At 67.8% G+C, this 47,649-nt stretch carries 47 protein-coding genes and 4 tRNA genes (1 of these 51 running past the window's edge); 25 read left to right on the top strand and 26 right to left on the bottom strand.

Annotation, left to right across the window (positions count from 1 at the left end):
- The 3 genes from ACFQY2_RS12165 to ACFQY2_RS12175 form a co-directional block, all read left to right on the top strand.
- Positions 1–313, top strand: partial view of an ammonium transporter gene (locus ACFQY2_RS12165; RefSeq protein WP_378746084.1) — the 3' end only. Its footprint begins 923 nt before the window's first position; the window shows 313 of its 1,236 coding nt (coding positions 924–1,236); its start codon lies off the left edge, out of view; the stop codon is at positions 311–313.
- Positions 314–336: 23 nt separating this feature from the next.
- Positions 337–942, top strand: coding sequence for a type II toxin-antitoxin system PemK/MazF family toxin (locus tag ACFQY2_RS12170; RefSeq protein ID WP_378746085.1), 606 nt, complete (start codon positions 337–339; stop codon positions 940–942).
- 82 nt (positions 943–1,024) lie between these two features.
- Positions 1,025–1,780, top strand: coding sequence for an MBL fold metallo-hydrolase (locus ACFQY2_RS12175; protein ID WP_378746086.1), 756 nt, complete (start codon positions 1,025–1,027; stop codon positions 1,778–1,780).
- Between the two features lie 70 nt (positions 1,781–1,850).
- Here ACFQY2_RS12175 and ACFQY2_RS12180 read toward each other — a convergent pair whose 3' ends face one another.
- The 3 genes from ACFQY2_RS12180 to ACFQY2_RS12190 all read right to left on the bottom strand — a co-directional run bounded on the left by ACFQY2_RS12180 (position 1,851) and on the right by ACFQY2_RS12190 (position 4,279).
- Positions 1,851–3,050 (bottom strand): alcohol dehydrogenase catalytic domain-containing protein, encoded by a 1,200-nt coding sequence (locus tag ACFQY2_RS12180; RefSeq protein ID WP_378746087.1) that lies wholly within the window; start codon positions 3,048–3,050, stop codon positions 1,851–1,853.
- Positions 3,051–3,208: 158 nt separating this feature from the next.
- On the bottom strand, positions 3,209–4,102 hold the full coding sequence (locus tag ACFQY2_RS12185; protein WP_378746089.1) for a TIGR01777 family oxidoreductase: 894 nt from the start codon (positions 4,100–4,102) through the stop codon (positions 3,209–3,211).
- Between the two features lie 104 nt (positions 4,103–4,206).
- Positions 4,207–4,279 (bottom strand) — tRNA-Val (locus ACFQY2_RS12190).
- Between the two features lie 198 nt (positions 4,280–4,477).
- On the opposite strand from ACFQY2_RS12190, the gene ACFQY2_RS12195 reads away from it, so the two are divergent.
- The 3 genes from ACFQY2_RS12195 to ACFQY2_RS12205 all read left to right on the top strand — a co-directional run bounded on the left by ACFQY2_RS12195 (position 4,478) and on the right by ACFQY2_RS12205 (position 4,771).
- Positions 4,478–4,550 (top strand) — tRNA-Gly (locus ACFQY2_RS12195).
- 53 nt (positions 4,551–4,603) lie between these two features.
- A tRNA-Cys gene (locus ACFQY2_RS12200) sits at positions 4,604–4,674 on the top strand.
- A gap of 25 nt (positions 4,675–4,699) precedes the next feature.
- Positions 4,700–4,771: transfer RNA gene (locus ACFQY2_RS12205), tRNA-Val, on the top strand.
- Between the two features lie 72 nt (positions 4,772–4,843).
- Here the strand turns inward: ACFQY2_RS12205 and ACFQY2_RS12210 are convergent.
- The 13 genes from ACFQY2_RS12210 to ACFQY2_RS12270 all read right to left on the bottom strand — a co-directional run bounded on the left by ACFQY2_RS12210 (position 4,844) and on the right by ACFQY2_RS12270 (position 15,784).
- Positions 4,844–5,752: a hypothetical protein gene (locus tag ACFQY2_RS12210; protein ID WP_378746090.1), complete on the bottom strand. Its 909-nt coding sequence runs from the start codon at positions 5,750–5,752 to the stop codon at positions 4,844–4,846.
- A gap of 25 nt (positions 5,753–5,777) precedes the next feature.
- Positions 5,778–6,224, bottom strand: a complete 447-nt coding sequence (locus ACFQY2_RS12215; protein ID WP_378746091.1) for a hypothetical protein — start codon at positions 6,222–6,224, stop codon at positions 5,778–5,780.
- 107 nt (positions 6,225–6,331) lie between these two features.
- The gene (locus ACFQY2_RS12220) at positions 6,332–6,946 is read right to left on the bottom strand and encodes a hypothetical protein (protein WP_378746093.1); all 615 of its coding nucleotides are present in this window, start codon (positions 6,944–6,946) and stop codon (positions 6,332–6,334) included.
- A 441-nt stretch (positions 6,947–7,387) separates the two neighbouring features.
- A complete protein-coding gene (locus ACFQY2_RS12225) occupies positions 7,388–8,248 on the bottom strand; it encodes a phage major capsid protein (protein WP_378746094.1) in 861 nt (286 codons plus the stop codon).
- A 178-nt stretch (positions 8,249–8,426) separates the two neighbouring features.
- Positions 8,427–8,897: a hypothetical protein gene (locus ACFQY2_RS12230; RefSeq protein WP_378746095.1), complete on the bottom strand. Its 471-nt coding sequence runs from the start codon at positions 8,895–8,897 to the stop codon at positions 8,427–8,429.
- 104 nt (positions 8,898–9,001) lie between these two features.
- Entirely contained in the window at positions 9,002–9,355 is a 354-nt protein-coding gene (locus ACFQY2_RS12235) for a hypothetical protein (RefSeq protein WP_378746096.1), read from the bottom strand.
- Entirely contained in the window at positions 9,352–9,690 is a 339-nt protein-coding gene (locus ACFQY2_RS12240) for a WhiB family transcriptional regulator (protein ID WP_378746097.1), read from the bottom strand. The genes ACFQY2_RS12235 and ACFQY2_RS12240 overlap by 4 nt, the downstream gene beginning before the upstream one ends.
- Before the next feature lie 354 nt (positions 9,691–10,044).
- A complete protein-coding gene (locus tag ACFQY2_RS12245) occupies positions 10,045–10,842 on the bottom strand; it encodes a hypothetical protein (RefSeq protein WP_378746098.1) in 798 nt (265 codons plus the stop codon).
- Positions 10,843–11,019: 177 nt separating this feature from the next.
- Positions 11,020–11,232, bottom strand: a complete 213-nt coding sequence (locus ACFQY2_RS12250) for a helix-turn-helix domain-containing protein (protein WP_378746099.1) — start codon at positions 11,230–11,232, stop codon at positions 11,020–11,022.
- A gap of 641 nt (positions 11,233–11,873) precedes the next feature.
- The gene (locus ACFQY2_RS12255; RefSeq protein WP_378746100.1) at positions 11,874–12,188 is read right to left on the bottom strand and encodes a hypothetical protein; all 315 of its coding nucleotides are present in this window, start codon (positions 12,186–12,188) and stop codon (positions 11,874–11,876) included.
- 86 nt (positions 12,189–12,274) lie between these two features.
- Complete coding sequence (locus ACFQY2_RS12260; RefSeq protein WP_378746101.1) at positions 12,275–13,441, bottom strand: tyrosine-type recombinase/integrase; 1,167 nt, start codon at positions 13,439–13,441, stop codon at positions 12,275–12,277.
- 400 nt (positions 13,442–13,841) lie between these two features.
- Positions 13,842–15,098: an amidohydrolase gene (locus ACFQY2_RS12265; RefSeq protein ID WP_378746103.1), complete on the bottom strand. Its 1,257-nt coding sequence runs from the start codon at positions 15,096–15,098 to the stop codon at positions 13,842–13,844.
- A gap of 59 nt (positions 15,099–15,157) precedes the next feature.
- Complete coding sequence (locus tag ACFQY2_RS12270) at positions 15,158–15,784, bottom strand: trimeric intracellular cation channel family protein (RefSeq protein ID WP_378746104.1); 627 nt, start codon at positions 15,782–15,784, stop codon at positions 15,158–15,160.
- Positions 15,785–16,001: 217 nt separating this feature from the next.
- On the opposite strand from ACFQY2_RS12270, the gene ACFQY2_RS12275 reads away from it, so the two are divergent.
- The 3 genes from ACFQY2_RS12275 (at position 16,002) to ACFQY2_RS12285 (ending at position 19,020) form a co-directional block, all read left to right on the top strand.
- Positions 16,002–16,169, top strand: a complete 168-nt coding sequence (locus ACFQY2_RS12275) for a hypothetical protein (protein ID WP_378746105.1) — start codon at positions 16,002–16,004, stop codon at positions 16,167–16,169.
- A gap of 359 nt (positions 16,170–16,528) precedes the next feature.
- Positions 16,529–18,466: a threonine--tRNA ligase gene (gene thrS, locus ACFQY2_RS12280; protein WP_378746171.1), complete on the top strand. Its 1,938-nt coding sequence runs from the start codon at positions 16,529–16,531 to the stop codon at positions 18,464–18,466.
- Entirely contained in the window at positions 18,463–19,020 is a 558-nt protein-coding gene (locus tag ACFQY2_RS12285; RefSeq protein ID WP_378746106.1) for an HIT family protein, read from the top strand. Before thrS ends, ACFQY2_RS12285 begins: the two co-directional genes overlap by 4 nt.
- Before the next feature lie 33 nt (positions 19,021–19,053).
- On the opposite strand, the gene pdxY is transcribed toward ACFQY2_RS12285, so the two are convergent.
- Positions 19,054–19,905 (bottom strand): pyridoxal kinase PdxY, encoded by an 852-nt coding sequence (pdxY, locus tag ACFQY2_RS12290; RefSeq protein ID WP_378746107.1) that lies wholly within the window; start codon positions 19,903–19,905, stop codon positions 19,054–19,056.
- Between the two features lie 30 nt (positions 19,906–19,935).
- Entirely contained in the window at positions 19,936–21,243 is a 1,308-nt protein-coding gene (locus ACFQY2_RS12295; RefSeq protein WP_378746109.1) for an aminotransferase class I/II-fold pyridoxal phosphate-dependent enzyme, read from the bottom strand.
- An 81-nt stretch (positions 21,244–21,324) separates the two neighbouring features.
- Here ACFQY2_RS12295 and pdxS point away from each other — a divergent pair, with 81 nt between their 5' ends.
- Together pdxS and pdxT are read left to right on the top strand one after the other, a co-directional pair.
- Positions 21,325–22,227, top strand: coding sequence for a pyridoxal 5'-phosphate synthase lyase subunit PdxS (gene pdxS / locus ACFQY2_RS12300; RefSeq protein ID WP_378746110.1), 903 nt, complete (start codon positions 21,325–21,327; stop codon positions 22,225–22,227).
- 7 nt (positions 22,228–22,234) lie between these two features.
- Positions 22,235–22,828: a pyridoxal 5'-phosphate synthase glutaminase subunit PdxT gene (gene pdxT / locus ACFQY2_RS12305; protein ID WP_378746111.1), complete on the top strand. Its 594-nt coding sequence runs from the start codon at positions 22,235–22,237 to the stop codon at positions 22,826–22,828.
- Positions 22,829–22,853: 25 nt separating this feature from the next.
- Here pdxT and ACFQY2_RS12310 read toward each other — a convergent pair whose 3' ends face one another.
- Positions 22,854–24,218, bottom strand: coding sequence for a pyridoxal phosphate-dependent decarboxylase family protein (locus ACFQY2_RS12310; RefSeq protein ID WP_378746112.1), 1,365 nt, complete (start codon positions 24,216–24,218; stop codon positions 22,854–22,856).
- Positions 24,219–24,341: 123 nt separating this feature from the next.
- On the opposite strand from ACFQY2_RS12310, the gene ACFQY2_RS12315 reads away from it, so the two are divergent.
- Positions 24,342–25,106, top strand: a complete 765-nt coding sequence (locus ACFQY2_RS12315) for a YebC/PmpR family DNA-binding transcriptional regulator (protein WP_378746113.1) — start codon at positions 24,342–24,344, stop codon at positions 25,104–25,106.
- A gap of 86 nt (positions 25,107–25,192) precedes the next feature.
- A complete protein-coding gene (gene ruvC, locus ACFQY2_RS12320; RefSeq protein WP_378746114.1) occupies positions 25,193–25,756 on the top strand; it encodes a crossover junction endodeoxyribonuclease RuvC in 564 nt (187 codons plus the stop codon).
- Positions 25,757–25,784: 28 nt separating this feature from the next.
- Here ruvC and ACFQY2_RS12325 read toward each other — a convergent pair whose 3' ends face one another.
- The 4 genes from ACFQY2_RS12325 to ACFQY2_RS12340 all read right to left on the bottom strand — a co-directional run bounded on the left by ACFQY2_RS12325 (position 25,785) and on the right by ACFQY2_RS12340 (position 30,581).
- Entirely contained in the window at positions 25,785–27,302 is a 1,518-nt protein-coding gene (locus ACFQY2_RS12325; protein WP_378746115.1) for an alpha-N-arabinofuranosidase, read from the bottom strand.
- Positions 27,303–27,396: 94 nt separating this feature from the next.
- Positions 27,397–28,749 (bottom strand): ABC transporter substrate-binding protein, encoded by a 1,353-nt coding sequence (locus ACFQY2_RS12330; protein ID WP_378746116.1) that lies wholly within the window; start codon positions 28,747–28,749, stop codon positions 27,397–27,399.
- 42 nt (positions 28,750–28,791) lie between these two features.
- The gene (locus ACFQY2_RS12335; RefSeq protein ID WP_378746117.1) at positions 28,792–29,685 is read right to left on the bottom strand and encodes a carbohydrate ABC transporter permease; all 894 of its coding nucleotides are present in this window, start codon (positions 29,683–29,685) and stop codon (positions 28,792–28,794) included.
- Positions 29,682–30,581: a carbohydrate ABC transporter permease gene (locus ACFQY2_RS12340; protein ID WP_378746119.1), complete on the bottom strand. Its 900-nt coding sequence runs from the start codon at positions 30,579–30,581 to the stop codon at positions 29,682–29,684. The genes ACFQY2_RS12335 and ACFQY2_RS12340 overlap by 4 nt, the downstream gene beginning before the upstream one ends.
- 89 nt (positions 30,582–30,670) lie before the next feature.
- Here ACFQY2_RS12340 and ACFQY2_RS12345 point away from each other — a divergent pair, with 89 nt between their 5' ends.
- The 7 genes from ACFQY2_RS12345 (at position 30,671) to ACFQY2_RS12375 (ending at position 39,012) form a co-directional block, all read left to right on the top strand.
- Positions 30,671–31,717: a LacI family DNA-binding transcriptional regulator gene (locus ACFQY2_RS12345; protein WP_378746172.1), complete on the top strand. Its 1,047-nt coding sequence runs from the start codon at positions 30,671–30,673 to the stop codon at positions 31,715–31,717.
- An 85-nt stretch (positions 31,718–31,802) separates the two neighbouring features.
- A complete protein-coding gene (ruvA, locus tag ACFQY2_RS12350; protein WP_378746120.1) occupies positions 31,803–32,411 on the top strand; it encodes a Holliday junction branch migration protein RuvA in 609 nt (202 codons plus the stop codon).
- On the top strand, positions 32,404–33,438 hold the full coding sequence (gene ruvB, locus ACFQY2_RS12355) for a Holliday junction branch migration DNA helicase RuvB (protein ID WP_378746122.1): 1,035 nt from the start codon (positions 32,404–32,406) through the stop codon (positions 33,436–33,438). The genes ruvA and ruvB overlap by 8 nt, the downstream gene beginning before the upstream one ends.
- Before the next feature lie 72 nt (positions 33,439–33,510).
- A complete protein-coding gene (gene yajC / locus ACFQY2_RS12360; RefSeq protein ID WP_378746123.1) occupies positions 33,511–33,921 on the top strand; it encodes a preprotein translocase subunit YajC in 411 nt (136 codons plus the stop codon).
- Positions 33,922–33,956: 35 nt separating this feature from the next.
- On the top strand, positions 33,957–35,711 hold the full coding sequence (secD, locus tag ACFQY2_RS12365; protein WP_378746124.1) for a protein translocase subunit SecD: 1,755 nt from the start codon (positions 33,957–33,959) through the stop codon (positions 35,709–35,711).
- Positions 35,711–36,700, top strand: coding sequence for a protein translocase subunit SecF (secF, locus tag ACFQY2_RS12370; protein WP_378746125.1), 990 nt, complete (start codon positions 35,711–35,713; stop codon positions 36,698–36,700). The genes secD and secF overlap by 1 nt, the downstream gene beginning before the upstream one ends.
- A gap of 59 nt (positions 36,701–36,759) precedes the next feature.
- Positions 36,760–39,012 (top strand): RelA/SpoT family protein, encoded by a 2,253-nt coding sequence (locus tag ACFQY2_RS12375; protein WP_378746126.1) that lies wholly within the window; start codon positions 36,760–36,762, stop codon positions 39,010–39,012.
- Here ACFQY2_RS12375 and ACFQY2_RS12380 read toward each other — a convergent pair.
- The 3 genes from ACFQY2_RS12380 to ACFQY2_RS12390 form a co-directional block, all read right to left on the bottom strand.
- A complete protein-coding gene (locus ACFQY2_RS12380) occupies positions 38,999–39,580 on the bottom strand; it encodes a hypothetical protein (RefSeq protein WP_378746127.1) in 582 nt (193 codons plus the stop codon). The genes ACFQY2_RS12375 and ACFQY2_RS12380 overlap by 14 nt on opposite strands.
- Before the next feature lie 79 nt (positions 39,581–39,659).
- Positions 39,660–41,006, bottom strand: coding sequence for a DUF349 domain-containing protein (locus ACFQY2_RS12385; RefSeq protein ID WP_378746128.1), 1,347 nt, complete (start codon positions 41,004–41,006; stop codon positions 39,660–39,662).
- Between the two features lie 58 nt (positions 41,007–41,064).
- Positions 41,065–41,394: a hypothetical protein gene (locus ACFQY2_RS12390; RefSeq protein ID WP_378746129.1), complete on the bottom strand. Its 330-nt coding sequence runs from the start codon at positions 41,392–41,394 to the stop codon at positions 41,065–41,067.
- Positions 41,395–41,566: 172 nt separating this feature from the next.
- Here ACFQY2_RS12390 and nirB point away from each other — a divergent pair, with 172 nt between their 5' ends.
- From nirB to ACFQY2_RS12415, 5 genes are read left to right on the top strand one after another with little or no spacing between them, the layout of a single operon-like run.
- Positions 41,567–44,146 carry a nitrite reductase large subunit NirB gene (nirB, locus tag ACFQY2_RS12395; protein WP_378746130.1) on the top strand — a complete coding sequence of 860 codons (2,580 nt, stop codon included), beginning with the start codon at positions 41,567–41,569 and terminating at the stop codon, positions 44,144–44,146.
- The gene (gene nirD, locus ACFQY2_RS12400; RefSeq protein WP_378746131.1) at positions 44,143–44,505 is read left to right on the top strand and encodes a nitrite reductase small subunit NirD; all 363 of its coding nucleotides are present in this window, start codon (positions 44,143–44,145) and stop codon (positions 44,503–44,505) included. The genes nirB and nirD overlap by 4 nt, the downstream gene beginning before the upstream one ends.
- Positions 44,502–45,737, top strand: a complete 1,236-nt coding sequence (cobA, locus tag ACFQY2_RS12405; RefSeq protein ID WP_378746132.1) for a uroporphyrinogen-III C-methyltransferase — start codon at positions 44,502–44,504, stop codon at positions 45,735–45,737. Before nirD ends, cobA begins: the two co-directional genes overlap by 4 nt.
- Entirely contained in the window at positions 45,734–46,861 is a 1,128-nt protein-coding gene (locus tag ACFQY2_RS12410; RefSeq protein WP_378746133.1) for a uroporphyrinogen-III synthase, read from the top strand. The genes cobA and ACFQY2_RS12410 overlap by 4 nt, the downstream gene beginning before the upstream one ends.
- Positions 46,858–47,538, top strand: coding sequence for a sirohydrochlorin chelatase (locus tag ACFQY2_RS12415; protein WP_378746134.1), 681 nt, complete (start codon positions 46,858–46,860; stop codon positions 47,536–47,538). Before ACFQY2_RS12410 ends, ACFQY2_RS12415 begins: the two co-directional genes overlap by 4 nt.
- The last annotated feature ends 111 nt before the right edge of the window (positions 47,539–47,649 follow it).

Genomic DNA, 47,649 nt, shown 5'->3' on the forward strand with positions numbered 1-47,649 from the left:
CGAGATGAAGTTCCGCCTCGGCTTCGACGACTCGCTCGACGTCGTGGGGCTGCACCTCGTCGGCGGCGTGCTCGGCACCGTCTACCTGGGCTTCTTCGCAATGGATCAGGGACTGTTCACAGGTGGGGATGCGCGACTGCTGGCCGTGCAGGTCATCGCCTGCGGCGGCGTGATGCTCTACTCGTTCATCGTGGCATTCGCCATCGGCTTCGCGATCGAGAAGACCATCGGCTTCCGGGTCACAAGCGAGGCCGAGGTCGCCGGAGTGGACCAGGCCGTGCACGGCGAGGAGGGTTACGCCCTCGTCAACTGACCACCCGCGGCTAGGGTGAATGCGTGAGTTCGACCAAGCGCATCCTGGCCACCGTGGCAGACATGATCGTCCGGATGCTGGCGAAGGAAGACCCGAAGAGGCCTTCCCGACCCCGGCATCCGGACGCCGTGCTGCGCCCGGACGGTCGCGAGCAGGCCCGCCCCTCGAACCGTGAGACGCAGCATCGCTCCGCCGCGGAGGGACCGGGACGGACGCAGGGCTCCCGGACGATCCAGGTCGATCCGGAACGCGTGCACGACGTGAACGTCGGGTACTCCCCGTCGCACAACCGCCTGCCGGACTCCGGCGAGGTGATCTGGACCTGGGTGCCCTACGAGGAGAACGACGGCCGCGGCAAGGACCGCCCCGTGCTGGTGATCGGAAGGCAGTCCGCCGACCGGGTGTACGCCGTGCGGATGACCAGCAGGGCGCACGACGGCGATCGGGACTACCTGTCGATCGGTTCCGGCGACTGGGACGCTCAGGGCCGGGAGTCGTGGGTGGACATCGAGCAGCTCTACAGCGTGCACGACGCGGGCATGCGCCGCGAGGCCGCGGCACTCGACCGCGCGCGCTACGACCGGGTCGCCCGGGCACTCATCAGCCGCTACGGCTGGGCGAAGGAGTAGCGGCGGACGGACCGGGCTAGCACCCGCCGGACGCGACGGCAAGGCGCGTGCGCCGGCCGCATCCGACCCGCAAGGTGGACGCATGGACAACAGGCCGACGGGGTGGACCGAGGTGGCCCCCGGAATCAATCGTCTCGATGTCGCGCACGTCAACTGCTACCTCGTTGCCGCCGAAGGCGGTCTGACGCTCGTCGACGCGGGGCTGCCGGGTACGGCGGGCCTGCTCGATGCGCTTCTCGCGCGGCTCGGTGCGCGAAGGAGCGACATCGACGCCGTCATCCTCACGCACGGCCACTTCGACCACGTCGGCATGGCGCGCTCACTGCGCGAGGAGGGGGTCGATCTGCTGGTCCATCCTGATGATGCCGCCCTGGTGCGCCATCCGTACCGCTACGCGCACGAGCGACCCCGGTGGGCCTACCCGCTGCGGTATCCGCGCGCGATCCCCGGGCTGATCTCGATGGCGGCGCACGGGGCGTTGACCGTGAAGGGGACGAGCGCCACTCCTGCCATCGCGGACGGGCAGATTCTGGATGTCCCGGGGCGGCCGAGGGTGATCTGGACCCCCGAACACACCGGTGGACACTGCGCCTTCGTGTTCGAGCACCTGGGAGTGACGATGTGCGGCGACGCGATCGTGACGCTCGATCCCTACACCGGACGCCGCGGACCGCAGATCGTCGCGGGTGCCGCCACCGCCGACAGCGCCAGAGCGCTGCAATCCGTGGAGGGTCTCCGCAGTGCGGACGCCGGGGTTCTGCTTCCCGGGCATGGCGAACCGTGGACGCGCGGCCCCGACGCGGCGATCGCGGCGGCGCTGAGGATCGGGCGGCACTGAAGGTCGGGCGGCACTGCGCACCGACGCGGCGCTGACCGACCGGCGGTGAGCACCGGCCGGTCTCGGCGAGTCAGTCCCGCGGGATGTCGCGTCCGTCGGGGTGCAGGACGACCTTGATGCAGCCGTCGTCCTTGCGCTGGAAGACGCCATAGAGGTCGGGAGCCTCGCCGAGCGGGGCGTGGTGGGTGACGAGGTCCATCACCCCGAGCGGGTCGCCCGGGGCGCGGACGAACGGAGTCAGATCGTCGATCCAGCGCTTGACGTTGCACTGTCCCATGCGCAGGGAGATCTGCTTGTCGAACATCGTCTTCATCGGCAGGATGTCCGCGTCACCCGCATACACACCGGAGAGCGAGATGGTTCCGCCTCGTCTCACGAGGTCGACGGCCGCGTGCAGTGCGGCCAGGCGGTCCACACCGGCGTGGGAGAGCATCGGACGCGACAGGGCATCGGGCAGCATCCCGACGGCTTGCTGCACGGCCTTGATGCCTGGGCTGCCGTGCGCTTCGAGCCCGACGGCATCGATGACGGAGTCGGGACCGCGCCCCTCCGTGAGATCCCGCAGTTCGGGGATGACGTCGTCGGTGAGGTCGAAGACCTCGATGCCGTGACGGATCGCCATCTGACGGCGCTCGGGGACCGGGTCGATCGCAAGAACGCGGTGACCGCGGGATCGGGCGATGCGGGTGACGAACTGACCCACCGGTCCCAGCCCGAGCACGGCGACCACACCGTCGGGTGGCACGTGCGCGTACTCGACACCCTGCCATGCGGTGGGCAGGATGTCGCTCAGGAACAGCCAGCGCTCGTCGGGAAGGTCGTCATCGACGACGATGTGGTTGTAGTCCGCGAGCGGTATCCGCAGGTACTCGGCCTGACCGCCGGGGACCTGGCCGTACAGCTTGGTATAGCCGAAGAGCGACGCACCGCTGTCGTACTCGCGCACCTGGGTCGTCGAGCACTGGGACTGCAGCCCGTGCACGCAGAACCAGCACTCTCCGCAGGCGATGTTGAACGGCACCACGATCCTGTCTCCGACGTGCAGGCTCTGCACGTCGGCGCCCACCTCGACCACCTCGCCCATGGTCTCGTGCCCGAGGATGTCGCCGCGATCCATGAACGGACCGAGCAGCTCGTACAGGTGCAGGTCCGACCCGCAGATCGCCGTCGAGCTGACGCGGATGATGGCATCCGTCGGCTCGATGATGCGCGGGTCGGGGACGTCATCCACACGGACGTCGCGCTTTCCCTGCCAGGTCAGTGCTCTCATGATTCGCTCCTCTTCTGCTCTCCGGCTGCCCGCGCAACCACGCGATTCGGTGGGCACGTGCAGCCGGCCGACGGGATATCGGCTTCCGATCGTCCGCGCGCGTGGACGAGAAGGGAACGGGGGCGCGTGATGCGACCGATTGTGATAGGCGTCTGCGCTCACAGAGCCGCGGCGATGGCCGCGGCAGCAGTGCGGTGTCGGAACGAGAACCCGGTGCCGGTGAGCACTCCCGGCACGGCCTCCACGGACGACAGCAGAAGCGAGTCGGCGGCACTGCGGCTCAGACCCAGCCGCAGTGCCCAGGCGGGCGCGGGCAGCAGGAAGGGACGATTCAGGCGATGAGCGAGTTCGCGTCCGATCTCGCCGGCCGTCGCCGCAGTGGGCCCGCTGAGGTTCACCGGGCCCACCTGGCTGCCGTCGAGGAGGTGGCGGATCGCAGCGACCTCGTCCGTCAGAGAGATCCACGGCCAGAGCTGGGTCGCCGGGCCCAGCGGGCCGCCCAGCCCCCATCGGGTGAGAGCGATCATCGGCTTGAGCACGGCATCCGGATGCAGCAGAGGGGCAGTGCGCAGCAGGACGACGCGAGCACGGTCGGCCGCGGCGAGGGCGGTGCGCTCCCATTCCACGCACAGTTCGGCGAGGAACGTGCGGCCCGGTCCCGCCGTCTCGTCGACCGCTGCACCATCCCGGTCGCCGTAGTAGCCGACGGCGGATGCCGAGAGAAGGGCGGGAGCGTCCGTGCCCAGGCCGGCCAACGCGCCAGCCAGCACGCGGGTCGGACGCAGTCGTGACTCGCGGAGCACCGTGCGGTAGCCGGCAGTCCAGGGCAGGCGCGCGATGCTCGCCCCGTTGAGGTTCACGACCGCGTCAGCGCCGGCCAGGACATCGGGGGAGAGGGCGCCGGACCCCGTGAGCCATTCGATCTCGTGCGCGGCCCGTGCGGGACGGCGGACGAGGTGGACGACCTCGACGTCATCGCGTCGCAACGACGCGGTGAGCGCTCGGCCGATGAGGCCGGCGGCGCCGGAGATGACCACTCGTCTCGCTGACATGGGCGTCCTCCTCGTGCGGCTCTGATCGACATTACGTCGTGGAGCACGGACGCGGGGGAGATGACGAAGAGCCCCAGGTCTGCCGGGGCTCTTCGTGTGCGGTGTGGGCGATACCGGACTCGAACCGATGACCTCTTCCGTGTGAAGGAAGCGCGCTACCAACTGCGCCAATCGCCCGTGTGGAGTTGTCTCGTGCACCGTGGCACAGATCAAGAGCATACCCGATCCGAGGGTCCTGTCCGACACGGCGACGTCCTCCGGGCGTGGCGTCCGGCGGCCCTCCCGGGTGGACACGCCCGGCGGCGTGGAGCGGTTTGGTGATGCGCTGAACCTGAGATAATGTATTGCAAGTGCCCGGGCAGCCGGGAACGAAATGCGGATGTAGCGCAGTTGGTAGCGCACAACCTTGCCAAGGTTGGGGTCGCGAGTTCGAGTCTCGTCATCCGCTCGAGTGCAGGATTCTCTCCGGAGGAGCCGGCATGTGGGTTCCAATCCACCTCTGGTGGCGTGGCCGAGTGGCTAGGCACCGGCCTGCAAAGCCGTTTACACGGGTTCGAATCCCGTCGCCACCTCGCTCACAACTGAATAGCCTTCTAGGCGCGATTGGCGCAGCGGTAGCGCGCTTCCCTGACACGGAAGAGGTCACTGGTTCGATCCCAGTATCGCGCACAAGAAAAGCCCCGGTTATCCGGGGTTTTTTTCTGTCCAGATGGGCGCGTGCAACATGCGTGCAATACGGATCTACTCGATACCCAGCTTCTTGGCGAGTTCTTCGACGAGGGCACCACCGTCTTTCATCGGTGAGCGTCGACCAACTGCAATCGCAGATCTCTGATACTCCGTGGTCGGGTCGAATCCGTTTCGAAGTAGGAGTTGTGCTGAAGCCGTGGCAACCAGAGCCATTGCGATATCGATCGTTTCAGTGAGCCGGTCTTGGTCGGCGACGCCCTGCGTGTGAAACTGACCCGGGCGCCATTCGATGGGATCACTGGTCATCGTCTGAAGGTCGAGGATGGCCCACGTCTTACCGTGGGCTGCTGCGCTGGCCGTTCGCCACGCGGCTTCACATGCCCCGGGGTCTCTTTCAGCGGGAGGTGCCGCCAAACGGATCATCTCGACGTACGTAGGCATTCTGTCTACGGCGGGACCGTATGCCTTCCACTCTTGCGCGCGTGCGGCGTGCCATTCGATTCTCTGCTCTGTCGCGCGCACGTCGTCACCTTTTGCGATATAGGCAAGACGCTGTTCCCGTAGGTCGTCCCTAACGGCGCGGATCAGCCGTGCGATTGCCTCACCGGAGTTGTTGGCTCGGGTCAACCACAGGGACTGTGCCGCGCCCTCCATGGCAGCGCGCGACAGCGTATGGAACCAGCGAAAGCCCTGATGCGTAATCCCTAGTTTCCCGCGCTCGTCGGTTGGAATTGTGATGTCCGCCCATAGCAACATGTGATCCAACGCTGAGCGCACGCCCTCGCGTGCCCACTGACTGTATGACTCCCGCGGGTACAGATCGTCGAGTTGTGCTGATTGGCTTCCGGCAAGCGGTACAGTACATCGCGCATGCACGTCCGCGATCGTGCGCGCGAGGACGGCAGACTCTGCCCAGCGCTGTAATATCTCGGGCCGAACGGGGGTGCGTGGCTGATTCATAGTTCCGATCATGTCGGATGATCAGCTAAAGCAGTGTTGAGATGAGTTCGCGGCGAGCGTTTACGGCGTCGCGGATGCGGCGGGCGGTGTCGTCGCGCCATGTCTGCAGTTCGGTGGCTTGGTGTGCTTGTTCTGTCTCGATGTGGCGGCGCGCGCGAGCGGTCGCCGTGGCTATGGTGTCCTCGCTGAGTGCGTGGCCGGTGCATACGACCGCCACGGCGCCGCCTGACAGCCCGAAAAGGGCCGGAGGCATGCCGATCTGTCGCTGTCGGGGAATCCACGTCAGAGGCGCGCTGGGGCCGGTCACAGGATACGAAACGATGGTGATGCGGCGCTGCTCGGGCGTGATGCCGTCGACGCGCTGGGGAGTGTCCCAGTCGATGGTCGGCAATGACAGATCGATCGCGGTCATGATCGATGCCGCGGGGTCGAGATCCGGACCGAACGCTGAGGGTTCGAGTCGGTAGACCATGGCGACGCCGTGGAGGTATCGGGACTCGAGCTCGTCGGAAAGTAGGGGTCCGTTGAACAGTCGGGTCAGGTTCGGGGGCGTGACATTTACGGTCATGGCTTGTCCATTCAGTAGGGGAGCGGCGATGAGCCGCCGGCGGTGTGGTCGAGCGTGTACAGGCCGTCGTCGTCACCCTCGAGAATGGTGATTGTCTCCATCTCGGTGAGCTCGGTGAATGACGGTGCGGCGTAGTGCGCAACGGTCGGGCGCCGCTCGATCATGTTGAGTCGTTCCCGCTGCGAGAGTCGCGCGTAAGGGGATTCGAACGCGGGTGCGGCCGACTCGGGCTCCGGTGCTCCGAGCCGTTCGCGGCGCTCATCCGTCACTGGTGCGGCCACGGGGTCGGCAAACTTCGGGAAAGGATCGGGGCGCATCGGAATGCCGTTGGTGAGCATCGCATCCCACAGGCTCGGCTTCTTGCTCTTGTCCACCAGGTGACCGACCCGCGACGGCGTCGCCGGCGCGGGAGCAGGGGGCGGGGTGAACTTCGGGGCGGGCTTCAGCGACCAGGTGAACGCGTTGCCTTCGCGCTGCTTCAGCACGACGCGATCAGCGACCCGGCGCACGGTCGATGCAGCGTGACCGGCGGCGACAGCGTGCGCGGTCACATCGCCGGCGGGGGCCGTGCCGTCATTCTCGCGCAGGTAGGACTTGATGCACTGCTCAACGTCATGGGTGCTCATGGCACTGCTCACTCTCATTTCGGTGAAATCGGACGCACTGCCCACTCGGCCAGCAGGGGCGGCGAGCAGTGGAAACCCCGGAATCATGCGGATGTCAGCGCTGCGACGTTGCACTGCTCACCCCTGGGGATTCGCATAGACGGCGAGCTACAGAACGCTTGCGAGCGGGAGACGGAGGGGGGTAGGGGGTCCGGGCCCCATGCTCTGAGCGGGGCTGTGCTGCTCGGTGCGGGGCGTCCGGTACGGGTGTCGTGTGGCTTGACAGTGCGGTGATGTGGGAAGCCGCCCCGCTGATCTGTCTCAGGGATCAGCGGGGCGGTGTGCCGTGGGAGTGGATCACTCAGCACGGCGGGCTGAGCTCGGGGCGGTGAGAGGGGAGCGCTCATCATGACAGCGCCGGTCCTCACGGGTGCCGGGTTCTCACCGGTCCGGGTCAGCGGTCTAGGCGACGTCCTTGATGCGGATGATGCCGCGGGCGTGGGGGAAGCCGAAGCCGATGCGGCAGACGGCACGGATCGCGGTCTGGTCGTATTCGAATCGTGCGCTGCGGTCGATGACAACCTCAGTGTCACGGCGCAGGACGACGAACGTGCGGGCGGCGGGGATGCCCCATGCGGTGCCGCTCGTGACGCTCGGGGAGGTGCGCACGGGGATTCCGAGGATGGTTCGGCTCGGGCCGTTCTCCGCGCCGCCACCGAGCAGCAGAACGTTGGAGCCGGTGCCGGTCTTGACCTTTGCGAGGGTTGCGGCATCGGTGGGGTTGAGTACCCAGCTGGTCAGTTCCACGCCTTCGGACTCTGCGGCGGCGAGAGCGTCGATGTACGCATCGAGTCCTGCAGTCGGCACGGCGTCGATGTTGTTGAGTGAGGCGCCGGCGATCGACTCGAGACCGACCGGGCGGACTGCGTTGTAGTCCGCATCCTGGTCGTCGGTGATGACAGTGCCGAAGAATGCCCGGTCGATGCGGCGGGCGATGTCGACGGCGAGCCGCTGACCGATGATGCCCGCGGCCTGAGGATCGGAATCGTTGGCGAGCTCGTTTGCGATGTAGCTGATGCCAGCGACCTTGGCGGGGTTCACGGTGAGGTCAGCGCCGGTTGCTTCGGATGCCTGGATCTCGGTGTTCGCGTCGAGCCAGTCGGCGGACGGGTCGTCGGTGATGCGGGGGATGCGATACGCGGCCTGGTCCGTGTTGACGACGGTTGAGACGGCGAGGGCGACGGATTCGCGGGTCAGGGGCTCGGTGATGAGCGGGCCGACCTGCTCGCCGGTGAGGACGGAGAGGGTGGAAGAGTTAGCCATGATGGGCCTTTCGGATATTCGCAGACCTGACGGATATTCCCCCGGTATTCGCGAATGCGATTCTTCGGGGTGGTGTCGTGGTCTGCGGCCCGGTGCTGTGGCTTATGCGGTTACTATCCGCGTGCCCGTGCCCGGTGGCCCGTCCGGTATTCATCCTACCGGACGGGCCGTGTGATTGTCAGTCGTGCAATGCCTTCTGCCATGCCGCGCCGGGGTCGGTCGCTGCAGGTGGGGATGGCATCATCTGGCGGTTCATTGCTTCGAACAGGGGATACCCGGTAACGGGGCGCGGGCCGAACAGGTAGCCGCGTTCGGCTTGCAGCTCGGTGAGTGCGGCGGCGAGCTTGCCGGGCTCGATGCCGCCGACGTCGTCGGCGAGATCCGCGACGTTCACCCCGCCGATCTCGAACAAGTCGGCGGGCCGGTGCATGTACGGCAAGTCATCGTTCTGATTGATGAGCTGCTCGGCCACCTGACGCTGCAGGGCGGCAACGGTTCCGGAGAGGGCATCGCGTTCTGCTTCGACGGCTCGTAGCTCCTTGCGACGGTTTGCGGCCTCACGATGCGCGGCCTTCAGATCGCTGGGGATCTCTTCGGCATCCGTGTCGGCATCGGCGTCATCGATTGGGGACGGCTCGGAGTCGAGCATGCTCGCCTGCGGGGCGCTCTCGTCGTGGATGGGCGCTGTGGCGTCTGTGGTCCCTTCGGGAGTGCTGGCGTGGTCGCGGGCCGGTTGCGGGGTGGGTGTGGTGGTCATGCGTCCTCCTGGTCGTTTCGGATGATCGCATCGATGCGCGCGACGTGTGCCGCGGCCTGTTCGATGTACTGCTCGCCGAGGTGCGGCGCTGTGCTGCCCTTGGCTAGTTGATTTGCGGTGCGTACCAGTGCGGGTACAACTTCGGTCGAGAATCGGATGCACGAGTTGAATAGCACCAGGGGTGCCAGATCCGGGCCGACTCGTTCGACGGCCTCGAGGACGATCGCGTTTGCCCGTCCGCGTTGTGCGTAACTGTCTGCGAGACGCGCGGCAAGGCGCGCGCCTTCAAGTTCGATATGCGAAACCGGGGTCACTCCGGCATCCGTCAGAAAGAGGTCCGAATCCGTCATGTTTGTTCCTTCCAAGTGGTGCCGGCCCAGAAGCCGGCGGGCGGGAATGCGGCGCTCGCGTAGTCACCGCAAGTGTCGGCGAGCGGGCAGGATGCGCAGACGGTTCTGAGATCCTTGATGTCCTGTGCCGTGAGGTGGTCGGCGGTGAATCGGGCGTCACCCAGACAGGCGGGCCGGGTCGTCGACATCGCGTTGTTGAGGGCAGCGAATGCGGTAGCGGCAGCATGTGCCAGGTCGTTCTGTTGCGGCGTGCCGATCTCGCGCTGATCGAGTGCCTCGAGCAGTCGAGCCCATAGCTCTGGGTTCGTCGTCGTCGGCGTGGGTCGTGTGCTCATGCGGATATCACGGGTCGGCGAGGTTCCGTGATGTCGATGAGGTCGAGCGGCGCCCACGAACCGAGGTCGCGGGGGTGATAGCTGCTCTGCCCGTCGTCGCGCCAGCCGCAGCCGTTCGCACACCATCCGCTGACCGTGTCGAATCGATGCGGTGGCCGTATGCATGGGCCAGGGGTCATGCGAGCATCTCCGCGATCAGGCGCCCGTTGTGCTTGAGTTCGGGCGTGATCGCGACGTATCGGCCCGCGCAAACGTGCCCGACGGTTTGGCTGAGACTCCCGAACGGTGACTCGTACGTGATCGATTGGCCGGCTTCCAGAAATGCGATGCTCGAGCATTGGATGTGGGGGGTCGTCATGCTGCTTGCTCTTTCTCGCGCTCTGCGCGCGCTCGTTCGGCGGCGGGGATGAGGTTGGCGGGGATGCTGTCGCGATACCCACGGATGTAGGAATCGATTTGCGAGCGCTCGTATGGGGTGAGCGCGTCCAGCGAGCGCGGTTGCCGCTCGAGTTCGTCACGCCACAGTGACGTGACCTGTTCGGCCCATCGCTCGTGCGCTTCGCGATCCTGTCCACACGTTCGGCAGCGCTCATCGTGATCCCACCCGTTCGGGTGGCGGCGACACGCGCGTTCAGGCTCGGGTGGGCTCGACACAGGATGAGGCGCGATCGCCGCTTCGCTGCTAAGTGTCGATGTGTCCTTCGATGGGGTAACGGTCTGGGCGTTACCCATATCAGCGGAATCCGTTACCCATTCGCGCGACAGACCGTTACCCATTACGTGTTGACCGTTACCCATTTCCGGTGAGTTATCCACAGCCTCGCGGAGAGCGAGGATCTCGTACTCTGCGTTATACCCTGGGTGGGCATCGGAGATCTTCGCAAGAAGCTTCTTAGCCAGCAACGCCGGCAAGATTCGCCCGCTGAGCGCCTGTTTAGCCGCTGCAGTGCCGGGGCGTTTGCCTATCGCGAGTGCAAGGCGATTGTGTCCGTGCTTGTAGACGGTGGTGCCGGACTTCACGCTCTCGGCCATGTCAAGCAGGACGATGCGCTCAAACGGTGTTACAGGTACTCCGATAAGGCGTTCTTTCAGCGCGGCTGCTTCAGCGTGGGACATCGTGAATCGCGCTCCGAGACAGATCGTGGAGGTCATCACCTGCCTCGATTGCGTCTGGCAGCACGAAGTCGTCTAGATGACGCAGAGCGTCATTAACAGTGACGGGCCGACGCAGCAAGGCAACGGGAGACGATCGCATACAGCGGGTAGAGTCAGGGGAGATCAGCTCGCCAGCCAGATCATCGGGAGCCGCCTTCGGGCGGCTTTCCTCATTCACAGGGCACCACCGCCGATCGAACGCACGGCAGCGGGGATGCTTGCGATGTTCACTCGGATCAAACGCGGGCCGAAGCGCACGGCTTCGATCTCACCGCGGGAGATCATACGGCGGATGGTGTCGCGGCTGACGTCGTAGAGGTTTGCGGCGGCTTCGATGCTGACCCATTCCTGCAGGTCGGTCGGCGTGGTGTTCGTGCTTGCGGCCATGATCTGACTCCTTAACGGCAAAAGGCCCAGCCGAAGCTGAGCCCTGGGTAGAGTCGTCCCCCAGACGGGGGAGACTCAACGAATGGTTGAGAGTGCCCCGTCTAGGGCGGTAGGAGAGAGTTACCGCCGGGTGGCGCTAACGAAGAATGCTCCGCATAGCTGAGAAGCTTTGCGGAGCATTAGAGTGCAAGAAACCTCACACTACGTTCAAGGTATAGGGCTACCGGACACGCTGTCAACTCTGACGTTTCCAACGCGATCCATTGACGATGAGGTCGCCAAACCGGACTGCGAGATCGGGCATGCCAGGGCGAGATGCTTCCGTGGGATGCGGAAACGTCGCGATGTTGTCGGCGAGCAACCATCGGCGGATCGTCCGATCGCTGACGCCGAACAACTTCGGGAGCCACGCAATCGGGACTGCTGCGTCGTCTAAGTCATTTTCGGCGATCATGCGTTCACCGCGTGACTGCGAGATACGAGTTCGTCACAGAGGAGGCCGGCAATGTTCGAGATCATCTTGGGCGACACGAACGCCTCGCCACTCTCGATACGTCCAATCGGGCGACCGGTGATCTTCTGGGCATACTCGACAGTGAATCCGAGTCCTTCCCGCACCATCCGGATGGTCGCCGCGCCCGTCACGCCACCACCTCCGCGGTCACACGCTGCCGTGCGCGGGACGCAATGCCGATCAGTCGGAGCATCTCGTCGACGTTGCCACCGCCGAACACGTCTGCCGTGTCGACGATGTCGCCGAGCAACCACTTGCCGTAACCAGCGGTGACCCGCCGGAGCTTGGCTATCGGCCACCCGAGCGCTGCCGCGGCATCGGGCTTGCTCATCCCGCGATCCGCGATGAGTGAGGTGAGCTCGTTTCCGAGGTCGAGTGCGATCGCCTTCTTGACGCGGCCATAGGTACAGACGTTCTGACGGGTAGTCTCGTTGGTGGACATTTCATCTCCTAGGTGTTGATGTTCTCGCCCTCGCCGTGCTCCAACACGTCGGGGGCATCTTCTTTCCGGCGGTTGCCGGTGAGTCTCTACGCGAGGTCGGACATCCGGCGGGCAAGTTCTTCGTCGCGGCCCGCTGTGTGCTGGTATCTCATCGCGGCGGCAACAGTCGAATGTCCCAGCCGTGCCTGCAATTCCTTGAGCGTGGCTCCTGCCAGAGCGGCCCGTGTGGCCCCGTAGTGTCTCAGCCCGTGCCAGGGGAGATCCGGGCGCTTAGCGGCGATCCTGGCCGGGTTCCAGTGCTTGTAGAACGCACTCTGCGCGAGGTGCGAGTGTCCATCAGCAGCGGGGAACAGCAACGACTCTGCAAACGGATTCACGTGGTCGCGTAGGTGATCCTCAACGATGCGATTGACGTGCGGCGGCAGAACGATCGTGCGCACGCCCGCTTCGCTCTTGGTCGAACCGACGATGAAACCCTCTCCTGTGACGTGAGCGACAGCACGCGCGACGCTCACTGCAATCACCTGCAGATGTCCGTCATCGTCGCGGATCAGGTCGAGATCCTTTCGCCGCAGCTCTGTCATTTCGCCGTAGCGCACACCTGACCACGCGGCGATGATGACAGCGGCCTTGAACCGGGGTGTGATCTTGTCCACAATGACCTGCAGTTCGGCGCCGGTCGGCGGCTCCACTCTCTTGCCGGTTGATGCGGATGCGGCCCCGCGGATCTGGCACGGGTTCGATTTGATCCGCCCATCGGTCACCGCGGTAGCAAGAATCGACTTGAGCAGTTCGTAGGCGCGTGCGGCCTGCGTCTTGGTGCCGGACTTCACCAGCGCCGAATACCAGTCGCGCACATCTTCGGTGTCGATAGCCTGCAGTCGGGACTCAGCGAACGGCTCGAGCGGCTTAGCTATCAGCCGGCGGTACTCGGATGCGGTGCGGGGACGCAGATGATCGCCATGGCGGTTCGTGCGGGTCGCTACCCAGCGCTCGGCGTACGCGGCGAATGTCTCAGCCTTGCCCGCCTTCGCGTCCTGGTCGGCCTTCGCGCCGCGCGGGCTCCATTCGCCGTCCTCGATCTCGATGCGTTTGCGCGCTAGCCAGCCGCGGGCGTCGTCGATCGCGTCGAACGTCTGAGGCGCGGGGTAGCGTTCTCCGTCTGGGCCGGTGTATGAGGCCTGATAGCGCCCGCTGGGAAGCTTGCGGACTGCTCCGAATGACTCGCGGCGCTTCCGCTTCTTCTCTGCCATTAGGCGGCGCTCTGGCTCTTGTGGGACGTGCAGCGGAACAGTTGGCCGTGTGGGCCAGCCCCGAACGGTTCCATGACCGCATGCTCATCACCACAGACGACGCACGCGATGCCGTCTACCTGACGCGCTGTGAGTTGCCCCGGTTCGATGCTCTGAATGGTCATGCCCCGACCTCCACTTCGTGCAATACCGTGCAATATCGCATGCCCGGTTGTGCGTATCTGTGCTATCCAGTGACATTAACACTGGATCGGGACGCTCCGCAAAATTACGCGGCAGAATCGCGCAATTCTGCAGTTGGATCGGAGTTGAGGACAGTAGCGCTGATACAGTTTCGATCCCAGTATCGCGCACAGACACAGAAACCCCCGGTTCGCCGGGGGTTTCCTGCGTTTCGGGGTCACCCGCGTCCCAGCCACGCACCGGCCGCCACCAGCAGGGCTGCGGTGCCGGTCTGCAGCGTCGGCTGCATCACCGGCAGGAACTGCGGGGAGTGATTCGACGGGACGTCGGACTCGACGGTCCCGTTCGCGACGGCGGTGCGCCACAGCTCGGGGTCGGTGCCGCCGATGCCCCAGTACGCATAGGGCACGCCCAACGCCGTCGGGACGTCGCTGAAGTCCTCGCTGGCGGTCTGCAGCGAGAGCTCGCCTGCCCGATCCCCGATGTGCTCGTGGAAGGCCGCAGCCAGCTTCGCCGTCACGGCCTCGTCGTTGGAGGTCAACGGGAAGCTGTCGTAGACCTCGATATCCGGCTCCTTCGGTGCTCCGGACGCCGCGCTCTCGGCCCGTGCGATGCGCTCGATCGCCGCCAGCATCCGCTCCCGGGTCTGCGCCGTGTACGTGCGCAGGTTGAGCTCGAGGACGGCGTCATCGGGAATGATGTTGCTCTTGGTGCCTGCCCGGATGCTGCCCACCGTGAGGACGGCAGGCTCGCTCGGAGGTATCTCGCGCGACACGACGGTCTGCAGCCGCACGGCGATGAACGCGGCGAGGATGACCGGGTCCACGGTGTTCTGCGGCATCGAGCCGTGCCCGCCCCTGCCGTGCACCGTGATGCGCACGCTGTCCGCACTGGAGAGCACCGGGCCCATCCGGGTGCCGACCGTTCCTGACGGCCCGATCAGCACATGCTGGGCCAGGGCGACGTCGGGCTGGGGGATGGCATCGGCCAGGCCGCCCGCCAGCATCGACCTGGCGCCGTCACCGGTCTCCTCGGCAGGCTGGAACAGCGCGATCAGCGTTCCCTTCCAGGCATCCCGATGCTCCGAGAGCAGCCGTGACGCACCGAGCAGGCACGTCACGTGCACGTCGTGGCCGCAGGCGTGCATCACCGGAGTGGTGCGACCCTCGGCATCCGTCGCCTCGACCGTGCTCGCGTAGTCGGCGCCGGTGCTCTCCCGCACGGGAAGCGCGTCCATGTCGGCGCGCAGGAGCACGACGGCGCCGTCGCCGTTGCGCAGCACGCCTGTGACACCGGTGCCCCCGATCCGGGCCTTCACATCGAATCCCCACGCGGTGAGCCGCTTCGCGACCTCCGCGGCAGTGCGCGTCTCCTGATGGGACAGCTCGGGGTGCTGATGCAGGTCGCGGTAGAACGCCTCCTGATCCTGTCGGATGGACTCGTAGTGCTCCAGGACGTCTGCGATGGCGCTCACTGGTCTGCTCCCTCCGGATGCCGTGCGGCATCATCCGCCACGATACGACCGGGGCGGCGTCAGCGGGAGGTCTCCTGCGAGCCGGCGCGCGCATGGGGGATGCGCCAGTGGAAATGCAGCGAGAGCACGCGGAACACGAACACGATGGTGGCGGCGATGAAGGTCGACAGCGCGAGGGGGATCGGCGAGAACCACAGCGCCGCGGTGAGCGCCGCCCCCAGCAACGCCGGTACGGCGTACAGGTCGGAGGGGGTGAACAGCTGCGGGTCGCGATTGGCCACCACGTCGCGCAGCAGGCCGCCGCCGACCCCCGTGGTGACGCCCAGCAGCACGGCGGCGATCGGGTTCATGCCCGCGTTCAGAGCCGTCGCCGTGCCCGTGGTGCAGAACAGCGCGAGTCCGCCCGCGTCGAAGATCAGCAGAGGTCTCGAGTGTCGTTCGACGCCGGCCGCGAGGAAGTACACCAGCAGCGCGGCCGCGACGGGAGCAGCGAGGTGGATCGGCTGGTCGAATGCCACCGGCGGCCTGTCGATGATGAGATCGCGGATCACGCCCCCTCCCAGCCCGGTGAGGCTGCCGAGCAGCAGGGAGCCGATGATGTCGTAGCCGCGCTGCGCGGCCAGCAGGCTCCCCGAGATGGCGAAGAAGAACGTCCCGAGCAGATCCAGCACCAGTGCCCAGTTCATGCGGCGCCCCTTGTCGTCGATGATGACTGTCGGCCATCACCCCAGCACGATAGCGTTCCCCGTCGGATTCCGTGCGCCGCGCGGTGCACTACGCACGCCGCGGCGCCGCAGTCAAGGCCCTGTGCGCGGGCTGTGCTCGTTCCGTAGCGTTTCCCTGAAGGCGCCCGACGTTCTGACGAAAGGAAGTCGGCCTGGCGTCCTGAGGAAAGGAGTCGAGGTGAACATCCTCTTCATCATCATCGCCGTCGTGGCGATCGTGCTCGCGATCACCGGTGGTCTTGTGCAGTCGCTGAACTTCCTTCTCTGGGTGGGACTCGTCCTGCTCGCCCTTGCGGTCATCGCATGGCTGATCAGGGCCGTGACAGGTCGCAACACCACCACGTGACGCACGCGGGTCTCGGAGACGAGGCCACGACGCAGGGAGCAGGGGCTCCGGGAGAAGCTCGTCTTCTCCCGGAGCCCCTGCTCTCTGCGTCGGCGCTGCGCGCGAGCGACGTTCCGGATGCCGCGGCGCTGCGGCGTAGACTTGACTCATGGAATTCGTGCCGACCTGGACCGTGACCTCTGTCACCGCTGTCGTCACGCGAACTACGGGCGCCTGAGCGGGCGGGCGCGCGTGCGCCCGAAGCTGAGCCGTCGTCTCATTCCATCGTCAATCTGGAGAACCCCGTGTCAGACTTCGCCCAGCCCAGCGCCGACCAGCGCGACGGCTTCGCCCTGTTCACCGATCGTTCCGTCATCGCCATGCGCGTGGACGGCGTCCTCAAGGATCTGTCGGCGACCGTCGCTGAGGGCGACGTCGTCGAGCCGGTCACCGTCGACAGCAAGGACGGCCTCGACATCCTGCGCCACTCCACCGCTCACGTGCTCGCGCAGGCGGTGCAGCGCATCCGCCCCGGTGCGAAGCTCGGCATCGGCCCGTTCATCACTGACGGCTTCTATTACGACTTCGGCGTCGACGAGCCCTTCACGCCCGAGGACCTCAAATCCATCTCGAAGGAGATGCAGCGCATCGTCCGCGAGGGTCAGCGCTTCACGCGCCGCGTCGTCACCGAGGACGAGGCCCGCAACGAGCTTGCGAACGAGCCTTTCAAGCTCGAACTGATCGATCTGGCAGGTGGCCCGGGTTCCGGTGCGGATGCGGCGGAGGGAGCATCCGTCGAGGTCGGTGCTGGCGAACTGACCATCTACGACAATGTGTCGAAAGACGGCGAGGTCGCCTGGAAGGACCTCTGCCGCGGACCGCACGTGCCCAGCACCCGTCTGCTCGGCAACGGCTGGGATCTGACCCGCGTGGCCGCCGCCTACTGGCGCGGCAGCGAGAAGAACCCGCAGCTGCAGCGCATCTACGGCACCGCGTGGCCGAGCAAGGACGAGCTGCGCGCCTATCAGGAGCGCCTCGCCGAGGCCGAGCGTCGCGATCACCGCAAGCTGGGCGCCGAGATGGATCTCTTCTCGTTCCCGGACGAGATCGGCTCGGGTCTTGCCATCTTCCACCCTCGCGGCGGCATCATCCGCTACGAGATCGAGGAGAACCTGCGCCGTCACCTGCTGCGCAACGGCTATGACGTGGTCAACAGCCCGCACATCACCAAGAAGGACCTGTTCCAGACCTCGGGGCACCTCCAGACCTACGCCGACGGCATGTTCCCCCCGATGCACCTGGACGAGGTCGTGGACGAGGACGGGAACGTGACTCGGCAGGGTCAGGACTACTACCTGAAGCCGATGAACTGCCCGTTCCACAATCTCATCTTCCGCGCACGCGGTCGCAGCTACCGTGAGCTGCCGCTGCGGCTTGCGGAGTTCGGCACCGTGTACCGGTACGAGAAGAGCGGCACGCTGTCGGGACTGACCCGCGTGCGCGGTCTGACCCAGGATGACGCGCACATCTACGTCGCCCAGGACCAGGTGCGCGAGGAGCTGACCACCAACCTCAACCTGGTGCTCGAGCTGTTGCGCGACTACGGACTGAACGACTTCTACCTCGAGCTGTCCACCAACGAGGTGGGCAACCCGAAGTTCCTCGGTGAGCCCGAGCAGTGGACCACCGCCATCGACACGCTGCGCGAGGTTGCGATCGCCTCCGGCCTGGAGCTGGTCGCCGATCCCGGCGGGGCGGCCTTCTACGGTCCGAAGATCTCCGTGCAGGCGCGGGATGCCATCGGCCGCACCTGGCAGATGTCGACGATTCAGCTCGACTTCAACCAGCCGGAGCGCTTCGAGCTGGAGTACACCGGTCCGGACGGCGCCAAGCACCGCCCGGTCATGATCCACCGTGCCCTGCTCGGCTCGGTGGAGCGCTTCTTCGCCATCCTGCTCGAGCACTACGCAGGCGACTTCCCGCTGTGGCTCGCACCCGCGCAGGTCGTGGGCGTGCCGGTCGCCGAGCAGTTCGGAGGCTACCTCGATGAGGTCGTCGGTCAGCTCAGGGCCGCCGGCGTCCGCGCCGAGGTCGATCACTCCGACGACCGGATGCAGAAGAAGATCCGCAACCACACCACTTCCAAGGTGCCGCTGATCCTGATCGCCGGCGAGCAGGACCGCTCGGCGGGCACGGTCTCGTTCCGCTTCCGCGACGGGTCGCAGGAGAACGGCGTTCCGGTGGCGGATGCGGTCGACCGCATCCGCCGGGCCATCGCCGCCCATGCGCGGGTGATGACCTCCGAGGATCTGGCATGACTTCCGACACTGCCGAGCCGGCCGGCTCCGTCGAGGACGGAAGCCGGCTGGCCGGCGCGCCGGACGAGTTCCAGCGGCTGTGGACCCCGCACCGGATGGCGTACATCCAGGCGGGACCCGAGGTGCTGCGCGAGGAGTGCCCGTTCTGCGAGGCGCCGAAGCATCCGGATCCCGAAAGGCTCATCGTCGCACGCGGCGAGTCCGCCTACGTGCTGCTGAACCTCTTCCCCTACAACTCCGGTCACCTCCTGGTGTGCCCGTACCGTCATATCGCCACCTACGATCAGGCCACGCCCGAGGAGGTCGCCGAGATCGGCGAACTCACCCAGATCGGCATGCGCGTGCTGCGTCAGGTCTCGAACTGCGACGGCTTCAACCTGGGCATGAACCAGGGCGCGGTCGCCGGTGCGGGTGTGGACGGACACCTCCACCAGCACATCGTGCCGCGCTGGAAGTCGGATGCGAATTTCTTCCCGATCATCGCGAAGACCAAGGCCCTGCCGCAGCTGCTCGGCGAGGTGCGCGAGGCCGTGGCGCACGCCTGGCCGCGCTGATCCCTTCCGCCGCCCCGTCGCCGGCGCCTCCGGTCAGCGCACCTGCCGCGCGGTGAACTGCAGGCGCGGGTTCGCGTAGCGCTCCTGCGCCTGGATCAGCTGCAGTTCGCGGTCCCCGGACTCGAGGGTGAGCTGCAGCAGGTCGAACACACTGGAGACCGTGCGCTCCAGTGCGGTCCTGGCATCACCGGTGGAGACGTAGTGCGCGGTGAACAGCGCCGCCGTGACATCGCCGGAGCCGTTGGCTTTCATGGGCAGGTGCGGGGTGGCGACCAGCCACGCGCCGGTCCGGTCGGCTGCGAGCATCTCGATGGTGCCCTCTTCGCGGTCGGGGCGCTCCACCGACGTCACCAGCACGGTCGACGGCCCCATCGCCATCGCCGCGTCCACGGATGCGAGAGTCGACTCCACGGTGTCGGGGGAGGTGCCGGTCAGATACCCGAGCTCGAACTGGTTGGGCGTGATGATGTCCGCCACAGGCACGACCCGGTCGCGCAGCAGATCGGGGATCGCCGGTGCGACGAAGCATCCGGACTTGGCGTTTCCCATCACCGGATCGCACGCGTACACGGCATCCGGATTGGCCGCCTTGACGCGTGCGACGGCATCGATGATGACGTCACCGATTCCCTCGCCGCCCTGATACCCGCTGAGGACCGCATCGATGTGGGGGAGAACCCCGCGCTCCTCGACCCCGGTGACCACGTCGCGCACGTCGCTCGGATCGATCATCGGACCGCGCCACGCGCCATAGCCGGTGTGGTTGGAGAAGTTGACCGTGTACACGGGGAGCACCTCCACGCCGATGCGCTGCAACGGGAAGACGGCGGCGGAGTTGCCGACGTGACCGTACGCCACAGCCGACTGGATCGAGAGCATTTTCATCCTGACATCCTCTCACCGCGCAAGGACGGCTCAGCGCACGGCGCTCTGGAGATCGTCGAGCAGGCGCGCCGTGTCCTGCTCGGACAGATCGTGCACGGTGAGCCGCAGATGGTCCGATGCCGGTGATGCCTCGTCGATGCGGAACTCGTCTCCGGTGCGCACCAGCCAGCCGCGGCGCATCATCCGCTCCGCCGCGACCCGTGCCGGCACGGGCAGGCGCACCCAGAGACTCAGCCCGTCGGTGGAGTCGGTCCGGATGCCGCGAGAGGCCAGCTGCGCGGTGAACGCGTTGTTCCGCTCGGCGTAGTGGCGTGCGGCATCCGCGATCTGCTGTCGGACGCCGGCATCCGACAGCTGCGCGTGCGCGAGACGCTGCAGCAGGTGGCTCACCCACGTCGTCCCCGGGTTCAATCGCATGGCCAGCCGCTCGGCGGTGGTCGGGTCGGTGGCCGCCAGGGCAAGGCACATGTCGGGGCCGAGGAATTTCGACACCGACCGCACCAGAGCGTACCGACGATGTCCGGGGCCGATCAGAGACGCGTACGGGTGGACCGAGAGCATGGAGAAGTGGTCGTCCTCGACGATCAGCACGTACGGATGCGGCTCCAGCACCTCCCTGAGCGCCGCCGCACGAGCTGGTGTGAGACTCACCCCTGTGGGGTTCTGCGCGCGCGGCGTGCTGATGATCGCCCTGACACCGGCGTCCAAGGCGGCCTGCAGGCCGGCGACGGTCATGCCCTCCGCGTCGACGGGGACGGGGACGGCGCGGTATCCACCCAGGCGGACGGTGTGGATGCTGGCGAGGAAGCAGGGATCCTCCAGAGCCACCGCGTCATCGCGCGTGAGCGCCTGGGCGAGCAGACGCTCGACGGCATCGACGGCGCCACTGGTGACCGTGACGCGCAGATCATCGCGCGGGAGGTCTGCGAGCATCCAGGCGCGCGCCCACTCCTCCAGACCCGGGTCGATGACGGGCTCCCCGTAGAGCACGGGCCGGCCGACGATTCCGCGCAGTGCGGCGGACGGATCGGGGATGAGCGCCGGATCGGGGTTTCCCGATCCGATGTCGTGCAGCACCGTGTCGTTGTCGGCGCCCTCCTGGGCGACGTGCGCAGCACCCGCGATCAGCGTGCCTCCTCGGCCCCTGGAGACGACCAGGCCCGCCTGCGCGAGCTGGCGGTACGCGGCCACGGCGGTGTTGCGGTTGACGCCCAGGATGCCGGCGAGCTCGCGAACCGGCGGAAGCGCGTCGCCGGGGCGGAGCATCCCGCGCTCGCGCAGAGCCCGCACGCTGTCGGCGATCTCCGCGGCCGTGGTTCCGGTGATATCGAGGTCCATCGCCTCGATTCTAGGGTGCTATCTTTTGACATAGGTCAATAAACTGTTTGTACTCACCCGATTCCCGCCGAAGGAGACACGATGGCAGCCGCAGAGCAGACACCCACCACCGGATCACAGCGCGTCAAGCGCGGACTCGCCGAGATGCTGAAGGGCGGCGTGATCATGGATGTCGTCACGGCCGACCAGGCGAAGATCGCCGAGGACGCGGGAGCCGTCGCCGTGATGGCCCTGGAGCGCGTCCCGGCCGACATCCGCGCTCAGGGCGGCGTGTCGCGCATGAGCGATCCCGACATGATCGACAGCATCATCGCCTCGGTCTCCATCCCGGTCATGGCGAAGGCGCGCATCGGGCACTTCGTCGAGGCGCAGGTGCTGCAGGAGCTGGGCGTGGACTACATCGATGAGTCCGAGGTGCTCTCGCCCGCCGACTACGTGAACCACATCGACAAGTGGCCCTTCACCGTGCCCTTCGTCTGCGGTGCGACCAACCTGGGCGAGGCGCTGCGCCGCATCAACGAGGGTGCGGCGATGATCCGTTCCAAGGGCGAGGCGGGCACCGGTGACGTCTCCGAGGCCATGAAGCACATCCGGAAGATCCGCGGTGAGATCGCTGCCCTGGGGGCGCTGTCCACCGACGAGCTGTACGTCGCGGCCAAGGAGCTGCAGGCCCCGTACGAACTGGTCGCCGAGATCGCCGAGACCGGCACGCTGCCGGTCGTGCTGTTCGTCGCCGGCGGCGTCGCGACCCCTGCTGATGCCGCCATGATGATGCAGCTCGGCGCGGACGGAGTGTTCGTCGGATCCGGCATCTTCAAGTCCGGCGACCCGGCCGCACGCGCGGCCGCGATCGTGAAGGCCACGACGTTCCACGACGACCCGAAGGTCATCGCGGAGGTCTCGCGCGGCCTCGGTGAGGCGATGGTCGGCATCAACGTCTCCGACCTTCCGGCGCCGCACCGCCTGGCCGAGCGGGGCTGGTAAGCCGCCGATGACGGCGATTCGCGTCGGCGTGCTCGCGCTGCAGGGCGATGTGCGTGAGCACCTCGCCCTGCTCGAGCACCTCGGAGCACAGGTGGTGCGCGTGCGGCGCCCGGAGGAGCTCGCGCAGGTCGAGGGACTGGTGATCCCGGGTGGGGAGTCGACCGTGATGGACAAGCTGTCGCGGATGTTCGGCCTGCAGGAGCCCATCCGGGCGGCCATCCACGACGGCATGCCGGTGCTCGGCACTTGCGCGGGACTCATCATGCTCGCCGACCGCCTGGTCGACGCCATCCAAGGACAGCAGACCTTCGGCGGCCTGGACGTGCTCGTCCGGCGGAACGCCTTCGGTCGGCAGACGGAGTCGTTCGAGGTCGATCTGGACATTCCCGAGCTCGGCTCGGATCCGGTGCACACGACCTTCATCCGCGGGCCCGTGGTCGAGGAGGTCGGTCGGGATGCCACGCCGCTGGCGTCGCTGCATGACGGACGCATCGTCGCGGTCGAGCAGGGGAACCTGCTCGGCATCAGCTTCCATCCCGAGCTGAGCGGCGAACCGCGCCTGCATCGGCGTTTCCTGGATCGGGTCGCGACGCGCAGCTGATCCCCGAGGTGCGTCGCGGAGCCGATCAGGCGGTGATGAGATGCCGAAAGGCGGTCAGCGTGCGAGCGATGTCCTCGGACGTCGTGGCCCAGGACGACATCGAGCAGCGCAGCGATGCACGCCCGCGCCACTGCGCACCCGTCACCGCCGCGGTCCCGTCGGCGAGGATCGCCTCGCCGAGGGCGCGAGTGTCGTCATCCGTCCGGAGTCGGAACATGACCTGTGTGTAGACCACGTCGTTGAGCACTTCGACGCCGGGGATCTCGCGAAGTCCCTCGGCCATGGCCGTGGCATTGGCATGGAGCCGGTCGAGCAGTTCCGCGACGCCGGAGCGCCCGAGGCTGCGCAGCGCGGCCCAGGCGGGCACACCGCGTGCTCGGCGCGACAGCTCCGGAGTCACATCCCAGGGGTCCAGCCCCGAATAGATCAGGTAGTCGCCGCCGGTCCGGAACGCCGCGATCGAGTCGGCGGGGTCGCGGACGATCGCCATGCCGCAGTCGTACGGCACGTTGAGGGTCTTATGAGCGTCCGTGGCCCAGGAATCCGCGAGCGCCATGCCGTCGGTCAATCGGCTCAGGGCAGGAGACGCGGCGGCCCACAGACCGAACGCACCGTCGACATGCACCCAGGCGCCGTGCTGCTTCGCGAGGGGAATGAGAGACGCGAAGTCGTCGAACGCCCCGGTGTGCACCTCCCCGGCCTGCAGACAGACGATCAAGGGCCCGGTGCCGTTCACCAGCGCCGATTCCAGCGCGTCGACCCGCATCCGACCCTGGTCGTCGGTCTCGATCACCGTCATCTCGTCCGATCCCACTCCGAGGAAGCGAAGCGCTCGATCGACGGAGCTGTGCCGATCCGCTCCCACCACGACCCGCGTCGCGGGGGAGGACCGCAGCCCCTGGGCGGCGATGTTCCAGCCGGCCCTGGCGAGCACCGCGTTGCGGGCGGCGTTCAGGCAGCTGAAGTTGGCGAGCTGTCCGCCGGTGACGAAGCCCACGCTCGCTTCTGCCGGCAGCCCCAGCAGTTCGAGCATCCACTGACCGGCGACGCGTTCCATGGCGACCGTCGCCGGTGTGAGCGTTGCCGACCCGGAGTTCTGGTCCCAGGCCGACACCAGCCAGTCGGCGCCGAGGGCAGCAGGATGCGTGCCGCCGATAACGAAGCCGAAGAATCTTCCGCCGGGGATGGCCACGAGGCCCGGTTCCGCACGGCTCGCGATCTCCTCGATCACCGCGGCCGGCTCCGCGCCGTCCTCGGACAAGGGGCCCCCGAACGCCGCGAGCATCGCATCCAGACCCGCCCTCGGCCAGACCGGCCGATCGTCGACGCCGCGCAGGAACTCGGACGCGCGGCGGTGGGCCGCATCGAGCGCACGGCTCCTGGGATCCATGGCGCCAATTCTCCCACCGCGGACGCCACCCGACAATGGCACGCCTGCGCGGAGCGACAGGATCTCTTAGACTGGACGATGCCCTGGGCAGCGCCTCGGGGCGGAGAAGACGAGCGGAGATATATGTCCGGGCATTCCAAATGGGCTACGACCAAGCACAAGAAGGCGGTCATCGACTCGCGTCGCGCCAAGGCGTGGGCCAAGCTCATCAAGAACATCGAGGTCGCGGCGAAGCTCGGCGGCGCCGACCTCGCCGGCAACCCGACGCTGTTCGATGCGGTGCAGAAGGCGAAGAAGACCTCTGTCCCCAAGGACAACATCGATCGCGCGGTCAAGCGCGGCGCCGGAATCGGCGGCGAGTCCGTCGAGTACGCCTCGATCATGTACGAGGGGTACGGACCCAACGGCGTCGCCTTCATGATCGAGTGTCTCACCGACAACAAGAACCGTGCCGCCGCGGAGGTGCGCACCACGTTGAGCCGCAACGGCGGAACCCTCGCCGATCCCGGATCCGTCGCATACAACTTCACCCGCAAGGGCGTCATCGTCGTGGGAGCCGAGGGCACCACCGAGGATGACGTCATGATGGCTGCGCTCGAGGCGGGTGCGGAGGAGATCGAGAGCCACGGCGAGGGCTACGCGGTCATCACCGACGCGAGCGACCTCGTCGCGGTGCGCTCCGCGTTGCAGGAGGCCGGCATCGACTACGAGTCCGCGGACGTCGAATTCGTTCCGAACCTCAAGGTCGAGATCGACGCCGACACGGCACGCAAGGTCTTCCGCCTCATCGACGCACTCGAGGACAGCGACGACGTGCAGAACGTATTCACGAACTTCGACCTCAGCGCCGAAGTGCAGGCCGAGCTCGAGAGCGAAGAGGAAGACTGACGCCGCCGGACGGCGGAGGCGGTCGAAGCACTCCGGCCCCGGGCGCGCCTGCGCCCGGGGCCGTTTCGCGCCCGTAGCCTGGGGGAGTGAGCTCTCTGCGCGTGCTCGGGATCGACCCGGGACTGACCCGATGCGGCGTCGGCATCGTCGACGTGGATCGCACTCGGCGGGCCAGTCTCGTGCATGTCGGCGTCGTGCGCACACCGCCCGACGCGGACCTGTCCGTGCGGCTCGCGGCCGTCGCCGCCGGCATCCGACTGGTCATCGAGGAGCACAGCCCGGATGCCGTCGCGGTCGAGCGCGTGTTCGCCCAGCACAACGTCCAGACCGTGATGGGGACTGCACAGGCATCCGGAGTCGCACTCCTCATCGCCGCCGAGGCAGGGCTGCCCGCCGCGACGCACACCCCCAGCGAGGTGAAGGCCGCCGTGACGGGCTACGGTTCGGCCGACAAGCGTCAGGTGCAGTCGATGATCGCCCGCATCCTGCGCCTGGACGCACCTCCGCAGCCGGCGGACGCGGCGGACGCGCTCGCGATCGCTCTCTGTCACGCCTGGCGCGGCGGCGCGGCCGGGCCATCGCCGTCTGGTGCGCTCACGCCCGCTCAGCGCGCCTGGGCGGCGGCTGAGCGGGGCGCTCGCACACGCTGATCCGCGGTCCTCCTCACGACGCCCCGGGTCAGGGCGTCGCTCGGGTGAGCCGGAGCATCGACCAGGAGACCGGCGCCAGGTCGATCACCGCGCGGGCATCGACGGTCCGGGCGGATGCGTTCTCGCGCGGCAGCACGGAGGAGTCGTCCTCTGCGGTCGCCGACCACGTGTGGTCGGGGTTGGAGAGGGTGAGCGCTTCCACCAGCCGCAGCTCGGGGAACCCGCGCAGGTCGACGTCGAGCGTGAGTGCGTCGGTCGTGGACCGGTTGGTCGCGAAGATCACCAGGTCACCGGTCGTGTCGTCGTAGGTGGCGACCGCGTCGAGCGCGGGCACCGATCCGAACCTGGCGGTCTCCACCAGCGGGGACTCGACGGACAGGCGCAGCACCTCGCCCTGGGCGAAGCGCGACGTCAGGGCGAAGGGGTGGAAGATGGTCTGCTTCCAGATGCGCCCGCCCGGCTCCGTCATGATCGGCGCGATGACATTCACCAGCTGTGCCAGCGACGCCGCGTGCACACGGTCGGTGTGCCGCAGCAGAGAGATCAGCAGGTTGCCGACGACCACGGCATCGGCCACGTTGTAGCGGTCCTCGAGCAGCACAGGTGCGATGGGCCAGTCGTCGCCGCTGGGCGGCCGCGACTCGGCGCGGTTCTGATACCAGACGTTCCATTCGTCGAAGGAGATGTGGATGGAGCGGGGGTCCTTGCGGGCCGCGCGGACGCCGTCGGCCGTCGCGCTGACGGCATCGATGAACCGGTCCATGTCGACGGCGCTGGCGAGGAACGAGCCGAGGTCGCCGTCCTCCTCCCAGTAATAGGCGTGCGCAGAGATGTAGTCGACGTGCTCGTACGCCTCGGTCAGCACGGTCTGCTCCCAGGCGCCGAAGGTCGGCATCTTCGAGCCGGAGGAGCCGCAGACGACCAGTTGCAGGTCGGGATCCATCATGCGCATCGCGCGCGCGGTCTCGGCCGCCAGGCGGCCGTACTCCTCGGCGGTCTTGTGCCCGATCTGCCACGGTCCGTCCATCTCGTTGCCGAGGCACCACATGCGGATGCGATACGGCTCCTCCGCGCCGTTCGCACGTCGGCGGTCGGAGAGCTCCGTTCCGCCCGGCACATTGCAGTACTCCAGCAGGTCCAGAGCCTCCTGGACCCCGCGGGTACCCAGGTTCACCGCCATCATGGGCTCCACCTCCGCCTTCGCGGCCCACCGCATGAACTCGTCGACTCCCACGAGATTGGGATCGGTCGAATGCCAGGCGAGGTCCAGGCGCGCCGGCCGCTGGGCCACCGGACCGATGCCGTCCTCCCACCGGTACCCCGACACGAAGTTGCCGCCCGGGTACCGGACGGTGGACACACCCAGCTCACGGGTGAGGTCGATCACGTCGTGACGGAAGCCGTCCTCGTCCGCGCTCGGGTGCTCGGGATCGTGGATGCCGGTGTAGACGCAGCGGCCGAGGTGCTCGACGAACGCGCCGAACGTGCGCCGCCTGACCGGGCCCACGACGAAGGCGGGGTCGGCGGTGATGGATGCAGATGACATGACGAGAGATTCGCTCCTGGAGTGTGTGGACGTGACCGGCGGGCGGAACGACGACAGTCGCTTCCGCCCGCCGTGGGATGGACGCGCGGTCCGGTTACTGGCCGAGCTCGTTCTGCAGGTCGCTCTGCGCCTTGTCGAGCGCCTCCTTGGCGGGGGTGCCGGACTCGTAGATCTCGTTCAGCGTGACGGTGCGGAACCAGTTGTCGACCGTCGGCAGGTTCTCGTTCGAGAAGGACTCGAAGTGGCCGATGCCGTCCTTCACGGAGTTCAGCACGTCGAACAGGTTGGTCTGGAAGTACTTGTTGAACTTGTTGTCCGGGTTGTGCGTGATCGACTCGTCCTCCCAGAGCGACATGTTGACCGGGTCGAAGCCGAGCACCTCCCAGACGGCCTTGTTGGCCTCGGGGGAGAGCTTCGCGTAGGCCAGGAAGTCGGTGGCCAGATCTTCATGCTCCCCTCCGGCCAGGACCGCGGTTCCCGTGCCGCCGCCACCGATGGTCAGCGTGTCCGAGCCCTCGATCTGCGGCGCGGGTGCGATGGCGACCTTGCCGGCGAGGTCGGGCATGTAGTCGACGAAGCGCGAGGTGTACCACGCGGGGTACACGATGGCGGCGTAGTCGCCCTTGTTGATCGCGCCGAACGCCTCCTCGCTGTCCGGGCTGCCGCCGGGAATCGTCGAGAGCGCGCCGGCTTCCTTCATCCCCTGGAACATCTCCATGGTCTTCACGACCTCCGGGCTGTTCACCGCGACGTCACCGAGCCCGCCGTCCGCGAAGAGCTGCCCGCCGTTCTGGGCGATGGCGAGGGGCTCCGTGAAGAACACGCCGGTGCTCGACACGCTGAACGCCTTGCCGGTCTTGTCGTTGTAGGCGACCCCGGCCTTCTCGAAGTCGTCCCAGGTCTTGATCGTCGTGTAGTCGATGCCGGCGCCCTCCAGCAGCTCGGTGTTGTAGAACGCGACGAACGCCCCGACGTGGGTGGGATAGCCGTAGATCTTGCCGTTGCGGCTGTACAGGTCGAGCCGTGCCTGGACGATGTCGTCGACATACGGCTCGGCCGCCGCCGTCAGGTCCACGAGCGGCGGATTGTCGCCCTTGACGAAGTTGGAGAACTTGTTCACCTCGATGTCGGCGAGATCGGGCAGCCCCTGACCGGCGTTCACGGCGAGCAGCAGCTTGTCGTGCATGTCCTGGTAGGGGTAGACCGTGACGTCGAGGTCGATCGGCTTGTCGGGGTTCTCCTCGTTCCACTTGACCGCCATGTCGTCATAGACAGCGGCGTGGAGCTCCGCGAACACCCACATGTTCAGCTTGGTGGCGTCCTCAGGGGCCTCTGCGCCCTCGATGACGTCGCCGTCGGTGTCGCCGCCGCCGCCGGAGCAGCCGGACAGTGCGGCGGCAGCCAGGCCGGCTGCGACCGCTGCGGTCAGAATCCTTCGCGTGCGCATGGTGATGCTCCTTCTGTTGGGGTCTTGTCGTGCAGGGTGGGATCAGCCCTTCACCGCGCCGGCTGTCATGCCGTCGATGAAGAACCTCTGGAAGGCCAGGAAGAGGATGAGGATGGGGATGAGCGAGAAGAACGACCCGATGATCAGCAGCTCGTAGTTGTTGCCGTACGGCGTCAGCAGGGTGTTCAGGCCGATGGGGAGGACGAACTTGTCGGGAGAGCGCAGCACCAGCAGCGGCCAGAGGAAGTTGTTCCAGACCATCATTCCGTTGAGGATCGCCATCGCCGCGAACGCGGGGCGGGCGATCGGCGCGACCAGGCGGAAGAAGATGCCGAACTCGGACACGCCGTCGACGCGCCCGGCTTCGAGGATCTCCCTCGGCACGCCGAGGAAGTACTGCCGGAAGAAGAAGATCGTCACCGCCTGCGCCAGGAACGGCAGCACGACGATCCAGTACTGGTCGGCGGCGCCGATGTCGTTCACCTGCACGTACAGCGGGAGCATCAGCATCTCGAACGGGATCGTCATCAGGATGATGACGAGGATGAACCCCAGGCTCTTGCCGCGGAAGTCGTACATGGCGAAGCCGTACGCGACGAAGGAGCTGATCACCAGGGTCCCCGCCACCTGGACGATGGTGAGGATCAGACTGTTCCAGAACCACTGGAAGTACAGACCCGAGTCCGTGAAGAGCATGACGTAGTTGTCCAGGCTCAGTTCGGAGAAGTCGACGGAGAGCGACATCCCGTTGCGGATGATGTGGTTGCCGTCCTGGAAAGTGCCGACGAAGATCGCGATGATCGGCACCAGCGAGATCAGTGCGATCACGACGAGGAACGCGGTCTGGATCAGCACCGCCGTGCGCCGCGACATGCGCGGGCGCTCGGCGACGATGGTGCGGTCGCGCTCGGGCGACACGATGGTCTGGGTCGTCATCGCAGCGACTCCTTCTTGAACGTGCCCGTGGCGGTGAGCTGTGTGAGATTGATCACGAGGACCAGTACGAGAAGGACGACGCCGACGGCGGAGGCGAACCCGAGATCGTTGTCCTGGATGCCCTTGCGGTACAGATAGCCGACGATGGTGAGGCCCTGGTTGTTGGGCGAGTTGTTCCCCGCGTAGAGCATGAAGCTCTCCAGGAACATCGCGAGGCCGCCGTACACGCTGATCGTCGTGACGTACACGATCGTCGGCTTCAGTCCGGGCAGGGTCACGTTGAAGAACTGCTGGATCTTGCCCGCGCCGTCGATGGACGCCGCTTCGTAGTACTCGGACGGGATCGCCTGCATGCCGGCCAGGAAGTACATCGTGTTCACGCCCGCCCAGCGCCAGAGAGCGAGGAGCAGCAGGGCGAACAGACCGGTGAGATCCTCCCGCAGCCAGCGCACCGGACCGAACCCGAGGAACGAGACGACCTGGTTCATCAGGCCCGAATCGGTCTCGGAGAACATCAGGCGGAACACGATGCCCGCCACGACGACGGATGTCAGAGCCGGCACGAACAGCGAGGACTTGAAGAAGTTCTTCATCCGGCTGCTGCCGAGCTTGGAGTTGATGATCGCCGCGAGGATCATCGGGATCGGCACCAGCACGATGAGCGTCAGCACCATGTAGCGGATGCTGTTGAACATGGCCTTCCAGAACACCGGGTCGCGCCAGAGGCGCTCGTAGTTCGCGGTGCCGATGAAGGTGGCCTGACCGTAGAGCACCTCCTGGAAGCTCATGACCACCGAGCGTCCGACCGGGACCAGCCAGAAGATCAGGAGCGTCAGCAGGAACGGCAGGATGAAGAGGTACGGCGCGAGCCGCTGATTGTAGAGAAGCTTCTTCATGCGGGAGTGCTCCTTCTCGGCGATGATGCTCCGTGCCCGGCTCTGTGCATTCGGGGCCCCGGCGGGGCATGATGGACGGCGTGGTGACGATGAGGGACGTGGCGCGCGAGGCAGGGGTCTCCAAGATGACGGTCTCCAACGTCATCAACGACCGCGCCGGCGCGAGCGATGAGACCCGCGCCCGTGTGCGCGAAGCCGCCGAGCGACTCGGCTACCGGATGAACGACGCCGCCCGTCACTTCCGGGCCGGACGCAGCGGCACCTTCGGACTGCTGGTCCCGCACCTCGATGGGCCGTACTACGCGCATCTCACTGCACGGCTGGACACGCTGGCCCGCGCGCGGGGATACCACGTCATCCTCGAGCGCACCGGGGCGAGCAGGGAGGGCGAGCGGGCCGCCCTCGCGACCGACCGCCTCCGCTCCTACGACGGGATCGTGTTCAGCCCCGTGGAACTGGACGTCTCGGATGTGATCGCCGCACGCATCGGTGCGCCGATCATCCTGCTCGGCGAGCGTCGTCTGAGCGGCCCGTTCGATCACGTGATGATGGACAACATCGGCGGAGCGGAACTCGCCACCAGTCGTCTCATCGAAGCCGGAGCGTCCCGCATCGCGCTCGTCGGGGGATGCCGGGGACGGCTCGGCGACAGCATGCCGACGCTGCGGGCGCGCGGATACCGTCGTGCGCATGAGCTCGCCGGAATCCCCGTCGACGAGCGGCTCATCGGCGTCGCGGCGTCGTTCACGACCGTCGACGGATACCAGGAGATCATGCGCCTGCACGCTGAGGGTGTGGCCTTCGACAGCGTCTTCGCCCTGACCGACGCGGCCGCGATGGGGGTGCTGCGGGCACTCGCCGACCTCGAGCTGCGGGTCCCCGACGAGGTGCAGGTGATCGGTTTCGACAACGACCTCGAGGGCGAGTTCCTCGTGCCGCGTCTGACCACGATCGACCCGGGCAACGATTCCATGGCGGAGCACATCATGCAGCGTCTCCTCGGCCGGGTCGAGGGGACGATCTCGGACGACGAGCAAGCAGTCGAGGTCGTGACGACGGCGCGGATCCTGGAGCGTGAGACGACGCGGCCGCGCGTTCGCCGAAGGGTCATCGATCACGTAGGCGCTCTTCCTTGAGGTCTGATCTTTACCGGTACAGTATGCCGCGGGGGGACGCCTGTCAATCGGCGTCGAACGTCGCCGCCCTCGATAGGCTGGGGACATGATCTCCTCGTTGCGCGGCACCGTGCTGCACACGGCACCCGACCGCGTCGTCATCGAGACCGGCGGCGTCGGGTTCTCGGTGTTCGTGCCCGCCGACGTCGCCCATATCGCGACGGAGGGCGAGCAGCTGCAGCTGCACACCAGCCTGATCGTCCGCGAGGACGCTCTGAGCCTGTACGGCTTCGGCGACCGAGACGAACTGGAGATCTTCGGGCAGCTCCTCAGCGTGACGGGGGTGGGTCCCAAATCGGCCCTGGGAGTGCTGTCGCACCTGACCGTCGATCAGATCGCCGAGGCGGTGACCGGGGAGGACGATGCGCCGTTCCGGCGCGTGTCAGGGATCGGGCCCAAGACGGCGAAGCTGATCGTCGTGCAGCTGGCGGGCAAGGTGCATGCCCGGGTCACGAGCGCCCCGCTCGGGTCCGCGCCGAACGGCGTCGTCGAGCAGGTCGTGGCGGCGCTGGTCGGACTGGGCTGGACCGAGAAGGTCGCCGCGGAGTCCGCTGCCGAGGTCGCGGAGGGCGCCACGGATGCCGAGCGCGGATCGGTTCCCGCACTGCTGCGACGCACCCTCGCCGCCATGGGGCCGGGAGTCAAACGTGGCTGAGTCCGAACCGCGCGACGCCGCGGAGGCGCTGGACGAGACCGAACTGGCCATCGAGGGTGCTCTGCGTCCCACGAGCCTGGGCGAGTTCGTCGGCCAGCCCAAGGTGCGAGGGCAGCTGCAACTGCTGCTGGACGCCGCCGGCATACAGGATCGACCCGCCGATCACATCCTGCTCGCGGGCCCGCCGGGTCTCGGCAAGACCACCCTCGCCATGATCGTGGCTCACGAGAGCGGCAGACCGCTGCGCCTGAGCAGCGGTCCGGCCATCCAACACGCCGGTGATCTGGCAGCCCTGCTGTCGAGCCTGACGCCCGGCGAGGTGCTGTTCATCGACGAGATCCACCGGATGGCGCGCTCCGCGGAGGAGATGCTGTACCTGGCGATGGAGGACTTCCGGATCGACATCATGGTCGGCAAGGGCGCCGGGGCGACCAGCATCCCACTCGATCTCGCGCCGTTCACCCTGGTGGGGGCTACGACCCGTTCCGGTCTTCTCCCCAACCCGCTGCGCGACCGCTTCGGGTTCACCGGGCATCTCGAGTTCTACGACGAGTCCGACCTCGAGCGCGTCATCTCCCGGTCCGCAGGGGTGCTCGGCGTCACACTGCCCGATGACTCGCTGGCAGAGATCGCTCGTCGCTCGCGCGGCACGCCTCGCATCGCGAACCGGCTGCTGCGGCGCGTCCGCGACTACGCTCTCGTGCACGGCGGCGGGGGAGCAGCGTCGATCCAGGACGTGCGCGCCGCACTGGAACTGTACGACGTGGACCCGATCGGTCTCGACCGACTGGACCGTGCGGTCCTCGAGGCCCTGGTGCGCCGCTTCCGCGGGGGACCCGTGGGCTTGAGCACGCTCGCGGTCGCGGTCGGAGAAGAGGCGGAGACGGTGGAGAGTGTCGTGGAGCCGTTCCTCGTGCGCATCGGATTCCTGGGTCGCACGCCGCGCGGCCGCGTCGCGATGCCGGAGGCGTATGCGCACCTGGGCGTGAAGCACCCCGACGGTGCGGCACTGTTCGATGACCTATAATCGCTGAAGGCTTCCCGGCTTCCCCCCACGCACCGCCGCGTTCGGCGTGCACTTCGAAAGGCTTTCGTTCTCATGGAAATCATCCTCTTCGGTCTTCTCGCCGTGATGCTCGTGTTCATGTTCCTGAACACCCGCAAGCGTCAGAAGCAGATGAAGGCGCAGCAGGAGGAGAAGGCGACCAAGACGGTCCCCGGCGTGAAGGTGCTGCTGCAGGGTGGCCTGTACGGCACGGTCGTCTCGTACGATCCGGTCGACCTCGACAAGCCGGCTCAGATCGAGCTCGCCCCCGGCGTCGTGATCGAGGTGCACAGCCAGGCGATCCTCCGCATCGTCGAGCCGACCGAGGAGATCGTCTCGGATGAGCCGGAGGCCGACGAGGACGACGTGGTCGCACCCGCCGTCTCTGAGGACGGCATCGAGTCGATCCAGGTGGAGACGCCGGAAGAGACCAAGGCGCGTCTCGAGCGCAACAACGACAACTGACGCTCGGCGTCCTCTCTCGCGGAAAGCGGAACCACGTGGCATCCACATCCCCGACCCGCCACGCGTGGCGGGTCCTCCTCGGCCTGCTCATCGTCACGGCGGTGCTGTTCGGCATCAACGCCCTCGGTGTCTACGTGTTCAAGACCGATGCGGGTGAGCCCGCGAGTTCCTGGGCGCCGGAGCTCGCCCTCGACCTGCAGGGCGGCACCCAGATCATCCTGGAGGCCGCGACACCGGACGGCTCTGCGCCCACACAGGAGCAGCTGAGCCAGGCCGTGTCGATCATCCGCCAGCGTGTGGATGCGTCCGGCGTCGCCGAGGCGGACATCACCACCGAGGGTGGGCGGAACATCGTCGTCCAGATCCCCGGCCCGGCCGACCAGCAGACGCGCGACCGCATCCAGGCGAGCGCCAAGCTCGAGTTCCGTGCGGTGCTGTACACGAACGCGCCCGGCAACACCTTCGTCGGCGAGGACGGCAAGAGCACCGCGTATCCGACCCCCGCGGAGACCCTCGAGGCGACGCCGACCGCGAAGCCGACGGATGCCTCGGACCCCTCCTACATCACTCCCAGGCTGCAGGCGGAGTTCCAGGCGTACGACTGCGATGCCGAGCACGACACGAACGCTCCCGAGGACCAGCCGCTCATCGCGTGCGAGTTCGACGATCAGGGCGTCGCTCAGGCGAAGTACATCCTCGGCCCCATGGAGCTCGACGGCACCGTCATCAACGACGCGACCGCCGGTCGGGAGCAGCAGTCCGGGCGATGGACCGTGAACCTGACGATGGACGGCAAGGGCACCCAGGTCTTCGGCGAGATCAGCCAGCGACTGAACGCCAACCGCATCGCCCAGCTCAGCCCGCGCGACCAGTTCGCGTTCGTGCTGGACGGCAAGGTCATCTCCGCGCCCGTCATGCAGGCCGCGATCCTCAACGGCAAGCCGAGCATCTCCGGCAACTTCACGCAGGAGAGCGCCAAGGCCCTCGCCGACCAGCTCAAGTATGGTGCGCTCCCGCTGAGCTTCACCGTCCAGAGCTCCGACACCGTGTCCGCGACGCTCGGCTCGCAGCAGCTGCAGTACGGGCTGATCGCCGGTCTGATCGGCCTGGGCCTGGTGGCGCTGTACTCCTTGATCACCTACCGTGCGCTCGGCTGGGTGATCATGGCCTCGATCGGCGTGATGGGCGTGCTGACGTACATCATCATCGCAATCCTCGCCTGGCGGATGGGCTTCCGACTCTCCCTCGCGGGCGTCGCGGGCCTGATCGTCTCCATCGGCTTCACGGCCGACTCGTTCATCGTCTACTTCGAGCGCATACGCGATGAGCTGCGCGACGGGAAGTCGATCACCGCATCCGTCGAGGACGGCTGGGGCCGCGCGAAGCGCACCATCTACATCTCGAAGTCGATCAACATCCTGGCCGCCGTGGTGCTGTTCATCCTCGCCGACGCGACGGTGAAGGGCTTCGCCTTCACGCTGGGCCTGACGACGCTGATCGACGTGTTCATCTTCGTGATCTTCACGCACCCGGTCATGCAGCTGCTCGCCCGCACGCGGTTCTTCGGCGGCGGTCACAAGCTGTCCGGACTGGATCCGCATTCACTGGGCGCCGTCTACCGCGGCCGGGCGCAGTTCCGCGAACTGGCGGTCGGCTCCTCCGGCCGGGCGGCGCGGCTCAAGGGCGCACGCAGCGAAGCAGAGAAGCGCCAGACCATCGCCGAGCGCAAACGCGCAGAGGCACTCGCCGCCTACGGATCCAAGGATGCCGGAAAGGACTCCGACTCCTGATGTTCTCCATGAATGAGTTCGGCAACAACCTGTACTCCGGCAAGACCTCCTTCCCGTTCGTCGCCAGGCGCAGGCTGTGGTTCATCATCGCGATCCTGCTCGTCATCGGCTCCGTGCTCGTGCCTCTGATCCGGCCCGTCCAGTTCTCCATCGAGTTCACCGGCGGTTCGCAGTTCATGGTCGTCGACCCGTCGTCGACCAACCAGGGCCTGGCCACGGACGCCGTCCGCTCGGTGGTCTCCGACGCCACCACCAAGGTGGTCATCGTCAACGGCAAGGACGTGCGCGTCCAGACCGACCAGATGAGCCCTCAGGACACTCAGCTCGTCAAGGCCGCCCTCGCCGACGCCTTCGACGTGAAGGCGGACGAGGTCGCGGACTCCTTCATCGGGCCGGCGTGGGGTGCCAACGTGACCCGCCAGTCGTTGTGGGGCCTGGCGATCTTCCTCGCGCTGACGTTCCTGATCCTCGGGATCTACTTCCGCACCTGGAAGATGTCGGCGGCGTCGATCATCGGACTGCTCGATGTGCTCATCATCACCGTCGGCATCTACGCCCTCGCAGGCTTCGAGATCTCGCCGGCGGCGGTGATCGGATTCCTGACGATCCTGGCGTATTCGCTGTACGACACCACCGTCGTCTTCGACAAGGTCCGCGAGAACACCGCCGAGGATGTCAACCAGACGACGCGCACGTTCGGTGAATCGGTGAACCTCGCCGTCAACCAGACTCTGATCCGCTCCATCAACACGTCGGTGGTGGCGGCGCTGCCGGTGGGTGCCATCCTGTTCATCGGCGCGCTCTGGTTCGGCGCGGAGACTCTCACGTCGATCTCGCTGTCGATCTTCGTCGGAATCATCGTCGCGACCTACTCGACGCTGTTCGTCGCCGCTCCGCTGTACGCGGCATTCCGACAGGGCGAGAGCGAGATCCTCGCGCATGACAAGAAGGTCATGGAACAGCGCGAGCGCTCCACCGCGAAGGCCTGACTCCTGCGGGCGGGGAAGCGTCCCCGCCCGCGTAGGATGGTTCGGGAACAGGAGTGCAGATGGCGGATTCGCAGGTCACATCGCAGGGCTCCAGCCTGCGTCGGCTGGTGCCGCGGATCTTCTCGCGCGCGCCGCGGGTCAACGACCTCGACAACCTCATTCGCACCGTCCGGGCGAACCATCCACGCGGCGATCTGCCGATCATCGAACGCGCGTACCGGGTCGCACGCGACAAGCACGCCGGGCAGGTGCGCCAGAGCGGTGAGCCCTACATCACCCATCCGCTCGCGGTCGCGCAGATCCTCGCCGATCTCGGCCTGGGCCCTCGTGCGGTGGCCGCGGCGCTGCTGCACGACACGGTCGAGGACACCGGCTACGCCCTGACCGAACTCACCGACGCGTTCGGCGACGAGGTCGCGATGCTGGTCGACGGCGTCACCAAGCTCGACAAGGTCAAGTACGGCGAGTCCGCCCAGGCGGAGACGGTCCGCAAGATGATCGTCGCGATGTCGAAGGACATCCGGGTGCTGCTCATCAAGCTGGCCGACCGCCTGCACAATGCTCGTACCTGGGGTTTCGTGCCGCCGGAGAAGGCGGCGAAGAAGGCCAAGGAGACCCTCGAGATCTACGCCCCGCTGGCCAACCGACTCGGCATCCAGACCATCAAGTCCGAGCTCGAGGACCTGTCGTTCGCGGTGCTGCATCCGAAGATCTACGCCGAGATCAACAGTCTGATCGCCCAGCGGACCCCGCAGCGTGAGAAGTACCTGCAGCAGGTCATCGAGGCCATCGACGAGGACCTGCATGAGCTGCGCATCCGCGGCAAGGTCTTCGGCCGGCCGAAGCAGTTGTACTCCGTGTACCAGAAGATGGTCGTGCGCGGGCGCGAGTTCGACGACATCTACGACCTGATCGGCATCCGCGTGCTGGTCAACTCGGTGCGGGACTGCTATGCGGTCCTCGGCGCCATCCACGCCCGGTGGACGCCGCTGCCCGGCCGGTTCAAGGACTACATCGCCACCCCCAAGTTCAACCTCTACCAGTCGCTGCACACGACGGTCATCGGTCCCTCCGGTCGTACCGTCGAGATCCAGATCCGTACGCATGAGATGCACCAGCAGGCGGAGTTCGGCGTCGCGGCGCACTGGATGTACAAGGAGCGGATGAACGGGGGCAAGGTCGACCCGCGCCGTGCCGACACCGACATGGCCTGGCTCGCGCACATCTCCGACTGGCAGGCCGAGACGGCCGACCCCAGCGAGTTCCTCGACTCCCTTCGCTTCGAGATCGGCGCCAAGGAGGTCTACGTCTTCACGCCCAAGGGGCGCGTGATCGGCTTGCCCGGCGGCGCGACGACCGTGGACTTCGCCTACGCCGTGCACACCGAGATCGGCCACCGCACGATGGGCGCGAAGGTGAACGGCCGACTGGTGCCGCTGGAGACCGAGCTGAAGAGCGGCGACGTCGTCGAGGTCTTCACCTCGAAGAACCCGGATGCCAGCCCCAGCCAGGACTGGCTCGGGTTCGTCAAGAGCACGCGCGCGCGCAACAAGATCCGCGGGTGGTTCACCAAGGAGCGCCGCGAGGAGGCCATCGAGCAGGGCAAGGAATCGATCGCCCGCGCCATGCGGAAGCAGAACCTGCCGCTGCAGCGCCTCATGAGCCAGGAGTCGTTCGCCGAAGTGGCCACGCAGCTGCGCTACGAGGACGTCTCCGCGCTGTATGCCGCCGTCGGCGAGGGACACATCTCCACACAGTCGGTGCTGGAGAAGGTCACGGCGCTGGTCGCGGTGCAGGCGGACACCTCGACGGGCGCGATCCAGCTCCCGGCCCGCGGGACGGCACGGGAGACGCGCACCTCGGACTCCGGCATCCTGGTGCGCGGAGCATCCGACATCCTCGTGAAGCTCGCGCGGTGCTGCACCCCTGTCCCCGGTGACGAGATCGTCGGATTCGTCACCCGCGGCAGCGGCGTCTCCGTGCACCGTCAGGACTGCGTCAACATCCGAGCCCTGGGCGGTGAATCCGAACGGTTCGTCGAGGTGGAGTGGGCGCCGACGACGAAGAGCGTGTTCCGGGTGCAGATCCAGGTCGAGGCACTCGACCGCTCCGCGTTGCTCTCGGATGTCACGCGCGTCCTGAGCGAGCACCACGTCAACATCCTCTCCGCCTCGGTCACCACCACCGACGAGCGGCTGGCGCTGAGCCGTTTCGTGTTCGAGATGGGCGACTCGGTCCACCTCGACCGCATCCTCAACGCGGTCCGGCGCATCGACGCCGTGTACGACGTGTACCGCGTCACGACGTCCTGAGCAGCGACCGCCCCGTCGACGGGGCAGTCGCCTCGAGCTGGTCGACCAGCTGAACGGCCCCGCGTCGTCCCGGACGCCGCGGTGTGCGCTCGAGACACGCGCGCAGGTCTCCCAGAAGTCCCGGCTGCACGAGCAGGAGCGCGCGTAACCAGGGCGAACCGGTGTGCGCGAGCGCAGCGTCGAAGAGGAGTTCCATCGCCGTCGGGAGCACGGCGATGACGCTCACGCCGGCGATCGTCTGCACGCTGTCGGGGACGGCCCGGCTCTCGTGGTACATCACCCGCGCCGTCGTCGCCGAGCGCAGTCGGGTGGCACTCGTGCGCCGCACATGGTGCAGAGCCGGCGGCGCATCGCCGGCGCCGTGGATCCACGCAGCGGTCGGACCGCAGGCGGCGGTGTTCGCCGGGATGATGCCGGCGACGCCGGTCGCCCGTGCATCGGGCCCCTCGACGGTGTCCATCGGCATGAAGCCCTCGCCGATCTCGATGACGTCACCGTCGAGCCGGGCCGCCCCCAGTTCGGCAAGGGAGAGCCGGTCTCCGGGGTGGTAGAACAGCGCGGGGTGCACCCTCAACAGTATGAGCCGCGCCGCCCGGTCACGGGCGATCGCGGCTCACACTGTGGATAACGTCGGTGACGGTGTCGGTTCAGCCGCCGAGCGCGCTGAGCCAGGCCCGACGGGCGGTGAGTGCCTCAGTGGCGCTCTTGACGGCCTTCGCGTCGCCGGCCTTCTCCGCGGCGGCCAGCTCTTCCTCGAGTTTCTCGATCGCTTCGATCAGCTGCGAACTCATGTCGCCGACGCGAGCCTTCGTCTCGGGGTTGTTCCGCTTCCAGTCGACCTCTTCGCGCGACTTGAGCGCCTGCTCGATCGTGCGCATGCGGTCATCGAGCGCGCGCTCCTTGTCCCGCGGGAAGATGCGGCCGACGTCGTCCCACTGCCGCTGGATGCGGGTGAGCAGCGCCCGGGCGCGCTTGAGGTCCGCCTCGTCCGCGACCGCCTTCGCCTCCTCGAGGAGTGCCTCGCGCGCCTCGATCCGCGGGGCGGAGTCGGCCTCCTCGGCAGCGGACTGCTCAGCGCGAGCGGCGTAGAGCGCGTCGCCGGCAGCCTTGAACTTCGCCCACAGCGCATCGTCGGCCTTCCGGCCCGCGCGTCCGGCGGCCTTCCACTCGTCGAGCAGGGTGCGGTAGGCGGGGATCCCGTCCACGCCGCGCGGAGCCAGAGCCTCGGCCCGCTCCACCAGCCGCGACTTGACATCGCGCGCCGCGCGGTGCACGTCGTCGAGCTCGGAGAAGAACGAGCGGCGGGCCTTGTCCACCGTCGAGCGGGCGTCGCGGAAACGCTTCCACAGTTGCTGCGCGGTGCCCTTGGGAAGTCGGGGACCGTTCTGCTGGTGGGCCTGCCATGCGTCGAAGAGCTCGGTCATCTCGACGGTGACCTGCTTCCACTGCACCTTCTCGAGGTCGCGGGCGGCGATGGCCTCCGCCTTCTCGACGATGCTCGTCCGCTCGGCGATCGCCTCATCGAGCGCCGCCTTCGCGGCCTCCGCCTCCTTCGCGGTCGCCTCGGACAGCGAAGCGATGAGTGTCTCGATCCGGACGCGGAGGCTGGCGAGATCGCCCACGGCGGCCGCATCCTTCGCCTCGCCGAGCAGATGCGTGGCCTGCTTGGTCAGATCGGATGCGGAGCTGCCACCGCCCTGCGCGCGGGTCTCCAGCGTGCCGAGCTTGACGGCAAGGTCATCGAACTTGCGGGCGTAGTACGCCAGCGCCTCGTCCGGCGTGCCGTCGGGGTACTGTCCGACAGCGCGCCAGCCCTCGCCGTCGCGTACCTCGACCACTCCCTCCTCGGTCACCCGGCCCCACTCGGCGGCATCGGAGGAGACCGGTGCCACCGTGGCGACGGGCGCGACGGGGACTGCGGCCATGCGCGGCATGGGCCTGCGGGGCGGACCGGGAACAGGCGGCGTGGGCTTGGGGGCGTTGTCGTCAGACACGGTGTTCTCCTTGCGCGGTCGTTCCGCGGGAGTGGAAACGGACGCTGCTCAGCCTAGTTCACTCGCCGGAAGTCCGGGTGGGCAGCGGAGCGGGGGTCGACGTGGTCGGCGAGGGAGCAGGCGCAGAGGTCGTCGGTGTGGGTGCCGGCGCCGTCGGCGTCTGCACAGGGGCGGATGGCGTCGGGTCCGGAGCGGTGACCTGGGCGTGCAGCGTCTGGCTGATCACGGCGCCGATCACGATCAGCCCTCCCGCGAGGACCGCGAGGACGGTGTCACGGCGCCGCCGTGCCCCCTGCTTCTCATGCCACTGCCGCCGTGCGGCGTAGAGCCGTGCGCGCTCGGCATCCGTCCTGGTGCGCTGCGCGCCGCGAGAACCGCGTACCGCCATCGTGTTCCTCTCTGCCGATGCTGCGGCCATGCCGCCCCTGCGAGCCTACCGGCGAAGGCCCTCACATCTTCGTTACCCGTTTGTGAGCGAATCGTTCCCTGCGCGTAACGCGGTCCCGTCGATTCGCGAAACACGTCATCCGTAGCGTCGGGACATCGACAGAGGGGGACCGATGACCGGCGAGGACATGACAGCCGTGCGCGTGGTGGTGGTGGGAGCGGGGATGGTGGCGCACCGCTTCGTCGACAGCCTGCTCAGCGGGACGGGACGCGGGTGGACCGTCACGATGATCGGAGACGAGGAGCACCCTCCCTACGACCGTGTGGGTCTGACCTCGTTCTTCAGCGGTGCGACGCCCGAGACGCTGTCCCTCGACCGCCGGGTGCTCGATGACGAGCGGGTGCAGTTCATCGCTGCCGATCCGGTCGTGCGCATCGATCGTGACGTCCGCACGGTCCGCACCCGCTCCGGGGGCGAGCACCCCTACGACACGCTGGTGCTCGCGACGGGCTCCTACGCCCCGCGCCCGCGGGTCGAGGGCCGGGATCTGCCGGGGGCGTTCGTCTACCGAACGCTCAGCGACGTGACTCGCCTGCGTGCCCACGTGCAGGCGCGCGCCGCGCGGCTCGGACGGCCGCTGCGAGGCGCCGTGGTGGGCGGCGGCCTGCTGGGCCTGGAGGCCGCGGGTGCCCTGCAGGCGATGGGCGTCGGCACCACCGTGGTGCAGTCGTCCGACCGGCTGATGTCAGCGCAGCTCGATGTCGCAGGGGGACGGATGCTGCAGCGGCTCATCGAGGAGCGGGGGATCGCCGTGCGTCTCGGCAGTCGCACGGCCGGCCTCGCCGCCGACGCCTCCGGTGCCGTCTGCGCCGTGCGGTTCGAGGACGGCGACTCCCTCGAGGCCGACGTGGTCGTCTTCACCGTCGGGGTGCGCCCCCGCGACGAGCTGGCGCGGGACGCGGGCCTGGCCCTGCATCCCGCGGGCGGTGTCCTCATCGATGACGCATGCCGTACCGACGATGACCGCATCATCGCCATCGGCGAGGTGGCCAGCTTCGGCGGCCGCACGGTCGGCCTGGTCGCGCCGGGCTACGCGATGGCGGAGGTCGCCGCAGCCGGGCTGCGGGGTTCTGCCGCGTCGTTCCCCGGTTACGACGACTCCACCAAGCTGAAGCTCTCCGGCGTCGAAGTCGCCAGCTTCGGAGACGCGATGGCCGCCAGCCCGCACGCCCTCGACGTCGTCTACGCCGACCCCGTCGCGGGCGTGTACAAGAAGCTCGTGCTCTCCGACGACGCGAAGACGCTGCTCGGTGGCATCCTCATCGGCGACGCGTCCGCGTACGGCGCGCTGCGCCCGATGGTCGGAGCCGCTCTCGGTGCGGACCCCGCGGCCTACCTTCTCCCGGAAGGGCTGGCGGAGGCGCCGTCCGGCGAGCTCCCGGACGCTGCCGTGGTGTGCTCGTGCGCCAACGTCACCGCCGGTCGCATCCGGCAGGCGGTGCACGAGGAGGGCTGCATGGATGCCGCGGCGGTGAAGAGCTGCACGAGGGCAGGCGCCACCTGCGGCTCCTGCGTGTTCATGGTGTCCAAGATCGTCGGCCAGGAGCTCGCGAAGTCCGGGCAGACCGCCTCGACGGCGCTGTGTGAGCACTTCGACATGTCGCGCCGGCAGCTCTTCGACGCGGTTCGCGTCTCGGAGCTGACGACCTTCAGCGCGATCATCGCGCGGTTCGGACGCGGTCGCGGCTGCGACATCTGCAAGCCGACTCTCGCCAGCATCCTGTCGGTGCTGGTCGGGGAGCATGTTCTCGAGGGCGAGAACGCGGCGCTGCAGGATACGAACGATCACGTCATGGCGAACATGCAGAAGGACGGCACCTACTCCGTCGTGCCGCGGATGCCCGGAGGAGAGGTCACTCCCGCAGGACTGATCGCCATCGGACGCATCGCCGACGACTACGGCCTCTACACGAAGATCACCGGCGGACAGCGCATCGACATGTTCGGCGCACGACTGGAGCAGCTCCCGGAGATCTGGGGCCGCCTGGTGAGCGCCGGGTTCGAATCGGGACAGGCCTACGGCAAGGCGCTGCGCACCGTGAAGTCCTGCGTCGGCTCCACCTGGTGCCGGTACGGGGTGCTCGACTCAGTCGGTATGGCCGTGCGGCTCGAGCTGCGCTATCGCGGCCTGCGCGCACCCCACAAGCTGAAGGTCGGTGTCTCGGGATGCGCCCGCGAGTGCGCGGAAGCCCGCAGCAAGGACGTCGGCGTCATCGCCACCGAGGACGGCTGGAACATGTACGTCGGCGGCAACGGCGGGTTCTCGCCCCGGCATGCGCAGCTGCTGGCAGCCGGGCTGGACGACGAAGGGCTGATCCGCGCCATCGACCGGTTCTTCATGTACTACATCCGCACCGCTGATCGCCTGCAGCGCACCGCGCCGTGGTGCGAAGAGCTGGACGGCGGATTGGACGGACTGAAGCGCGTGATCTTCGACGACGAGCTGGGCATCTGCGCGGATCTGGATGCGGCGATGGCGCGGCACGTGGAGCGGTACGAGGACGAATGGGCGGCGACGCTGCGCGATCCCGAGAAGCTGCGGCGCTTCAGCTCGTTCGTGAACGCCGCTGACACTCCCGATCCCTCGCTCGCCTATGTCGCCGAGCGCGGGCAGGTGCGGCCGGCGACGGCCGATGAACGAGCCGCCGGCGGCGTGCTCATCGCAGGAACGACCTTGGAGGTACGGGGATGACCATCACCGCGGATGCCGAGACGCTGGTGCGCGTGTGCGCCGTGAGCGACCTGGAGGTGGAGCGCGGCCGGGCCGCGTTGTTCGGCTCCACGCAGATCGCCCTGTTCCTGCTCGCCGACGGCTCGGTGCATGCCGTCTCCAATCGGGATCCGTACACCGGTGCGCAGGTGATGTCACGGGGGATCGTCGGGACGCGGGATGGTGCTCCGACCGTCGCCTCGCCGCTGCACAAACAGGTCTTCGACCTGCGCACGGGGCTGTGCGTGGACACCAGGGGCGGCGAGCCGGCGTCGCTGCGGGTGTGGAAACTGGTGGAGCGCGGCGGCGAGCTGCTGTTCGATGTCGCGGAGACAGCATGACGATGCTTCTCGGGGTGTCGCTCGCCGGCCGGGGTGTGCTCCTGGTCGGAGGAGGGGCGGTCGCCGCACGACGGCTGAGGCGGTTCATCGCCGAGGGGGCGGCTGTGCGCGTGGTCGCGCCGCAGCTGCATCCGGAGACGGCGGACCTGGTGCGCCGGCACGGCCTGACGTGGCATGCCCGCCGGTTCCGGACGCGCGACCTCGCCGGCGCATGGCTGGTGCACGTCGCCACCGGCGACGCGCGCACCGACAGAAGGATCGCCGGGCTGTGCGAGCGCCGGCGCGTGCTCTGCGTCAGCGCCGGTGACGGCACGCACGGCACGGCGAGGATGACCGCGCAGCTGGATGCCGGGGATGTGACCGTCGCCGTCACCAGCGCGTACGGCGCGGACCCCCGCCGCTCCCTCGCCGTGCGCGACGCGATCGGTGACCTGATCGCCGCGGGGTGCCTGCCTCTGCGGCGCCGCCGCCCCGCGCGCACGGGCCGGGTGGATCTCGTCGGCGGCGGACCCGGCCCGGCCGATCTCATGACCGTTCGAGCGCGGCGGCTCATCGCCGAAGCCGACGTCATCGTGACCGACCGGCTCGGGCCGGCGGCCGAGGTCGTGCGCGGGCTCGAGGACTCGGTGCAGGTCATCGATGTGGGCAAGCGCCCCGGTGATCATCCGGTCCCGCAGGCCGAGATCAACCGGCTTCTCGTGCAGCACGCGAAGGCCGGTCGACGCGTGGTGCGACTGAAGGGCGGTGACCCTTTCGTGTTCGGGCGCGGCGGGGAGGAGCTGCGCGCGTGCCTGGCTGCCGGCGTGCCCGTGGAGGTCACTCCGGCGCCGTCCAGCGCGATCGCGGTCCCGCAGGCGGCGGGCATCCCCGTGACGCACCGGGGCGTCGCCTCGGCGTTCCATGTCGTGAACGGCCAGGGAGACCTGCAGGGGTCCACCCTGGCCGCGATGGCGGATCCCGCGGTGACCACGGTCGTGCTGATGGGGGTCGGTGCGCTGAAGGGCATCGTCTCCGCGGCCGAACGACACGGCATCGCCCCGGACCGCCCGATGGCCTTCATCGAGAGCGGCCACACTCCGCAGCAGCGCACCACGCACACCTCGCTCGCGCGCGCCGTCGCGGATGCGCGGGAGATCGGACTGCGGAACCCCGCCGTGATCGTCATCGGCGACGTCGCCCGTGCCGGCCTGCTGCTGCCGGACGAGCCGCTGGTCCGGACGGCCCCCGCGTGACCGCGCACCCCGGCCCGGACGCCGTGCTGGAGGGGTGCGTCATCGTGGTGGCGGCGGATCGACGATCCGCCGACCTCGCCGCAGCCCTGGAGCGCCGCGGCGCTGTGGTGCACCGCATCCCGCCGCTCAGCATCGTCCCCGCGACAGACGATCGGCAGCTCATCCAGCGCACCCGCGAGCTGATCGCAGACCCCCCGGAGATCGTCGTCGTGACCACAGGGGTGGGTCTGCGCGGATGGATGGATGCCGTGGATCAGAACGACCTGCACGCCCTCCTGACGGCTGCGCTCGCTCGGTCGAGGTTCATCGCACGAGGCCCCAAGGCGCATGGAGCGATCCAGCAGGCCGGCTTCATCGCGGACTGGGTCGCCGAGTCCGAGACGTCCGCGGAGGTGGCCGAACATCTCATCTCCGACGGCGTGTCCGGACGGAGGATCGCCGTCCAGCATCACGGAGCGGGTGCGGACGACCTGGACGATCGGCTCGAGCGCCATGGCGCGCAGGTGGTGCCGCTGACGGTGTACCGCTGGGGCCCGCCGCCCGACCCGGAGGTCGTTCGGCGCTCGGTGCGGCAGACGGCGGAGGGCTGCGTGGACGCCGTGCTGTTCACCTCCGCCCCCGGAGCACGGGAGTGGGTCCGGATCGCTGACGACCTGGGTGCACTGGACTCCATCCGCGCACGTGCGCGCACCGGCAGACTGCTGCTCGCCAGCGTCGGCCCGATCACCTCCGCGCCGCTGGTGGAGGCCGGCCTGCCGACCCGCACGGCCTCGCGGGGTCGGCTCGGCTCGCTCGTGCGCAGCGTGGTGGAGTACTTCGCCAGCGCGGCACCGCGCGCGGTCACGGCGGCGGGGGAGCTCCAGGTGCGCAGCGGCGGTGCGCTCATCGACGGGCGGTTCATCGCACTCTCACCCGCATCGGCGAGCATCCTGGGCGCGCTCTTCGACGCCGGCGGACGGGTGCTCTCCCGCGAGCAGCTGGGGCGCGCGCTGCCCCGCGGTGGGGAGCGGAGTCACGCCGTCGAGATGGCCATCGCCCGGTTGCGCGAGCGGCTGGGTGGTGCGGACAGCGTGCGAACCGTCACCAAACGCGGATACCGACTGACGACGGGAGAACCGGAATGACGACACTCATCGCCTGCTCGCACGGGACGAACTCGCCGGAGGGGAGGGCGACCGTCACCCGCCTCATCGGGCTGGTGCGCGATCGGATGCCCGGTGTGCGGATCGTGCCGGCCTTCGTCGACGTGCAATCGCCGCGCATCGCCGCGGTCGTCGCGCGGGAGAGCAGGAACGATCGCGCGGTCGTGGTGCCGCTCCTGCTGTCGTCGGGTCACCACACATCGGTGGACATCGCCTCCGCCGTCGCGGCGCATCCCGCATCCCGGCAGACCGAACCGCTGGGAACGCATCCGCTCATCGCGCACGTGCTCGCGACTCGGCTGCGCGCAGCCGTGCGCGGAGCCTGGCGGCCCGGCGACAGCGTGGTGCTCGCCGCCGCCGGATCGAGCGACCCTCTCGCGGCGCAGGACGTGACCGCCGCCGCCGAGCATCTGCGCCGACTCGTCCCCGCGCCGGTGACCGTCGGCTACGCGTCCGGTGCCGGGCCGCGGGTGGCCGAGGCCGTGTCCGCATCGCGGCGCCGGGGTGCGACACGGGTGATCGCCGCCAGCCACATGCTCGCTCCGGGCTTCTTCACCGGGCTGGTGCGCCGTGCCGGTGCCGACGTTGTCTCGGCGCCGCTGGGCGCCGACCCCCGGGTCGCCGAGGTGATCATGGATCGCTATCAGCGCGCACTGTGAAGGACGGCGCAGACCAGGAGGGGCGTGGGCCGACGTGAACTGCTCCCTGGAAGTTGGACTGATGAATTCAGTTCCGACATCCAGGGAGCAGTTTCGTGCATCCACGTAGTT

It is taken from the genome of Microbacterium sp. GCM10027623 (assembly GCF_042666935.1).
GTDB lineage: Bacteria > Actinomycetota > Actinomycetes > Actinomycetales > Microbacteriaceae > Microbacterium.

What these genes read in the sequence shown, in the direction of transcription:
- ACFQY2_RS12175 (WP_378746086.1), top strand. Translation starts at nt 1,025, where the DNA reads ATGGACAACAGGCCGACGGGGTGGACCGAGGTGGCCCCCGGAATCAAT.
- ACFQY2_RS12180 (WP_378746087.1), bottom strand. Translation starts at nt 3,050, where the DNA reads ATGAGAGCACTGACCTGGCAGGGAAAGCGCGACGTCCGTGTGGATGAC.
- ACFQY2_RS12185 (WP_378746089.1), bottom strand. Translation starts at nt 4,102, where the DNA reads ATGTCAGCGAGACGAGTGGTCATCTCCGGCGCCGCCGGCCTCATCGGC.
- ACFQY2_RS12210 (WP_378746090.1), bottom strand. Translation starts at nt 5,752, where the DNA reads ATGAATCAGCCACGCACCCCCGTTCGGCCCGAGATATTACAGCGCTGG.
- ACFQY2_RS12215 (WP_378746091.1), bottom strand. Translation starts at nt 6,224, where the DNA reads ATGGTCTACCGACTCGAACCCTCAGCGTTCGGTCCGGATCTCGACCCC.
- ACFQY2_RS12220 (WP_378746093.1), bottom strand. Translation starts at nt 6,946, where the DNA reads ATGAGCACCCATGACGTTGAGCAGTGCATCAAGTCCTACCTGCGCGAG.
- ACFQY2_RS12225 (WP_378746094.1), bottom strand. Translation starts at nt 8,248, where the DNA reads ATGGCTAACTCTTCCACCCTCTCCGTCCTCACCGGCGAGCAGGTCGGC.
- ACFQY2_RS12230 (WP_378746095.1), bottom strand. Translation starts at nt 8,897, where the DNA reads ATGCTCGACTCCGAGCCGTCCCCAATCGATGACGCCGATGCCGACACG.
- ACFQY2_RS12235 (WP_378746096.1), bottom strand. Translation starts at nt 9,355, where the DNA reads ATGACGGATTCGGACCTCTTTCTGACGGATGCCGGAGTGACCCCGGTT.
- ACFQY2_RS12240 (WP_378746097.1), bottom strand. Translation starts at nt 9,690, where the DNA reads ATGAGCACACGACCCACGCCGACGACGACGAACCCAGAGCTATGGGCT.
- ACFQY2_RS12245 (WP_378746098.1), bottom strand. Translation starts at nt 10,842, where the DNA reads ATGACCTCCACGATCTGTCTCGGAGCGCGATTCACGATGTCCCACGCT.
- ACFQY2_RS12250 (WP_378746099.1), bottom strand. Translation starts at nt 11,232, where the DNA reads ATGGCCGCAAGCACGAACACCACGCCGACCGACCTGCAGGAATGGGTC.
- ACFQY2_RS12255 (WP_378746100.1), bottom strand. Translation starts at nt 12,188, where the DNA reads ATGTCCACCAACGAGACTACCCGTCAGAACGTCTGTACCTATGGCCGC.
- ACFQY2_RS12260 (WP_378746101.1), bottom strand. Translation starts at nt 13,441, where the DNA reads ATGGCAGAGAAGAAGCGGAAGCGCCGCGAGTCATTCGGAGCAGTCCGC.
- ACFQY2_RS12270 (WP_378746104.1), bottom strand. Translation starts at nt 15,784, where the DNA reads ATGAACTGGGCACTGGTGCTGGATCTGCTCGGGACGTTCTTCTTCGCC.
- thrS (WP_378746171.1), top strand. Translation starts at nt 16,529, where the DNA reads ATGCGCGTGGACGGCGTCCTCAAGGATCTGTCGGCGACCGTCGCTGAG.
- ACFQY2_RS12285 (WP_378746106.1), top strand. Translation starts at nt 18,463, where the DNA reads ATGACTTCCGACACTGCCGAGCCGGCCGGCTCCGTCGAGGACGGAAGC.
- pdxY (WP_378746107.1), bottom strand. Translation starts at nt 19,905, where the DNA reads ATGAAAATGCTCTCGATCCAGTCGGCTGTGGCGTACGGTCACGTCGGC.
- ACFQY2_RS12295 (WP_378746109.1), bottom strand. Translation starts at nt 21,243, where the DNA reads ATGGACCTCGATATCACCGGAACCACGGCCGCGGAGATCGCCGACAGC.
- pdxS (WP_378746110.1), top strand. Translation starts at nt 21,325, where the DNA reads ATGGCAGCCGCAGAGCAGACACCCACCACCGGATCACAGCGCGTCAAG.
- pdxT (WP_378746111.1), top strand. Translation starts at nt 22,235, where the DNA reads ATGACGGCGATTCGCGTCGGCGTGCTCGCGCTGCAGGGCGATGTGCGT.
- ACFQY2_RS12310 (WP_378746112.1), bottom strand. Translation starts at nt 24,218, where the DNA reads ATGGATCCCAGGAGCCGTGCGCTCGATGCGGCCCACCGCCGCGCGTCC.
- ACFQY2_RS12315 (WP_378746113.1), top strand. Translation starts at nt 24,342, where the DNA reads ATGTCCGGGCATTCCAAATGGGCTACGACCAAGCACAAGAAGGCGGTC.
- ACFQY2_RS12325 (WP_378746115.1), bottom strand. Translation starts at nt 27,302, where the DNA reads ATGTCATCTGCATCCATCACCGCCGACCCCGCCTTCGTCGTGGGCCCG.
- ACFQY2_RS12330 (WP_378746116.1), bottom strand. Translation starts at nt 28,749, where the DNA reads ATGCGCACGCGAAGGATTCTGACCGCAGCGGTCGCAGCCGGCCTGGCT.
- ACFQY2_RS12335 (WP_378746117.1), bottom strand. Translation starts at nt 29,685, where the DNA reads ATGACGACCCAGACCATCGTGTCGCCCGAGCGCGACCGCACCATCGTC.
- ACFQY2_RS12340 (WP_378746119.1), bottom strand. Translation starts at nt 30,581, where the DNA reads ATGAAGAAGCTTCTCTACAATCAGCGGCTCGCGCCGTACCTCTTCATC.
- ACFQY2_RS12345 (WP_378746172.1), top strand. Translation starts at nt 30,671, where the DNA reads ATGAGGGACGTGGCGCGCGAGGCAGGGGTCTCCAAGATGACGGTCTCC.
- ruvA (WP_378746120.1), top strand. Translation starts at nt 31,803, where the DNA reads ATGATCTCCTCGTTGCGCGGCACCGTGCTGCACACGGCACCCGACCGC.
- yajC (WP_378746123.1), top strand. Translation starts at nt 33,511, where the DNA reads ATGGAAATCATCCTCTTCGGTCTTCTCGCCGTGATGCTCGTGTTCATG.
- secF (WP_378746125.1), top strand. Translation starts at nt 35,711, where the DNA reads ATGTTCTCCATGAATGAGTTCGGCAACAACCTGTACTCCGGCAAGACC.
- ACFQY2_RS12375 (WP_378746126.1), top strand. Translation starts at nt 36,760, where the DNA reads ATGGCGGATTCGCAGGTCACATCGCAGGGCTCCAGCCTGCGTCGGCTG.
- ACFQY2_RS12390 (WP_378746129.1), bottom strand. Translation starts at nt 41,394, where the DNA reads ATGGCGGTACGCGGTTCTCGCGGCGCGCAGCGCACCAGGACGGATGCC.
- nirB (WP_378746130.1), top strand. Translation starts at nt 41,567, where the DNA reads ATGACCGGCGAGGACATGACAGCCGTGCGCGTGGTGGTGGTGGGAGCG.
- nirD (WP_378746131.1), top strand. Translation starts at nt 44,143, where the DNA reads ATGACCATCACCGCGGATGCCGAGACGCTGGTGCGCGTGTGCGCCGTG.
- cobA (WP_378746132.1), top strand. Translation starts at nt 44,502, where the DNA reads ATGACGATGCTTCTCGGGGTGTCGCTCGCCGGCCGGGGTGTGCTCCTG.
- ACFQY2_RS12415 (WP_378746134.1), top strand. Translation starts at nt 46,858, where the DNA reads ATGACGACACTCATCGCCTGCTCGCACGGGACGAACTCGCCGGAGGGG.